General features: G+C 69.8%; 54 protein-coding genes (2 of these 54 running past the window's edge). 27 read left to right on the top strand and 27 right to left on the bottom strand.

What is annotated here, in order from left to right; genetic code table 11:
• On the top strand, nt 1-298 hold the 3' portion of the coding sequence (locus YU1_RS0110755) for an MFS transporter (protein WP_029004067.1). Its footprint begins 878 nt before the window's first position; only the last 298 of its 1,176 coding nucleotides appear in the window; its start codon lies beyond the left edge, outside the window; it ends in the stop codon at nt 296-298.
• 60 nt (nt 299-358) lie between these two features.
• Here the strand turns inward: YU1_RS0110755 and YU1_RS33420 are convergent, their stop codons facing one another.
• The 3 genes from YU1_RS33420 to hrpB all read right to left on the bottom strand — a co-directional run bounded on the left by YU1_RS33420 (nt 359) and on the right by hrpB (nt 4,800).
• Nucleotides 359-523, bottom strand: coding sequence for a hypothetical protein (locus tag YU1_RS33420; RefSeq protein WP_156922049.1), 165 nt, complete (start codon nt 521-523; stop codon nt 359-361).
• A 111-nt stretch (nt 524-634) separates the two neighbouring features.
• Nucleotides 635-2,134, bottom strand: coding sequence for a phosphomannomutase/phosphoglucomutase (locus YU1_RS0110745; RefSeq protein ID WP_029004066.1), 1,500 nt, complete (start codon nt 2,132-2,134; stop codon nt 635-637).
• Between the two features lie 185 nt (nt 2,135-2,319).
• Nucleotides 2,320-4,800, bottom strand: coding sequence for an ATP-dependent helicase HrpB (hrpB, locus tag YU1_RS0110740; RefSeq protein ID WP_035714856.1), 2,481 nt, complete (start codon nt 4,798-4,800; stop codon nt 2,320-2,322).
• Between the two features lie 170 nt (nt 4,801-4,970).
• Here hrpB and YU1_RS0110735 point away from each other — a divergent pair, with 170 nt between their 5' ends.
• The 3 genes from YU1_RS0110735 (at nt 4,971) to YU1_RS0110715 (ending at nt 8,314) form a co-directional block, all read left to right on the top strand.
• Nucleotides 4,971-5,966, top strand: a complete 996-nt coding sequence (locus YU1_RS0110735; RefSeq protein ID WP_035714940.1) for a WD40 repeat domain-containing protein — start codon at nt 4,971-4,973, stop codon at nt 5,964-5,966.
• A 162-nt stretch (nt 5,967-6,128) separates the two neighbouring features.
• On the top strand, nt 6,129-6,875 hold the full coding sequence (locus tag YU1_RS0110730) for an acetoacetate decarboxylase (protein WP_029004063.1): 747 nt from the start codon (nt 6,129-6,131) through the stop codon (nt 6,873-6,875).
• Between the two features lie 284 nt (nt 6,876-7,159).
• Complete coding sequence (locus YU1_RS0110715; protein WP_029004062.1) at nt 7,160-8,314, top strand: DUF3734 domain-containing protein; 1,155 nt, start codon at nt 7,160-7,162, stop codon at nt 8,312-8,314.
• A 39-nt stretch (nt 8,315-8,353) separates the two neighbouring features.
• Here YU1_RS0110715 and YU1_RS0110710 read toward each other — a convergent pair whose 3' ends face one another.
• A complete protein-coding gene (locus YU1_RS0110710) occupies nt 8,354-9,103 on the bottom strand; it encodes a sulfite exporter TauE/SafE family protein (RefSeq protein ID WP_029004061.1) in 750 nt (249 codons plus the stop codon).
• An 82-nt stretch (nt 9,104-9,185) separates the two neighbouring features.
• Between YU1_RS0110710 and YU1_RS0110705 the strand changes: the two genes are divergently transcribed.
• Nucleotides 9,186-10,112 carry a LysR family transcriptional regulator gene (locus tag YU1_RS0110705; protein ID WP_029004060.1) on the top strand — a complete coding sequence of 309 codons (927 nt, stop codon included), beginning with the start codon at nt 9,186-9,188 and terminating at the stop codon, nt 10,110-10,112.
• Between the two features lie 29 nt (nt 10,113-10,141).
• Here YU1_RS0110705 and YU1_RS0110700 read toward each other — a convergent pair whose 3' ends face one another.
• Complete coding sequence (locus YU1_RS0110700; RefSeq protein WP_029004059.1) at nt 10,142-10,798, bottom strand: glutathione S-transferase family protein; 657 nt, start codon at nt 10,796-10,798, stop codon at nt 10,142-10,144.
• A gap of 259 nt (nt 10,799-11,057) precedes the next feature.
• Here YU1_RS0110700 and YU1_RS0110695 point away from each other — a divergent pair, with 259 nt between their 5' ends.
• The 5 genes from YU1_RS0110695 to YU1_RS0110675 all read left to right on the top strand — a co-directional run bounded on the left by YU1_RS0110695 (nt 11,058) and on the right by YU1_RS0110675 (nt 18,034).
• Nucleotides 11,058-12,275 carry a polyhydroxyalkanoate depolymerase gene (locus YU1_RS0110695; RefSeq protein WP_029004058.1) on the top strand — a complete coding sequence of 406 codons (1,218 nt, stop codon included), beginning with the start codon at nt 11,058-11,060 and terminating at the stop codon, nt 12,273-12,275.
• Between the two features lie 222 nt (nt 12,276-12,497).
• The gene (locus YU1_RS0110690) at nt 12,498-13,928 is read left to right on the top strand and encodes a homospermidine synthase (RefSeq protein WP_029004057.1); all 1,431 of its coding nucleotides are present in this window, start codon (nt 12,498-12,500) and stop codon (nt 13,926-13,928) included.
• A 308-nt stretch (nt 13,929-14,236) separates the two neighbouring features.
• Complete coding sequence (locus YU1_RS29000; RefSeq protein WP_029004056.1) at nt 14,237-14,581, top strand: GCG_CRPN prefix-to-repeats domain-containing protein; 345 nt, start codon at nt 14,237-14,239, stop codon at nt 14,579-14,581.
• Between the two features lie 189 nt (nt 14,582-14,770).
• Complete coding sequence (locus YU1_RS0110680) at nt 14,771-15,316, top strand: Spy/CpxP family protein refolding chaperone (RefSeq protein ID WP_051356731.1); 546 nt, start codon at nt 14,771-14,773, stop codon at nt 15,314-15,316.
• Nucleotides 15,317-15,841: 525 nt separating this feature from the next.
• Nucleotides 15,842-18,034, top strand: a complete 2,193-nt coding sequence (locus YU1_RS0110675) for a methyl-accepting chemotaxis protein (protein WP_029004054.1) — start codon at nt 15,842-15,844, stop codon at nt 18,032-18,034.
• Between the two features lie 68 nt (nt 18,035-18,102).
• Here the strand turns inward: YU1_RS0110675 and YU1_RS0110670 are convergent, their stop codons facing one another.
• Nucleotides 18,103-18,816, bottom strand: coding sequence for a VIT1/CCC1 transporter family protein (locus tag YU1_RS0110670; RefSeq protein ID WP_029004053.1), 714 nt, complete (start codon nt 18,814-18,816; stop codon nt 18,103-18,105).
• A gap of 166 nt (nt 18,817-18,982) precedes the next feature.
• Nucleotides 18,983-19,165 (bottom strand): YegP family protein, encoded by a 183-nt coding sequence (locus tag YU1_RS0110665; RefSeq protein WP_029004052.1) that lies wholly within the window; start codon nt 19,163-19,165, stop codon nt 18,983-18,985.
• 280 nt (nt 19,166-19,445) lie between these two features.
• On the opposite strand from YU1_RS0110665, the gene YU1_RS0110660 reads away from it, so the two are divergent.
• Entirely contained in the window at nt 19,446-20,951 is a 1,506-nt protein-coding gene (locus tag YU1_RS0110660; RefSeq protein WP_029004051.1) for a DASS family sodium-coupled anion symporter, read from the top strand.
• A gap of 122 nt (nt 20,952-21,073) precedes the next feature.
• Here the strand turns inward: YU1_RS0110660 and lepA are convergent, their stop codons facing one another.
• The 6 genes from lepA to hemC all read right to left on the bottom strand — a co-directional run bounded on the left by lepA (nt 21,074) and on the right by hemC (nt 28,672).
• The gene (gene lepA / locus YU1_RS0110655; RefSeq protein WP_029004050.1) at nt 21,074-22,879 is read right to left on the bottom strand and encodes a translation elongation factor 4; all 1,806 of its coding nucleotides are present in this window, start codon (nt 22,877-22,879) and stop codon (nt 21,074-21,076) included.
• Nucleotides 22,880-23,104: 225 nt separating this feature from the next.
• Nucleotides 23,105-23,944 (bottom strand): cobalamin-binding protein, encoded by an 840-nt coding sequence (locus YU1_RS28995; protein ID WP_051356730.1) that lies wholly within the window; start codon nt 23,942-23,944, stop codon nt 23,105-23,107.
• A complete protein-coding gene (locus YU1_RS0110645; RefSeq protein ID WP_029004049.1) occupies nt 23,941-25,560 on the bottom strand; it encodes a heme biosynthesis protein HemY in 1,620 nt (539 codons plus the stop codon). Before YU1_RS0110645 ends, YU1_RS28995 begins: the two co-directional genes overlap by 4 nt.
• The gene (locus tag YU1_RS0110640; RefSeq protein WP_029004048.1) at nt 25,557-26,804 is read right to left on the bottom strand and encodes a COG4223 family protein; all 1,248 of its coding nucleotides are present in this window, start codon (nt 26,802-26,804) and stop codon (nt 25,557-25,559) included. The genes YU1_RS0110645 and YU1_RS0110640 overlap by 4 nt, the downstream gene beginning before the upstream one ends.
• 227 nt (nt 26,805-27,031) lie before the next feature.
• Nucleotides 27,032-27,727, bottom strand: coding sequence for a uroporphyrinogen-III synthase (locus YU1_RS0110635; protein ID WP_029004047.1), 696 nt, complete (start codon nt 27,725-27,727; stop codon nt 27,032-27,034).
• Between the two features lie 3 nt (nt 27,728-27,730).
• Nucleotides 27,731-28,672, bottom strand: a complete 942-nt coding sequence (gene hemC / locus YU1_RS0110630; protein ID WP_029004046.1) for a hydroxymethylbilane synthase — start codon at nt 28,670-28,672, stop codon at nt 27,731-27,733.
• Nucleotides 28,673-29,248: 576 nt separating this feature from the next.
• Here hemC and tsaD point away from each other — a divergent pair.
• Both tsaD and YU1_RS0110620 read left to right on the top strand, forming a co-directional pair.
• On the top strand, nt 29,249-30,310 hold the full coding sequence (gene tsaD, locus YU1_RS0110625; protein WP_029004045.1) for a tRNA (adenosine(37)-N6)-threonylcarbamoyltransferase complex transferase subunit TsaD: 1,062 nt from the start codon (nt 29,249-29,251) through the stop codon (nt 30,308-30,310).
• A gap of 21 nt (nt 30,311-30,331) precedes the next feature.
• Nucleotides 30,332-31,318, top strand: a complete 987-nt coding sequence (locus tag YU1_RS0110620) for an NAD(P)H-dependent glycerol-3-phosphate dehydrogenase (protein WP_029004044.1) — start codon at nt 30,332-30,334, stop codon at nt 31,316-31,318.
• Between the two features lie 47 nt (nt 31,319-31,365).
• On the opposite strand, the gene YU1_RS0110615 is transcribed toward YU1_RS0110620, so the two are convergent.
• The gene (locus YU1_RS0110615; protein WP_029004043.1) at nt 31,366-31,665 is read right to left on the bottom strand and encodes an antibiotic biosynthesis monooxygenase family protein; all 300 of its coding nucleotides are present in this window, start codon (nt 31,663-31,665) and stop codon (nt 31,366-31,368) included.
• A 325-nt stretch (nt 31,666-31,990) separates the two neighbouring features.
• Between YU1_RS0110615 and YU1_RS34380 the strand changes: the two genes are divergently transcribed.
• From YU1_RS34380 to YU1_RS0110595, 4 genes are all read left to right on the top strand, one after another.
• A complete protein-coding gene (locus tag YU1_RS34380) occupies nt 31,991-32,695 on the top strand; it encodes a class I SAM-dependent methyltransferase (protein ID WP_035714852.1) in 705 nt (234 codons plus the stop codon).
• A gap of 101 nt (nt 32,696-32,796) precedes the next feature.
• Entirely contained in the window at nt 32,797-33,210 is a 414-nt protein-coding gene (locus tag YU1_RS0110605; protein ID WP_029004041.1) for an EVE domain-containing protein, read from the top strand.
• Nucleotides 33,211-33,272: 62 nt separating this feature from the next.
• Nucleotides 33,273-33,584 (top strand): hypothetical protein, encoded by a 312-nt coding sequence (locus YU1_RS0110600; protein WP_029004040.1) that lies wholly within the window; start codon nt 33,273-33,275, stop codon nt 33,582-33,584.
• A gap of 42 nt (nt 33,585-33,626) precedes the next feature.
• Complete coding sequence (locus YU1_RS0110595) at nt 33,627-33,842, top strand: hypothetical protein (protein ID WP_029004039.1); 216 nt, start codon at nt 33,627-33,629, stop codon at nt 33,840-33,842.
• Nucleotides 33,843-34,039: 197 nt separating this feature from the next.
• Here the strand turns inward: YU1_RS0110595 and YU1_RS0110590 are convergent, their stop codons facing one another.
• Nucleotides 34,040-34,504, bottom strand: coding sequence for an Lrp/AsnC family transcriptional regulator (locus YU1_RS0110590; RefSeq protein WP_029004038.1), 465 nt, complete (start codon nt 34,502-34,504; stop codon nt 34,040-34,042).
• Between the two features lie 162 nt (nt 34,505-34,666).
• Here YU1_RS0110590 and YU1_RS0110585 point away from each other — a divergent pair, with 162 nt between their 5' ends.
• Nucleotides 34,667-35,680, top strand: coding sequence for a 1-aminocyclopropane-1-carboxylate deaminase (locus tag YU1_RS0110585; protein ID WP_029004037.1), 1,014 nt, complete (start codon nt 34,667-34,669; stop codon nt 35,678-35,680).
• Nucleotides 35,681-35,686: 6 nt separating this feature from the next.
• Nucleotides 35,687-35,980: a hypothetical protein gene (locus YU1_RS0110580; protein WP_029004036.1), complete on the top strand. Its 294-nt coding sequence runs from the start codon at nt 35,687-35,689 to the stop codon at nt 35,978-35,980.
• 207 nt (nt 35,981-36,187) lie between these two features.
• Here YU1_RS0110580 and YU1_RS0110575 read toward each other — a convergent pair whose 3' ends face one another.
• Both YU1_RS0110575 and YU1_RS28990 read right to left on the bottom strand, forming a co-directional pair.
• Nucleotides 36,188-36,535, bottom strand: coding sequence for a hypothetical protein (locus YU1_RS0110575; protein ID WP_029004035.1), 348 nt, complete (start codon nt 36,533-36,535; stop codon nt 36,188-36,190).
• Between the two features lie 250 nt (nt 36,536-36,785).
• Nucleotides 36,786-37,415 carry an NADPH-dependent F420 reductase gene (locus YU1_RS28990; RefSeq protein WP_051356729.1) on the bottom strand — a complete coding sequence of 210 codons (630 nt, stop codon included), beginning with the start codon at nt 37,413-37,415 and terminating at the stop codon, nt 36,786-36,788.
• Nucleotides 37,416-37,529: 114 nt separating this feature from the next.
• On the opposite strand from YU1_RS28990, the gene YU1_RS28985 reads away from it, so the two are divergent.
• Nucleotides 37,530-38,459, top strand: coding sequence for a LysR family transcriptional regulator (locus tag YU1_RS28985; RefSeq protein ID WP_051356728.1), 930 nt, complete (start codon nt 37,530-37,532; stop codon nt 38,457-38,459).
• A gap of 66 nt (nt 38,460-38,525) precedes the next feature.
• Here YU1_RS28985 and YU1_RS0110560 read toward each other — a convergent pair whose 3' ends face one another.
• Entirely contained in the window at nt 38,526-39,509 is a 984-nt protein-coding gene (locus YU1_RS0110560; RefSeq protein WP_029004034.1) for an MBL fold metallo-hydrolase, read from the bottom strand.
• A 145-nt stretch (nt 39,510-39,654) separates the two neighbouring features.
• Here YU1_RS0110560 and YU1_RS28980 point away from each other — a divergent pair, with 145 nt between their 5' ends.
• Entirely contained in the window at nt 39,655-40,620 is a 966-nt protein-coding gene (locus tag YU1_RS28980; RefSeq protein WP_084539798.1) for a LysR family transcriptional regulator, read from the top strand.
• Here the strand turns inward: YU1_RS28980 and YU1_RS0110550 are convergent.
• The gene (locus YU1_RS0110550; protein ID WP_029004033.1) at nt 40,580-41,014 is read right to left on the bottom strand and encodes a lipid-binding SYLF domain-containing protein; all 435 of its coding nucleotides are present in this window, start codon (nt 41,012-41,014) and stop codon (nt 40,580-40,582) included. The two genes, YU1_RS28980 and YU1_RS0110550, sit on opposite strands and share 41 nt — an antisense overlap.
• Before the next feature lie 357 nt (nt 41,015-41,371).
• Between YU1_RS0110550 and YU1_RS0110545 the strand changes: the two genes are divergently transcribed.
• Nucleotides 41,372-42,064, top strand: coding sequence for a class I SAM-dependent methyltransferase (locus YU1_RS0110545; protein WP_029004032.1), 693 nt, complete (start codon nt 41,372-41,374; stop codon nt 42,062-42,064).
• A gap of 44 nt (nt 42,065-42,108) precedes the next feature.
• Here YU1_RS0110545 and YU1_RS0110540 read toward each other — a convergent pair whose 3' ends face one another.
• Nucleotides 42,109-42,477: a DUF423 domain-containing protein gene (locus tag YU1_RS0110540; RefSeq protein ID WP_029004031.1), complete on the bottom strand. Its 369-nt coding sequence runs from the start codon at nt 42,475-42,477 to the stop codon at nt 42,109-42,111.
• Nucleotides 42,478-42,757: 280 nt separating this feature from the next.
• On the opposite strand from YU1_RS0110540, the gene acs reads away from it, so the two are divergent.
• From acs to YU1_RS0110525, 3 genes are all read left to right on the top strand, one after another.
• Nucleotides 42,758-44,716, top strand: coding sequence for an acetate--CoA ligase (acs, locus tag YU1_RS0110535; protein WP_029004030.1), 1,959 nt, complete (start codon nt 42,758-42,760; stop codon nt 44,714-44,716).
• Between the two features lie 215 nt (nt 44,717-44,931).
• Nucleotides 44,932-45,969 carry a sulfate ABC transporter substrate-binding protein gene (locus YU1_RS0110530; protein ID WP_425339145.1) on the top strand — a complete coding sequence of 346 codons (1,038 nt, stop codon included), beginning with the start codon at nt 44,932-44,934 and terminating at the stop codon, nt 45,967-45,969.
• Nucleotides 45,970-46,186: 217 nt separating this feature from the next.
• Nucleotides 46,187-46,540: a (2Fe-2S) ferredoxin domain-containing protein gene (locus tag YU1_RS0110525; protein ID WP_029004028.1), complete on the top strand. Its 354-nt coding sequence runs from the start codon at nt 46,187-46,189 to the stop codon at nt 46,538-46,540.
• Between the two features lie 66 nt (nt 46,541-46,606).
• Here the strand turns inward: YU1_RS0110525 and leuB are convergent, their stop codons facing one another.
• From leuB to YU1_RS0110505, 4 genes are all read right to left on the bottom strand, one after another.
• A complete protein-coding gene (gene leuB / locus YU1_RS0110520) occupies nt 46,607-47,719 on the bottom strand; it encodes a 3-isopropylmalate dehydrogenase (protein ID WP_029004027.1) in 1,113 nt (370 codons plus the stop codon).
• Nucleotides 47,720-47,808: 89 nt separating this feature from the next.
• Nucleotides 47,809-48,699, bottom strand: a complete 891-nt coding sequence (gene yddG / locus YU1_RS0110515) for an aromatic amino acid exporter YddG (protein ID WP_051356727.1) — start codon at nt 48,697-48,699, stop codon at nt 47,809-47,811.
• Nucleotides 48,700-48,866: 167 nt separating this feature from the next.
• Nucleotides 48,867-49,589, bottom strand: coding sequence for an acetoacetyl-CoA reductase (gene phbB / locus YU1_RS0110510; protein ID WP_029004025.1), 723 nt, complete (start codon nt 49,587-49,589; stop codon nt 48,867-48,869).
• A 147-nt stretch (nt 49,590-49,736) separates the two neighbouring features.
• On the bottom strand, nt 49,737-50,915 hold the full coding sequence (locus YU1_RS0110505; RefSeq protein WP_029004024.1) for an acetyl-CoA C-acetyltransferase: 1,179 nt from the start codon (nt 50,913-50,915) through the stop codon (nt 49,737-49,739).
• Nucleotides 50,916-51,126: 211 nt separating this feature from the next.
• Here YU1_RS0110505 and phaR point away from each other — a divergent pair, with 211 nt between their 5' ends.
• A complete protein-coding gene (phaR, locus tag YU1_RS0110500) occupies nt 51,127-51,732 on the top strand; it encodes a polyhydroxyalkanoate synthesis repressor PhaR (RefSeq protein WP_029004023.1) in 606 nt (201 codons plus the stop codon).
• 103 nt (nt 51,733-51,835) lie between these two features.
• On the opposite strand, the gene YU1_RS0110495 is transcribed toward phaR, so the two are convergent.
• The 3 genes from YU1_RS0110495 to rpmF all read right to left on the bottom strand — a co-directional run bounded on the left by YU1_RS0110495 (nt 51,836) and on the right by rpmF (nt 54,589).
• The gene (locus YU1_RS0110495; RefSeq protein ID WP_156922048.1) at nt 51,836-53,542 is read right to left on the bottom strand and encodes a GGDEF and EAL domain-containing protein; all 1,707 of its coding nucleotides are present in this window, start codon (nt 53,540-53,542) and stop codon (nt 51,836-51,838) included.
• 156 nt (nt 53,543-53,698) lie between these two features.
• Complete coding sequence (locus YU1_RS0110490; protein ID WP_029004021.1) at nt 53,699-54,103, bottom strand: hypothetical protein; 405 nt, start codon at nt 54,101-54,103, stop codon at nt 53,699-53,701.
• Between the two features lie 300 nt (nt 54,104-54,403).
• A complete protein-coding gene (gene rpmF / locus YU1_RS0110485) occupies nt 54,404-54,589 on the bottom strand; it encodes a 50S ribosomal protein L32 (RefSeq protein WP_029004020.1) in 186 nt (61 codons plus the stop codon).
• 355 nt (nt 54,590-54,944) lie between these two features.
• Between rpmF and YU1_RS0110480 the strand changes: the two genes are divergently transcribed.
• Nucleotides 54,945-54,957, top strand: the beginning of a protein-coding gene (locus YU1_RS0110480; RefSeq protein ID WP_029004019.1) for a peptidylprolyl isomerase. The gene runs 944 nt beyond the window's last position; the window shows 13 of its 957 coding nt (coding positions 1-13); the start codon lies at nt 54,945-54,947; its stop codon lies beyond the right edge, outside the window.

The following is a 54,957-nucleotide window of genomic DNA, read 5'->3' as shown; positions in this document are numbered from 1 at the left end:
GGCCTTCGTCGGCCTGCTGGGCGCGGTCGCCTTCGCCACCGTGGCGCCGTTGCAGATGTGGGTGCTGGAGAAGGCTCAAGGAGCCGGCCAGAGCCTGGCCTCCAGCTTCAACATCGCCGCCTTCAACCTCGGCAACGCCATCGGCGCGTGGCTGGGCGGGGTGGTGATCGACCACGGCCTCGGCCTCGGCGCCATTCCCTGGGTGGCGGCGCTGGTGCCGCTGGCGGCGGTGCCGGTGGTGTGGTGGGCGGGGCGGATCGAAGCCTCCCGCGCGCTGCGCCCGGTGGCGGCGGAATAGACCGCCGAATCCCCGCAGGAAGCCCCGGTCCTGCGCCGGGGCTTTTTCGTATCCGGCGGCTCAGCGGTGGCGGACGAGGCCGAGATCCCAGGTGGGGGCCGGGCGTTCGAAGGGGGCGGGCAGCGCGTTGAAGCTGGAGGCCCAGGCATGCAGCGCGCCGAACAGCGTCAGCGCCACGATCACCGGCAGCAGGCTGGCGATGAGGATCACATACAGGCGCGACATGACACGTCTCCGGACTTGAACAGCAGGCTCCGGAAACGGAACGGCCCGTGCCGATGAGAGCACGGGCCGCACCATAGTGTTGCACCATAAAGGTGCAATGACGATTCGTGGTTAAATCTTCTGGTTGTATTCGCCCACTTCCGGGTGGGTGCGCAGCACGCCGTCGATCTCGGCGAACATGTCGCGCATGCGCTGCTCGGAGACCGGGCTCTCCACCACCACCACCAGCTCGGGCTTGTTGGAGGAGGCGCGCACGAGGCCCCACGAGCCGTCCTCGGTGGTGACGCGCACGCCGTTCACCGTCACGAGGTCGCGGATCGCCTGACCCGTCACCTTGGCGCCGTCCGCCTGCAACTTCTGGTAGTGCTTCACCACCTGCTCGACGATGCCGTACTTGGCCTCGTCGGCGCAGTGCGGCGACATGGTGGGCGAGGACCAGGTCTTGGGCAGCGCGAGGCGCAGCTCGGAGAGCTTCTTGCCGGGATTGCGGTCCAGCATGTCCAGCACGGCGATGGCGGAGACGAGGCCGTCGTCATAGCCCCGGCCGATGGGCGCGTTGAAGAAATAGTGGCCGGACTTCTCGAAGCCGACCAGGGCGCCGGTCTCGTTCACCCGGCGCTTCATGTAGGAATGGCCGGTCTTCCAATAGTCCGCCTTCACGCCGAGCTTGATCAGCTCGGGGTCGGTGGCGAACAGGCCGGTGGACTTCACGTCCACCACGAAGGTGGGGTTGGGGTAGATCTTGGCCAGGTCGCGGGCCAGCATCACGCCCATCTTGTCGGCGAAGATCTCCTCGCCCTCATTGTCCACCACGCCGCAGCGGTCGCCGTCGCCGTCGAAGCCCAGCGCCACGTCGGCACCGCTCTCCAGCACCGCGTCGCGCATGGCATGGAGCATCTCCATGTCTTCCGGGTTCGGATTGTACTTGGGGAAGGAGTGGTCCAGCTCCACGTCCAGCGGCACCACCTCGACGCCCAGCGCCGCCAGGATGTGCGGCGCGAACGCGCCGGCCGTGCCGTTGCCGCAGGCCACCACCGCCTTGATCGGGTGCTTGAGCCGCGGACGGTCGGTGAGGTCCTTGAAATAGGTGGCGGGGAAGTTCTCCACGAAGTGGTAGGCGCCGCCGCCCTTCAGGTCGAACTTGGCGCCGAGCACGATCTCCTTCAGCCGGGTCATCTCGTCCGGGCCGAAGGTCAGCGGGCGGTTGACGCCCATCTTCACGCCGGTCCAGCCGTTGTCGTTGTGCGAGGCGGTGACCATGGCCACCGCCGGCACGTCGAGGGCGAACTGGGCGAAATAGGCCATGGGCGACATGGCGAGGCCGATGTCGTGCACCTTCACGCCGGCGGCCATCAGGCCGGAGACGAGGGCGTATTTGATCGACGAGGAATAGCCGCGGAAGTCATGCCCGGTGACGATCTCGGGCCGGATGCCCATCTCGTGCATCAGCGTGCCGAGCCCCATGCCCAGCGCCTGGATGCCCATGAGGTTGATTTCCTTCTGGAACAACCAGCGGGCGTCATATTCCCGGAACCCGGTGGGCTTCACCATCGGCTCGGATTCATAGGCGTAGGTGTTGGGCGTCAGTGCGGGCTTCGGCGTCGGGAACATGAAGTGCCTCTCTCGGCGCGGAGTGCATTCCGGGCAGTCATGCCCGTAGCACGAAATTGTGACCTGTCTAATCTGAAGCGCGGCTGTACGGCGGATGGCAAGTCGAGCGCCGTCCTGCGCTTCCGCGAGGCGGATCCAAGGGGACAATGCCCGGCCAAGCCCGCGGTTCCCGCAAAGGGACGGATTCAGGTTCCACGCGGCTTTGCGCGGTTGGTGGGTAGGGCGTTGGCGGGGTCTTCCGGCCAGGGGTGCCGGGGGTAGCGGCCGCGCATCTCGGCGCGCACGTCGCGCCACGAGCCGCTCCAGAATTGTGGCAGATCCTTCGTCACCTGGATCGGCCGGTGGGCGGGGGAGAGCAGGGCCAGCGTCAGCGGCACCTTGCCGCCGGCGATGGCCGGATGCCGGGTGAGGCCGAACAGCTCCTGCACCCGCACTGGCAAGAGCGGCCCGCCCTCGGCGGCATAGTCGATCGGCAGGCTGGTGCCGGTGGGCGCCTGGAAATGGCTCGGCGCCTCGGTCTCCAGCCGGTGCAGCAATTCATAGGGCAAAAGCGCGTGCAGCGCGTTGCCGAGATCGCCGGCGGAGACCTGGGCCAGCGTGGTGCGCCCAGTGAGGAAGGGCGCCAGCCAGTCGCGCGCGGTCGCGGCCAGCGCCCCGTCGGACAGGTCCGGCCAGGGCGTGCCTTCCGCCCGGTGGAGGAATTGCACCCGGTCGCGCCACTGGGTGAGGGCGTTGGTCCAGGGCAGCCGCTCCAGGCCGAGGGCGGCGATGCCTTCGGCCAATGCCGCCGCCGTCTCCGGCGTGTCCGGCACCGGGCGGGGGCGGTCGGCGAGGGTCAGCGCGCCGAGGCGGCGGGTTTCCCGCGCCCGCACGGCGGCGGTCGCCGGATCGAACGCCACTTCGAGGCCGGAGGTGATCTCGGCCGCGAACAGGCTCTCGATCTCCTCCGCCGTGAGGGCGGCGGCGAGCTGCACGCGGGCGGCGTCCGCCCGGCCGCTCACCTCGGCCACCGCCAGATAGGGCGCGCGGGCGAGCGATGAGGCCGGGTCCACCACCGCGCCGCGCCCGTTGGCGAGCAGGATGCGGGTGCCGTCGCCGCGCGCCTTGGCCACCCGGTCGGGGAAGGCCAGCGCCAGCAAAGCGGCCGGGGAGGGGGCGGTGCCTGCCGGCTTCGCGTTGCCCGCGCGCGCCAGTTCCGCCCAGCGGCCGGCGAGGCGGCGGGCATCGTCGGCGCGGCGGGAGCGCTCGCGGGAAAAGTCCTCCAGCCGGTGAACGAGGTCCGGGCTGTCGCCGCCGAGGCCGCGCTCGGTGAGCAGAGCGGCGATGTCCGCCGCCAGGGCGCCGGCGCCGAGATCGCTGCCGCGCACCACCATGTGGGCGAGGCGCGGCTGCAAGGGCAGGCGGGCCATGCGGGCGCCGAGCGGCGTCACCGCGCCCCCGGCGTCGATGGCCTCCAGCGCCCGCAGCAGGTTCTTCGCCTCGGTGACGGCGGGCAGGGGTGGGGGATCGAGGAAGGGCAGGGATCGCGGGTCGCGCACTCCGGCGGAGGCGAGGTCCAGCACCAGGCCGGAGAGGTCGGCGGCCAGGATCTCCGGCGTGGCGAAGGCCGGCAGGCTCTGCGTCTCGCCCTCGTTCCACAGCCGGTAGCACACGCCCGGCTCGGTGCGGCCGGCGCGGCCGCGCCTTTGGTCGGCGGCGGCGCGGGAGACGCGCACGGTCTCCAGCCGCGTCAGGCCCACGTCCGGCTCGAAGCGCGGCACGCGGGCAAGGCCGGAATCCACCACCACCCGCACCCCCTCGATGGTCAGCGAGGTCTCGGCGATGGAGGTGGCCAGCACTACCTTGCGCCTGCCCTTGGGTGCCGGGAGGACGGCGCGGTCCTGCTCGGCGGCGTCCAGCGCGCCGAACAGCGGCACGATGTCCACGTCCTTGTCGCGCACGTCCGCCAGCAGGTGGCCCTGGGTGCGGCGGATCTCGGCCGCGCCGGGCAGGAAGGCCAGCACGGAGCCGGGCTCGGCGGCGAGCGCCCGCAGCACCGCGTCGGCCACCTGCCGCTCCAGCGGCGCGCGAGGATCGCGGCCGAGATAGCGCGTCGCCACCGGGAAGGCGCGGCCCTCGCTCTCCACCACCGGCGCGGGGCCGCCGCCGCCGCCCAGCAGCGCGGCGACGCGGGCGCCGTCGAGGGTCGCGGACATGGCGAGGACGCGCAGGTCCTCGCGCAGCCCGGCCTGGGTCTCCAGGGCGAGCGCGAGGCCGAGGTCGGCGTCCAGCGAGCGCTCGTGATATTCGTCGAACAGCACGGCGGCGACACCGGAAAGCTCCGGGTCGTCCAGCACCATGCGGGTGAACACGCCTTCGGTGACGACCTCGATGCGGGTGCGCCGGGAGATTTCCGAGCGCAGCCGCACGCGGTAGCCCACCGTGTCGCCCACGCGCTCGCCCAGCGTCTGCGCCATGCGGTGCGCGGCGGCCCGCGCCGCGAGGCGGCGGGGCTCCAGCACCAATATCTTGCCCCCCTTCACCCACGGCTCGTCCAGCAGCGCGAGCGGCACGCGCGTGGTCTTGCCCGCGCCCGGCGGGGCCACCAGCACGGCGCAGGCGTTGGCGCGCAGCGTCTGCGTCAGCGCGGGCAGGGCATCGTCGATGGGCAGGCGGGTGTCGAACATGGGCTTTCGGATTCGTGAGGCCGCGACCATAGGCCATTGCACGGCCGGGAAATCCAGCCCGCCGCGACATCGACGCCATGATGTGGCGACGGGAGGACAAGCGGCTCGCGGTGGCTTATGAAGGCCCGCCATCCAGCTCGTCCATCGTCCGCCCGGGAGCCGCGCCGCCCATGTCCTCCGCCCCGTCCAGCCTCACCGACAAGGTCCGTACCTTCAGCTTCGACGGCGGCATCGCGGCAGCCTGCTTCCTAAAAAGCACGGCGGTGCTGGTGGGCGACACCGGCGCGGCGATGATGGTCAACGGGGCGGAAACCAAGGCCGTGGCCCTGCACGGCGGCGCCGCCCTCGACGTGCGCGGCGACGGCAAGCGCCTGGTCTCCGGCGGCGACGACGGCCGGGTGGTGGAACTGACCGCCAATGGCGAGGTGCAGGTGCTGGCGGAGCACAAGGGCCGCTGGATCGACCGCGTGGCGCTGGGCCCGGACGGCGCGGTGGCCTATTCGGCCGGCAAGACCGCCCATTTCCGCCCGGTGAAGGGCGAGGCGCGCAGCCTGGAGGTGGCCTCCACCGTGGGCGGCCTCGCCTTCGCGCCCAAGGGCACGCGCATCGCCGTGGCCCATTATGGCGGCGTCACCTTCTGGTTTCCCAATGCCCTGGACGCCAAGCCCGACATGTTCGGCTGGAAGGGCTCGCACCTCGGCGTGGCGATCAGCCCCGACGGGCGCTTCCTGGTGACCACCATGCAGGAGGCGGCGCTGCATGGCTGGCGCATCTCCGACGGCGGCCACATGCGCATGACCGGCTATCCGGCGCGGGTGAAGTCGTTCGCCTTCACCGCCGACGGCAAGTGGCTCGCCACGTCCGGCTCCTCGGAGGTGATCCTGTGGCCGTTCGCCTCCAAGGAAGGCCCCATGGGCAAGCAGCCCTCCATGGTGGCGCCGTCCTCCACCGCCCGCGTCTCGGTGGTGGCCTGCCACCCCAAGGACCCGGTGCTGGCGGTGGGCTATGACGACGGCATGGTGCTGATGGCGCGCATTCCCGATGGCGCGGAGATCCTGCTGCGGGCGCCGGACGGCGCGGCGGTGACGGCGGCGGGCTGGCGGGCGGACGGCGGGGCGGTGACTTTCGGCACGGCGAGCGGCAGCGCCGGGGTGCTGGAGTTCTGAGCCGCCGCCGGCGGCCGGCGCGGGCTTGATCGGGATTGCTGAGGCGAGGCTTGCGTTTGCGCCATAATGGGCGCGTCGCGGCCCTGTCACCGGGCCGCGTTATCCGGTAACCTCCCCGGCGTTTCGCAGATGCGAGACGCCCCGTCCGGTCGGAGCCGCCTCATGAAGATCGAAGACGTCCGTCGTACCGCCTACTCCATGCCGCTGACCAATCCGGCCTACCCGCCGGGGCCCTACCGCTTCTTCGACCGCGAATTCATGATCATCACCTACCGCACCGACATCGAGGCGCTGCGCCGGGTGGTGCCCGAGCCGCTCGAAGTCTACGAGCCGCTGGTGAAGTATGAATTCATCCGCATGCCCGATTCCACCGGCTTCGGCGACTATACCGAGACCGGACAGGTCATCCCGGTGAAGTACAACGGGGTGGAGGGCGGCTACGTCCATTCCATGTACCTGGACGACGAGGCGCCCATCGCCGGCGGCCGCGAGATCTGGGGCTTCCCGAAGAAATACGCCAACCCGAAGATGGCGGTGGAGGCCGACGTCCTCACCGGGCGCCTGCATTATGGCAAGTCGCTCTGCGTGGATGCCACCATGGGCTACAAGCACAAGGCCGCCGACAAGGCCGCCGTGCTCGCCGCGCTGAAGACGCCGAGCTTCCTCATCAAGATCATCCCGCACGTGGATGCCACCCCGCGCATCTGCGAGCTGGTCCGCTACTACCTGGAGGACATCGACCTCAAGGAATGCTGGACCGGCCCGGCGGCGCTCGGCCTCTATCCGCACGCCATCGCCGATGTGGCCAAGCTGCCGGTGCTGGAGGTGGTCTCGGCCCTGCACCTGCGCGCCGACCTGACGCTGGGCATGGGCGAAGTGGTGTTCGACTATCTCGCCGAGCCCAAGTGATCGTTCCGGTGCCTTCCTAGTGGTTCGGCCGCGACAGATGGAACCCATCTGTCGCAAGCAGGCCGAACCACAACTCTTTGATCTGGTGGATCAACTTTTCGAAACGGATGGGTACCATCCGTTTCGGTTGATCCACGAGGGCCGGGCGGCCCGTTCTCCGGCGCGTTGCACGCGGCCGGGGACCGGGCCATGCTCGTGCGAGGCAGCATCGCGCGGCCCGCCGGGCCGCGCGACCATGACGCCGGCCGCCACGGCGAAGCCCGGCAGGCGAAGCAGACGGGGGAATGATGAGCAGCTTGCTGAGCGAAGTGCCCGCCGACATCAAGGATGTCGCCTCCGAATATGACCGGGTCGCCCTGGTGTTCCAGGGCGGCGGCGCGCTGGGCGCCTATCAGGCCGGCGTCTACGAGGCGCTGGCGCAGGCCAATGTGGAGCCGAACTGGGTGTCCGGCGTGTCCATCGGCGCCATCAACTCGGCCATCGTGGCGGGCAACACGCCGGAGAACCGCATCCCCCGGCTGCGGGAATTCTGGGAGACGGTGTCCGGCCGCCGCATCTGGGCGGTGCCGCCGGAGGGCGACGCGTTCCGCGCCCTGCGCAACCAGATGAGCGCCTTCGTCACCATGCAGATGGGCCAGCCCGGCTTCTTCAAGCCGCGCGTCCCCAATCCCTGGCTGCTGCCCACCGGCCACACCAACGCCACCAGCCTCTATGACACCGCGCCGTTGCGCGAGACCCTGCTGAAGCTGGTGGACTTCGACATCATCAACAGCGGCAACACGCGGTTCTCGGTGGGCGCCACCAACGTGCGCACCGGCAACTTCGTCTATTTCGACAACACCACCCACCGCATCGGCCCCGAGCACGTGATGGCTTCGGGCGCGCTGCCGCCGGCCTTCCCGGCGGTGCGCATCGACGGCGAATATTACTGGGATGGCGGCGTCGTCTCCAACACGCCGCTGCAATGGCTGCTGGACCAGCCGGACCACCCCTCCGCTTTGGTGTTCCAGGTGGACCTGTTCTCGGCGCGCGGCGAGATGCCCCGCGACATGTTCGGGGTGATCGAGCGGCAGAAGGACATCGGCTATTCCAGCCGCACGCGCTACACCACCGACCTGTTCCGCCGGGTGCAATTGCTGCGCACCATGCATGCCGAGGCGGTGCTGCGCATTCCCGAGCAGCTGCGCACGCCGGAGGATCTGCAGACGCTGGAGGACTACGAGAAGTCCGGTCCGGTGAACATCTGCCACCTGATCTATCAGGAGAAGACCTACGAACGGGACTTCAAGGACTATGAATTCTCGCACGGCTCCATGCGCGACCACTGGCAGACGGGCATCGAGGACACGCTGAAGACGCTGCGCCACCGCGACTGGCTGAAGAAGCCGGACAAATGCGACGGCATTGTCATCCACGACGTCCATCGCCTGGCGGAGTGAGCGGCAGGGGGGCCGTCCGCCGGCCTCCAAGCCATCCCGTCACAGCGGCAGGGCGCGGACCAGCGTGTTCGCGCCCAGTAGGGCGAGGCCGGCGAAGAAGCAGTTGCGGAACGCCTGCTGCGAGATCGCCAGCCGCACCCGCCGGCCGATCTCCATGCCGGCGAAGGCCGGCACCAGGGCGGCCAGCGTGACCAGCAGGGCATGCCAGGACGTCAGCGGCGCGTCCCGGGTGGACAGCGCGGCGATGAGGCCGAACGAGCCCATGGAGAAGGACAGGCCCATGGCCTGCACCAGATCCTCGCGCTCCAGCCCGAGCGATTGCAGGTAGGGCGCGGCGGGCATCACGGTCACGCCCGTGGTGCCGGTCAGCAGGCCGGACGCCAGCCCCATGAGCGGCGACAGCCAGGGTTCCCGCGCCGCCGGCGTGTGGAAGCCGAACCGGCCGAGGCCGAGCAGGCCGTAGGCGAACAGCGTGCCACCGAGCACCGCCGGCGCCAGGTGGGAGCCGAGCCCGCCGAGCCAGGCCCCGCCCGCCAGCGTGCCGGCGAAGGTGGCGAGCCCCATGGGCCAGAAGCGGCGCAGCACCGGCCAGACCCGCGGCCCGGTGGAGAATTGCACGATATTGGTGAGCAGGGTGGGCGCGATCAGGATGGCGGCGGCCTCCGCCGGCGGCATCAGCAGGCTGAGCAGGCCCATGCCGAGGGTGGGCAGGCCCATGGCGGTGACGCCCTTGACCAGCCCGGCGAGCATGAGGATCAGGGCGACGAAGGTGAGCGTGAGTGCGGTCATGCCCGCAAGCTGGCCTACGGCGGACCTTGCAGCAATGTGGATTATCCGGCTTCATCCTTCGGATTAGCCGAAGGATGAAGCCGTGCGGTTCGATCTGGTCGACCTCAAGCTGTTTCTCGCCATATTGGAGACCGGCAGCATCACCGCCGGGGCGGCGCGGGTCCATCTGGCGCTGCCCTCCGCCAGCGGGCGGGTGCGCGGCATGGAGGCGCTGGCCGGCGCGCCGCTGCTGGTGCGCAGCCGCGCCGGGGCGGCGGCGACACCGGCGGGCGAGGCGCTCGCCCACCATGCCCGGATCATCCTCCAGCAGTCCGAGCGCATGCGCGGCGAGCTGTCCCGCTACGGCCGGGGGCTGAAGGGGCATGTGCGATTGTGGAGCAACACCGCCGCCTTCTCCGTGGGCCTGTCCGGCGACCTCGCCCGTTTCCTCGCCCGCCATCCCGACGTGGACGTGGATCTGCAGGAGCGGCCGAGCCGCGAGATCGCGCCCGCTTTGCGCGCGGGCCTCATCCACATCGGCCTGCTGTCGGACGTGGGCGACACCTCCGGCCTCGAAACCCGGACCTATGGCGAGGACGTGCTGATGGCGGTGCTGCCGAAGGGGCACCGGCTGGCGGGCGAAGCGGGGGCGGGGTTCGCGGATATCGCCGGGCTGCCCTTCGTCGGGCTGACGCCCGGCAACGCCATCCACCAGCTCATCGAGACCCATGCCGCGGCGCTCGGCCTGCAGCTGAAATACCGGGTGCGGGTCAACCGCATCGAGGCGGTGGGCGAGATGGTGCAGGCGGGCGTCGGCGTCTCCGTGCTGCCGACGGCCGATGCGCTGCGGGTGGCCGGGCGCACGCAGGTGGAAGTGTTCGCCTTGCCGGAGGCATGGGCGCGCCGCCGGCTGGTGGTCGCCGTGCGCGACCGCGAGGCGCTGCCGGAATTCGCGCGGCAGGCGCTCGGCGCATTGGGCGCGGAGGGCGCCGGCCCGCCCCCTTCGGACCGGCTCGCGGCGAAGGGGTGAACGCGTCCCGGCGCGCGCCGGGCGGGCCTTCAGAACTCGGCGTCGAGCTCTTCCAGTTCCTCGGGCTCGGCGCGGGCGCCGGAGATCCACTCCTGCATGGGGCCGTAGGCCATCATGCGCTCGCGATAGGCGTTGCAGGCGGCGTCCAGCTTCACGTCATAGGTGGTGAAGCGCGAGCAGACCGGGGCGTACATCAGGTCCGCCAGGGTGGGCGCGGCGCCCATCAGATAGGGGCCGCCATGGGCGGCGAAGCAGCCGCGCCAGATGGCGACGATGCGCTCGATGTCCGCCTGCGCGCCGGCCCACACCTTGAAGGCGGGATAGTGCGCCTTGATGTTCATGGGCAGCGCCGAGCGCATGTTGGCGAAGCCCGAATGCATCTCGCCGGAGACGGAGAGGCAGTGGGCGCGCGCCGCGCGGTCGGCGGGCAGCAGGCCGGCCGCCGGGAACACCTCGTTGAGATAGGAGGCGATGGCCAGCGTGTCCCACACGGTCACGCCCTCATGCACCAGGCGGGGCACCAGGAAGGACGGCGACAGCAGCAGCAGTTCGGCCCGCGCGCCGGGATCGTCCACCGGCACCCGCTCTTCCTCGAAATCCAGTCCGGCCAATTTGCAGATCAGCCAGCCGCGCAGCGACCAGGAGGAGTAATTCTTGCTCGAAATGGTCAGCGTGGCCTTCGACATAAGCGCGTTCCCGATGGCTGGCGCCGGCAGACTAACGAAGCGTGTTGCATTGCACCACAGGCCTCGCCAAAATCCCGCTTAAGAGGTACAACCTAACGCGGCTGAGGAACAAGGTCTAAAACCGGCCTGAGCCAATATGTTACGGCCTGCCGCGCCGGGGTGCGGGAAAGGCCGTGCGGGGCGGACGGAGGCAAGGTCGCATGAAGGCGTACTGGTCCTGCGGCGAATTCGCCCGCATGATGCCCGGGCGAAAGGCGTAATAATGTACCTTGCCTATCAGGCCCAGGCCGATCTCATGGAGCCGCTGAAACTCGGTGCCCACATGGCGCGGCGTTTCCTCAGCAGCCCGTTCGCCGCCCCGTTCCAGAATGCCGCGACGCGGCATCTGGCGGCCGCCTACGAGATGGTGGAGCGCGTGGGCCTCAGCCACGGGCGACCGGCGTTCGGCCTCACCAGCACGCAGGTGGGCAATCGCGAGGTGCCGGTGGTGGAGGAGGCGGCCTACAAGCTGCCGTTCGGCACCCTGCTGCACTTCAAGAAGGACGTGGAGGTGCCGCAGCCGCGGGTGCTGGTGGTGGCGCCGCTCTCCGGCCATTTCGCCACCCTGCTCATCGGCACGGTGCGCACGCTGCTGCCGGACCACGACGTCTTCATCACCGACTGGCACAATGCCCGCGACGTGAGCCTGGAGCACGGCGCGTTCGATTTCGACGGCTATGTGGAGCACATCGTCAAGTTCCTGGAATTCATGGGGCCGGGCGGGCATCTGGTGGCGGTGTGCCAGCCCTGCGTGCAGGCGCTGGTGGCCGCGGCGGTGATGGCGCAGGAGGGCAATCCGGCCTATCCGCGCAGCATGACGCTGATGGCCGGGCCGATCGACTGCCGGGTCAATCCCACCAAGGTCAACGACCTCGCCACCTCCAAGCCGATCTCCTGGTTCGAGAAGAACCTCATCTCCACCGTGCCCATGGGGTTCGAGGGCTCGGGGCGGCGGGTCTATCCCGGCTTCATCCAGCTCTCCGCCTTCGTCAGCATGAATCTCGGGCGCCACATGAAGGCGCACTTCGAGCTTTACGACAGCCTGGTGGCCGGCGACGAGGAGAAGGCGCACACCACCAAGGTGTTCTATGACGAATATTTCGCCGTGCTCGACCTGGCGGCGGAATTCTACCTGGAGACCGTGCAGTACGTGTTCCAGGAATATCGCCTGCCCAAGGGCGAACTGACCTACAAGGGCAACCCGATCGACTTCAAGGCGATCCGCCGCACCTCGCTGCTCACCGTGGAGGGCGAGCGCGACGACATCTGCTCGCTCGGCCAGACGGTGGCGGCGCACGACATCTGCACCGGCCTGAAGCCGCACCGCAAGCGCCACCACATGCAGGCGGGCGTCGGCCATTACGGCGTGTTCAGCGGCCGCAAATGGGCGGGCCAGGTCTATCCCATCGTGCGCAACCACATCCTCGCCAGCGACTGAGCGGCTTTTCAGAAGCGCGTTCGCAGGCGCGTCCGGCGCCCTCTCCCGCTGGCCGGGGAGGGCTCCGTTGGCGTGCCGTCATCATACCGTCTTCTCGCCCTGGGAAAGGGAGCGGCATGGCTTGGCTGCGTCAATCGGCGGTTGACGCACGGGCCGAGCCTTGATTGATGGACGCGCGTCGGCACATCCGCCGACTGTCCACTCCTCGGAGGAGCTCCCGGAATGAGCGCTTGGCCGGTTCACGCCACCATTGATGGTCCCATCGTCATGATCGGCTTCGGCTCGATCGGGCGCGGTACCCTGCCGCTGATCGAGCGCCATTTCTCGTTCGATCTCGACCGCATGGTGGTGATCGATCCGGTGGCCGACGACCGCAAGCTGCTCGATGCCCGCGGCATCCGCTTCGTCCAGAGCGAGGTCACGGCCGAGAACTACCGCGAATTGCTCACCCCGCTGCTCACCAATGGCGGCGGCCGCGGCTTCTGCGTCAACCTCTCGGTGGACGTGTCCTCGGTGGCGGTGATGGAACTGTGCCGGGAGATCGGCGCGCTCTATGTGGACACCGTGGTGGAGCCCTGGAAGGGCTTCTATTTCGATCCCTCCATGGGCCCCGAGGCGCGCACCAATTATGCGCTGCGCGAGAGCCTGCTGGCGGCCCGCCGCCGCAATCCCGGCGGCCCCACCGCCGTCTCCACCTGCGGCGCCAACCCCGGCATGGTGTCGTGGTTCGTGAAGCAGGCGCTGCTCAACATCGCCGCCGATACCGGCCTCGACCGGCCCGAGCCGACCAGCCGCGCGGAATGGGCGCAGTTCGCCCGCGCCCTGGGCGTCAAGGGCATCCACATCGCCGAGCGCGACACCCAGCGCGCCCGCAACCCCAAGCCGCGCGACGTGTTCGTCAACACCTGGTCGGTGGAAGGCTTCGTCTCGGAAGGCCTCCAGCCCGCCGAGCTGGGCTGGGGCACCCATGAGAAAGAACTGCCGCCGGACGGGCGCACCCACGCGGCCGGCTGCGGCGCGGCGATCTATCTGATGCGGCCGGGCGCCGATACCCGCGTGCGCTCCTGGACGCCGACGCCGGGGCCGCAGTTCGGCTTCCTCGTCACCCATAACGAGGCGATCTCCATCGCCGACTACCTGACGGTGCGCGACGGCGACACCGTGCTCTACCGCCCCACCTGCCACTATGCCTACCACCCGGCGGACGATGCGGTGCTGTCGCTGCACGAGATGTTCGGCTCCGGTGGCAAGATGCAGAGCGACTGGACGATCCTGGACGAGCACGAGATCGTCGACGGCATCGACGAACTGGGCGTGCTGGTCTACGGCCACGCCAAGAACGCCTATTGGTACGGCTCGCAGCTGTCCATCGAGGAGGCGCGCCAGCTCGCGCCCTATCAGAACGCCACCGGCCTCCAGGTGTCCTCCGCCGTGCTCGCGGGCATGGTGTGGGCGCTGGAGAATCCCGAAGCCGGCATCGTCGAGGCGGACGAGCTGGACTTCCGCCGCTGCCTTGAGGTGCAGACGCCCTATCTCGGGCCGGTGATCGGCACCTATACCGACTGGACCCCGCTGACCAGCCGCGTGCCCTTCTTCCCCGAGGAGGTGGATGCGGAAGATCCCTGGCAGTTCAAGAACGTCATCGTGCGCTGATCCCCGGATCATTTCCCGCCATTACCGCCGCGCCGGCACCCGCCAGGCGCGGCGGTTTCGTTTCTGGGCATCATCTCCCGCATGCGGGAGGCGAGGCATAGGTTCCGCATGAGTTCAGGGCCGGCCGGCGGTAATTTCTTGGATGCGTTCCAGAATAGATGGATGCGTTTCAAATAATACATTGTATCCGTGTCGATATTAATTCTCGTCCATATTCCCGGCTCTCCGTTGACCCTGCACGGGGCGGGCGTATCTTCCCCGTCCATACGCGGTGTCCGCCGCGTTTGTGCAAAGGCGAGTTTTTCGTCATGAAGAAGATTATCCTGGCTTCTGTTGCCGCTGTTACGCTGGCGGCCTCCGCCGCGTCTCCGGCCTTTTCTTTCCCGTTGCAGTCCGGCACCGGCCTCACCGCGCCGGTGATCCCGGTGGCCGAGGGCTGCGGCTGGGGCCGCTGGCGCGGCCCGTGGGGCGGCTGCCGCGACACGCCCTATTACGGGCCGTTGCCCGGCGGCGGCTATCGGCCCGCGCCCGGCGTGGTGGTGGTGCCCGGCCCGGTGGGCAATGGCTGCCCTCCCGGCTATTGGCACGGCCCCTGGGGCCATTGCCGCGACACGCCCTACCACGGCCGGCTGCCGGGCGGCGGCTGGCAGTGACCTGACGGGCCGGGGGTGAGGCGGGGTTCCGCCGCCCCTCCGGCCGAGGATGCCTTCCCGTTATGCCTTCCCGCCGCGCCGTCCCGTGCCCTCGCACGCGATCGCCGCGCGCCGCCCCGGCCGCGCCGCCCCCTGGCGCGCGGCCAGCCCTCCAGCGAGGGCCAGCCCTCTCGAACAAGGACACCCATCATGACACGCAGTGTTTCGCGCCTTCTCGCCGCCACCGTGCTCGGCACGACGCTGATGGCGGGTGCCGGCGCCATGGCGCAGACCGCCGCTCCGGCTCCGGCTCCCGCTGCCGCCCCGGCGCCCGCCGCGCCGGCCCAGGGCACTCCCACCTCCGGCCTCTATTCCGAGGCGGATGCGCGGGCCGTGCTCAACGCCCGCCTCGCCGCCCTGAAGGCGGTGATCGAGCTGACCCCCGAGCAGGAAAAGCTCTGGCCGGCGCTCGAAACCGCGATCCGCGACATCAACAAGAATGCCGTCGCCCGCCGCAAGCAGCTGGAGACGGCGGCCGCGCCCACGAGCTTCCTCGACGTGCTCGACCAGATCGCCGTCGCCGAGGAGACCCGCGGCAAGGAGCTGAAGCGCTTCGTGGATGCGGCGCGCCCGTTCGTGGCCTCGCTCACCGAGGCGCAGAAGCGGCGCGTGCCCGCCTTCCTCGGCCTCAACGACGGCGAGGGGCAGCACCAGCCGGCCGGCACGCTCTGGCTGTTCGAGGAAGAAGCCGGCTGAGGCCGCTCCCGGCCTGACCTGAGCTGCGGACGGCCCCCGCGGGGGCATGTCCGCGGCCCCGCCCCGGCGTCGTCCGGGCCCGCCACCTTCCCTCGCCGGGAGGTGGCTTTTTCATGCCCAGGGCCTGTCCCGCGCCGCGTCCCGGGCGCGCCGTCACCGGGCCGCCGGGCGCAAGAGCGCAAGGGGCGAAGAGGCGAAGAGGCGAAGGGCGAGGCGCGATGCCGCGGCCCGGCTGCCGGCACGGCGACCCCTTCGCGGCCGGCCCGCCCGTCCGAATCATCCTGCTGTTTTGGATGCATTCCGGCCGCCGCCGGTGGTATTTGCGCGCTCAGGTTGAGGCTTGGCGCCGCCTCCGGCGGTGGAGCGATACGCCGGGGTGCGGCCGGAAAACCGCACCATCGCATCATCCGTTCGTCGAAGATCGTTCGGGAGACGGATAATAATACCGTAAATCTAGTCAGCGTCGCGCAAGCCATGTCGCATAACGCTGTACCAAAGGTTGTAGACGGTATAAAGGTAGCGGTCGTGAATATTCACTCCATCAAGATCAGGATCATCGCCCTTTCGGCCCTCTGCGTGGTTGCCGTCGCCGGCGCCCTGCTCGGCTATGGGGTCTATGCGTCGTCCCAGACCTCGCGCTTCGTGACCGAGAGCGTCAGCGATCTGCTCGACAAGACCAGCCAGGATTCGCTCCAGCGCCTCGCCTCGGTGCAGGCCGCGGTGGTGCGCACCGAGATCGACTCGGCCTTCGACGCCGCCCGCACCATGGCCTCGGGCCTGGAGATCATCGCCGGGCACGACGGCGCCGGCACCCCGCTCGACGGCCGCCGCGCCCAGCTCAATGCCTTCCTGCTCAACGTGCTGAAGGACAATCCGCGCTTCAACGGCACCTACAGCGCCTGGATGCCCGATGCGCTCGACGGCTCCGACATGCTGTACAACGGCCGCAAGGAGATGGGCTCGGACGCCACCGGCCGCGCGCTGCCCTACTGGACCCGCGACGCCGCCGGCAAGATCGCGCTCCAGCCCCTGGTGGAATATGACAGCCGCGAACTGCACGCCAACGGCGTGATGAAGGGCGGCTGGTTCATCGGCCCGCAGACCAACGGCAAGGAGAGCATCCTCGCCCCGCTCGCTTATATCGTGCAGGGCAAGTCGGTGTTCCTCGCCACCATGTCGGTTCCGATCAAGGTGGACGGCAAGTTCGCCGGCGTCGCCGGCGCGGACTTCGACCTGTCCTTCGTCCAGAGCCTGGCCGAGAAGGTGGATGCCTCCATCTACAAGGGCCAGGGCACGGTCACCATCGTCACCAACACCGGCCTCGTGGTCGCCTCCAGCGCCGATCCCAAGGCCATCGGCGGCCCGTTCAAGGCGGTCGAGCCGCAGGCCGAGGACGACATGGCCATCCTGCGCAACGGCGAGGCCACGGTGAAAGTGGACACGGCGAAGGACACGCTGAAGGTGTTCGCCCCCGTGCCGCTCGGCCGCACCGGCGCCGCCTGGTCGGTCATCATCACCGTGCCGCGCGCTCTGGTGATGGCGGATGCCAACGCGCTCGGCGAGGCGCTCGCCGCCCGCGGCCGCACCGATACCTTCTGGCAGATGGTGGCGGCGGTCGGCGTCACGGTGCTGGCCCTGGTGGCCATGGCGCTGGTGGCCAACGGCATCTCCAGCCCCATCACCCGCCTCACCGCCGCCCTGCGCCGCCTCGCCCAGGGCGAGCAGGTGGCCGAGATCGCCGGCGCCAACCGCAAGGACGAGATCGGCGACATCTCCCGCGCCGTGGACCAGATCCGCATCGGCGTCGAGCAGGAGGCCCGCCGCAAGGCCGAGGAGGCGGAGGCCGACCGCCTGCGCCACGAGGCCGAGCGCCGCGCCACCATGATGAACCTCGCCGACGGCTTCGAGCGGGCCATGGGCCAGGTGGTGGAAGGGGTGGGCGTCGCCTCCGACCAGCTCCAGGGCGCGGCCGGCACCATGTCCCACGCCACCCGCAAGGTGGCGGACGAGAGCCACACCGCCGCCAACGCCTCGGAGGAAGCCTCCTCCAACGTGCAGACGGTGGCCTCGGCGGCGGAGGAACTGGCCTCCTCCATCACCGAGATCAAACGTCAGGTGGATGAATCCGCCCGCATCGCCGCCGCCGCCGCCATGGATGCCGGCACCACCGCCTCCCAGGTGCAGGAACTGTCCAGCGCCGCCGAGCGCATCGGCAAGGTGGTGGACCTGATCCGCAACATCGCCGGCCAGACCAACCTTCTGGCGCTGAACGCCACCATCGAGGCCGCCCGCGCCGGCGACGCCGGCAAGGGCTTCGCGGTGGTCGCCTCGGAAGTGAAGGAACTGGCCGACCAGACCTCGCGGGCCACCTCCGAGATCGCCACCCAGATCGAGGAGATCCAGGGTTCGACCCGCGCCTCCTCGCAGGCCATCGTCTCCATCACCGACGTGATCGAGCAGATCAACCGCATCGCCGCCTCCATCGCCAGCGCGGTGGACCAGCAGGGCGTGGCCACCCGCGAGATCGCCCACAACGTGGCGCGGGCCTCCCAGGGCACGCAGCAGGTGTCGGTCAATATCGACGGCATCAACGGCGCCGCGGCGGATTCCACCGCCGCCGCCCATCAGGTGCAGGACGCGGCGGCCTCCCTCGCCACCCAGTCGCAGACCCTGCGCAAGGTGATGGCGGAGTTCCTCGGCACCGTCCGCGCCGCCTGACCGCGCCGTTCATCCGGCTTTCGCGGGGCGCCTTCGGGCGCCCCGTCGCGTTTGCGCCGCAGGGCCGCTCAGACCGCGACGCCGAACAGGGCGCCGATGCCGGCGGTGGCCGCCATGGCCAGCGCTCCCCACACGGTGACGCGCAAGGTGGCCTTCAGCACCGGCGCGCCGCCGGCCTTGGCCGCCACCACGCCGAGCGCGGCCAGGAACACCAGCGAGCCGCCGGAGACCAGCCCCACCCGCAGCGTGGCGGGGGCGAGCATGGCCAGGATGAGCGGCAGGACGGCGCCGATGGTGAAGCAGGCCGCCGAGGCGATCGCCGCCTGGATCGGCCGGGCGGTGGTCAGCTCGGAAATGCCGAGCTCGTCGCGGGCATGGGCCACCAGCGCGTCCTTGCGCATCAACTGCTCCGCCACCTGGCGGGCCAGCGCCGGCTCGACGCCGCGCTCCTCGTAGATGCTGGCCAGCTCCCCGGTCTCGCCCTGGAAATCGGCGGCCAGCTCGCGCCGCTCGCGGGCCAGCTCCGCATGCTCGGTGTCGGACTGCGAGGACACCGAGACATATTCGCCCGCCGCCATGGACATGGCGCCCGCCACCATGCCGGCGAGGCCGGCGAGCAGGATCTCGTTGCGCCCCGCCGAGGCGGCGGCGACGCCGACGATCAGGCTGGCGGTGGAGACGATGCCGTCATTGGCGCCGAGCACGGCGGCGCGCAGCCAGCCGATGCGCGAGACGAGATGGGTTTCGGCATGCTGGGCGCGTAGGAGGAAGCCGTGGGACATGGCGAACTCACGGGCGGGAGCGGTCCGGAGCGCCGGCCGCCGCCCCCGGCCGTTCGCGCAGCAATGCTACGCCCGGCGCCGTCCGGCACCAAGCGTTCCAGAGGTAGCATCGCCGGGTGACACGCCTGCGAAGCCGTGCCGTGCCAGGCGTGCCTAGCGTGGCGGCTCAGCCGGCGGACTGGTCGTCCACCTTGGCCTCGGGCACGTTCTTCTTGATGGATTCGATGGCCGCGAGCGCGGACGCCTTCGCCTTGTAGCCCTCGGAGGCGAACAGCGTCTCGCCGTTGGACGCCTTGAAGCGGAACCGGAACTCGCCGGCTTTGTCCTTGTAGATCTCGAACTTGGCCATGGACGCCTCCTTCGTGCCCCGGCCTGCGCCGGGTGCGAGAAGCCTGCCTCAAGCGGGGCCGGATGGCAAAGCCGGTCGCGCTCCGCCGTCGGCGGGGCCGCAGGCGGGGGCGCCGGGCCGGCGCCGCGCGCCGCATGTCACGATCGGGCGCCGAAATGGATCATCCCGGCCGGGGAAATTGATCCAGGTCCTGGCCCCCGGCCCCCGGAAGATGCGAAGGTTACGCCCTGTGCCGGTGCGTGCGCCGACGTGTCGTGTTCTGTATGCCAGGGTAGCCGTGATGATGAGACGCCTTAGAGGAATGCTGGATTATTTTCGCCAAGTCGTCCCATTCCAGATCAAGCCCGCGATCATCACGACGGTTGTGCTCGTCGTGCTCCTGCTGCTTCCGGTTCCCGCCGGCCTGACGCCCAAGTCCTGGGCGCTGGTGGCCATCTTCCTCACCACCATCGTCGCCATCATCCTCAAGGTCATGCCCATCGGCGTCATGGCCATGATGGCGATGACCATCGTCGCCTTGTCGCAGGTCACCGCGACCTCCTCCAAGGCGGCCATGGCCGATGCCCTGGCCAGCCTGTCCAACCCGCTGATCTGGCTGATCGTGGTGGCGATCCTGATCTCGCGCGGCCTGAAGAAGACCGGGCTCGGCAACCGCATCGGCCTGATCTTCATCTCGCTGCTGGGCCGCAACACCATCGGCATCGGCTACGGGCTCGCGGTCTGCGAGCTGGTGCTGGCGCCGTTCACGCCGAGCAACACGGCCCGCGGCGGCGGCATCGTCCATCCCATCATGAAGTCGATCGCCAGCGCCTTCGCCTCCGAGCCCGCCAAGGGCACCGAGAAGAAGATGGGCACCTACCTGGCGCTGGTGAACATGCATGCCAACCCGATCACGTCCGGCATGTTCATCACCGCCACCGCGCCCAATCCGCTGGTGGTGGACTATGTGGCGCGGGCCACCAACCAGACCTTCCACCTCACCTGGACCAACTGGGCGCTGTACATGCTGCTGCCCGGCCTCGCCTGCCTGCTGCTGATGCCGCTGGCCATCGCCATCCTCTCGCCGCCGCAGGTGACGTCCACGCCCGGCGCGGTCGATTACGCGCGCGCCGAGCTCAAGCGCATGGGCCCCCTCGCCGGCGGCGAGAAGGTGATGATCGGCACCTTCGCTTTGCTGCTCATCCTCTGGGCCAACGTGCCGGCGATGATCTTCGGGCGCGCCTTCGAGCTCGACCCGACCGCGGTCGCCTTCCTCGGCCTGTTCATCCTCATCATCACCGGCACCATCAACTGGGACGACGTGCTGTCGGAAAAGAGCGCCTGGGACACGCTGATCTGGTTCGGCGCCCTGGTGATGATGGCGGAGCAGCTGAACAAGACCGGCGTCATCGCCTGGTTCTCCAACCTCCTGAAGACCGGCATCCTGGCCTCGGGCATGGGGTGGGAGCCGGCGGCGGCGCTGCTGGTGCTGTGCTTCGTCTTCTCGCACTATTTCTTCGCCAGCACGACGGCCCATATCAGCGCCATGATGCTGGCCTTCCTCACCGTGGGCCTGCAACTGGTGCCGCCGGACTATCACGTGCCCTTCCTGCTGATGATGACGGCGGGCTCCAGCATCATGATGACCCTGACCCACTACGCCACCGGCACCTCGCCGATCATCTTCGGCAGCGGCTACGTCACGCTCAGCGAATGGTGGCGCGTCGGCTTCGTGATGTGCGTCGGCGAGCTGCTGGTCTATGCGGTGCTGGGCAATCTGTGGTGGAAGGTGCTGGGCCTGTGGTGAGCGGGGCGCAGCCCGCCGCGCCTCTCCACGCCGCCTGAACATGCGAACGGCCCGGACGAGACCGGGCCGTTTGGCATTCGGGGGCGGCGGCGGTGCCCGCGCCGGAGCGGCAGGCGCGGACCTCAGTCGTCCATCTTCAGCGCGGCGATGAAGGCTTCCTGCGGGATCTCCACCTTGCCGAACTGGCGCATCTTCTTCTTGCCTTCCTTCTGCTTGTCCAGAAGCTTGCGCTTGCGCGAGACGTCGCCGCCGTAGCACTTCGCCGTCACGTCCTTGCGCAGGGCCTTGATGGTCTCGCGCGCGATCACCTTGGCGCCCAGCGCCGCCTGGATCGGGATGTTGAACAGATGCTGCGGGATCAGCTCCTTCAGCTTCTCGCACATGGCCCGGCCGCGATGCTCGGCGCGGGTGCGGTGCACCAGCATCGAGAGCGCGTCCACCGGCTCGCCATTCACCAGGATCGACATCTTCACCAGGTCGCCCTCGCGATAGTCGGTGATGTTGTAGTCGAACGAGGCGTAGCCCTTGGAGATGGACTTCAGCCGGTCGTAGAAATCGAACACCACCTCGTTCAGCGGCAGGTCATAGGTGACCATGGCGCGCGCGCCCACATAGGTCAGCTCGATCTGGTTGCCGCGACGGTCCTGGCAGAGCTTCAGCACCGAGCCGAGATAATCGTCCGGCGTCATGATGGTGGCGCGGATCCACGGCTCGCGGATCTCCTTGATCTTCACCACGTCCGGCATGTCGGCCGGATTGTGCATGTCGATGGTCGAGCCGTCGATCATCTCCATCTGGTAGATGACCGAGGGGGCGGTGGCGATCAGGTCGAGATTGAACTCGCGCTCCAGCCGCTCCTGGATGATCTCCAGGTGCAGCAACCCTAAGAACCCGCAGCGGAAGCCGAAGCCGAGCGCCGCCGAGGTCTCCATCTCGAACGAGAAGCTGGCGTCGTTGAGGCGCAGCTTGCCCATGGCGGCGCGCAGGTCCTCGAAATCGGCCGCATCGACCGGGAACAGGCCGCAGAACACCACCGGCTGGGCCGGCTTGAAGCCCGGCAGGGCCTCGGCGGTGGGCTTCTTCTCCTCGGTGATGGTGTCGCCGACGCGGGTGTCCGCCACTTCCTTGATGGAGCCGGTGAGGAAGCCGATCTCGCCGGGGCCGAGATGGTCCATCACCACCAGCTTGGGCGTGAACACGCCGACGCGGTCCACGTCATAGACGGCGCCCGAGCCCATCATCTTGATGCGCATGTTCTTCTTCAGCACGCCGTCGATGATGCGCACCAGCACCACCACGCCGAGATAGGTGTCGTACCAAGAGTCCACCAGCAGCGCCTTCAGCGGCGCGTCGCGGTCGCCCATGGGGGCGGGCAGGCGGGTGACGATGGCCTCCAGTACCTGGTCGATGTTCAGCCCGGTCTTGGCCGAGATGCCGATGGCGTTGGAGGCGTCGAGGCCGATCACGTCCTCGATCTGCGCCTTCACCTTCTCCGGCTCGGCGGCGGGCAGGTCGATCTTGTTGAGGACCGGGACGATGTCGTGATTGTTGTCGATGGCCTGGTAGACATTGGCCAGGGTCTGCGCCTCGACCCCCTGGGAGGCGTCCACCACCAGCAGCGAGCCTTCCACGGCGGCCAGCGAGCGGCTCACCTCATAGGCGAAGTCCACGTGGCCGGGGGTGTCGATGAGGTTGAGCGTATAGGTCTCGCCGTCCAGCGCCTTGTAGGAGAGGCGCACGGTCTGGGCCTTGATGGTGATGCCGCGCTCGCGCTCGATGTCCATGTTGTCGAGCACCTGCTCGGACATTTCCCGTTCGCTCAGGCCGCCGGTGAGCTGGATCAGCCGGTCGGCGAGCGTGGACTTGCCATGGTCGATATGGGCGACGATGGAGAAATTGCGGATGTTCTTCTGAGCGGTCGCGGTCATGGCTGGCGCCATAGCACCCGGTTCGTGGCGCCACAAGGCTGGAGCACGTCCCGGCGGCGCCGCCGGGCGGGATGCGCGGCCGCGCCCGGCGCCGGGCGCGGGGGGCCTTGTCCTAGAGCACGTTCCGCTCAAATGGCATCGCCATTCGAGCGGTAAAACGTTCTCTATCAAAGTGTTAGAGGGCGATTCCCCGATCAGATTGGCTCATTCTGATCGGATCGCGCTCTAGCTGGCGGCGGCCTCGGCGTGGCTGCGGGCCTCGGCCCAGCCGTGGATCAGCCGTTCCAGGGCGTCGAGCCCGTCGGTCAGGGCGGCGGGGCCGGGCTGGAGGATCAGCGGCGAGCGCACCTCGGTGAGCGCCCCCGTCCGGACGGCGGGAAGGGCGGAGAAGCCCGGGCGGGCGGCGAAGGCGGCGGGGTTGAAGCGCTTGCCGCACCAGGAGCCGATCACCAGGTCGGGGGCCGCCGCGATCACCTCCTCGGGGGTGACGGTGCGGTCGGTGGCGGTGCTGCCCAGCGCCTTGTGCGCGAACACGTCCTCGCCACCGGCCAGGGTGACCAGTTCCGACACCCAGCCGATGCCGCAGATCATCGGCGCGTCCCATTCCTCGAAATAGACCCGCGGCCGGTGCGGCAGGCGACGGGCGCGTTCCCCGGTGGTGATCAGGCGCCCGGCCAGCACCTCGGCCAGGTCGTTGCCCTTCTCCGGCACGCCCACCAAAGCGGCGACGGTGCGGATCATGGTGAGGATGCCGGCGATGTCGCGCTGGTTGAAGGCATGCACGGCGCAGCCGGCGCGCATCAGGTCGGCGACGATGCCGGCCTGGAGGTCGGAGAAGGCGAGCACCAAATCCGGCTTCAGCGACAGGATCTTCGGCAGGTCGGCGGTGGTGAAGCCGGAGACGCGCGGCTTCTCCAGCCGCACCCGCGCCGGGCGCACCGCATAGCCGGAGACGCCGACGATCAGGTCCTCCTGGCCCAGCAGATAAAGCGTCTCCACGGTTTCTTCGGTGAGGCAGACGATACGGCGCGGCGGGAAGCCGACGCGCGGAGCCGGGGAGGTCATAGTCCGAACAATCGTTTTCGGGACGGGGCGGCGTCCGCGGGTTCCGCTTCGACATCCGGACCCGGGTCATCCGGGAGAGGTGGCAAGGCGATGACAGGATCGGCCTTCATGGTGACATCCGTTGCTTGTGCGACGGTTGCGTGACCATCGGCCGGGGCGGCGGCTTCCGCCGCCGCGCGGGCGGCGAGCGCCTCCGCATGCGCCGCCGCGTCCACGGCGGCGAGGCGCTCCAGCTCGGCGGCGCGGGCGATCTCGCGGCGCGCCTCCTCCTTCTCGCGGATGGCGGCGATGGCGGTGCGCACGCGCTCGGCCTCGTGCTCCAGCACCGGGGTGGCGGAGACGCCGGGCGGCACCGCCCAGGTGAAGGCGTCGAGCTTGCCGGTGACCGGGGACACCGGGCCCCAGTCGTCATAGACCCGGCCGTCGGCGATCCAGGCCGGATCGCGCGGGGCGCGCAGCGCCCGGGCGGCCCATTCGCGGGCCTTGCCCACGTCCTCGTGCTCGGCGGCCTCCAGCTCGGCCATCAGCAGGCAGATGCGCTGGGTCGGCTCGGCGGACACCCGCTGGAGCAAGGCGCGGGCCTCGGCGAACTCGTGCGCGTCGATGGTGGCGTGAGCGAGCGCGATGAGGCTCTCCGGATGGTCCGGCGCGCGGGCGGCCAGCGCGCGGATGCGCTTCAGCCGGTCGAGCGCGGCGTCGCCCGGCCGCAGATGGGCGCAGACCTCCGCCAGTTCCGGGTGCGGGGTGGCGGCATAGGCGGTCTCGACGATCTTGGTGGCCTTGCGCAGGTCGCCATTGAGGCCGAGCAGGCGCCCGGCCACGGCGGCGGCCGGCACCAGGGTGGGGGCGAGGCGCACCGCCTCCACCGCCCGCTCACGGGCCACCGGCGGGTCCGACGCCTCCAGCGCCAGGGCTTCGGCGGCCAGCAGCACGGCGCGGCGGCGGCGGTATTGCAGCTTGTCGATGCCGCGATGGGCCATCTGCTTTTCAAGCACCGCGCGGGCGCCGGCATAGTCGCCCTCGGCGCAGCGCGCCTCGATCACCGCGTCCGCCGCCCAGGTGAGGGCGGGGGCCTGCCCGGCGGCTTCCTCGGCCAGCACGCGCGAGGCGGCGATGTCGCCGGAGCGGCGCGCCTCGATGTGCAGGCCGCGCAGGCCGATGAGCCGGGTGTCCGGCACGTCCAGCATGGCGCGGAAGGTGCGCAGGGCATCGTCCTGGTCGCCCGCGAACTGGGCCGCCTGGGCGGCGAGCAGCCGGGTCAGCGGCTCGTGCGGCAGGTGGCGCTGGGCGTCGGCGCGGGCGCGGCGGGCGGCGTCCACGTCGCCGGCGCCGATGGCGATGAGGCCGCGCGACACCGCGGCCCAGCCCTTCTCGCGCTTGCGGCGGCGGGAGAAGGCGGCGATCAGGCTTGGGGCGCGCACCAGCAGGGAGAGCAGGTGCCAGACCACCAGCAGCGCGACGCTGAAGGCGGCGAGCGCCGCGAGCGCCACGGGCACCGTGGTCTCGATGCGCCAGCCTTGCCAGGCGATGACCATCTCGCCCGGCCGGTCGGCCAGCCAGGAGGCGCCGAAGGCGATGAGGGCGAGGACGACGATGAGGAGGACGAGGCGGATCACGGCACCTTCCCGGAAATGGCGGCGAGCGCCTGCTGGAACAGCGTGGCGGCGGCGTTGGCCGCGTCGCGGCGGCCTTCGATCTCGGCGACGAGCGGCTGGAGCTTCTCGCGCGCGCCGGGCGGCAGTGTGGCCAGGGCGGCGAGCGCGGCGTCCATGTCGCCCGCCCGCACCGCCGCCACCGCCTTCTGCAGGGCGGCCGCGGCATCGGGACTGGCGGCGGCGCCGGTCCCGCCGGGCGGGGTGACGCGCACGAGGTTCTCGGCGCTGGACATCAGCCGGTTCACGAGGCCGTCCGCGCGCGGCGCGCCGGGCTCGGCGGAAAGCGCGGCGGCGCCGTCTTCCGCCAGCCGGGCGGCGAGCTTGGCGGGCGGGGCGTAGCCGGAATTGGCCGCCGCCACGAACGGGTCGAAGCTGCCGGCGCTGGGGCCGAGGATGGCGCGCGCCGCGTCCAGCTCCATGGCGAACGGCCGGCCGGACAGCACGGCGTCGCGCAGGACGGCGAGCACCGCCACCGCCGCCGCCGCGCGGTCGAGGGCGAGCGCGGAGGCGCTGAGCTCTTCGATGCGCTTCTGCGTCTCGTCCACCTTGCGGCCGACGTCGCCGGCCTGGGCCTTGACGCTGTCCACGCCGGCCTGGAGCTGGCTGCGCAAGGCGGCGATGTCCGCATTGGCCTTGGCAAGGCCGTCGCGGGTCTGGGCGAGGCCGTCGCGGACCTGGGCAACGCTGTCGCGGACTTGGGCGAGGCCGCCGGTGATCGGCTGGAGATCCGGCGCCGCCTGCTGGCGCAGCATGGCTTCCAGCTTGTCGAAGCGCTGGGCGTCCACCGCGCGGTCGCGGGAGATGTCGGCGGCGAGCGCGGCCACCTGCCCGGCGGCGCTGCTCTGCCCCGGCGGCGGGACATATTGGGTGAAGGTCCAGGCGGCGGCGACGGCGACCAGGCCGCCCGCCACCGCGCCGGCGATCAGCGGCACGAAGGGGGAGGGCCGCTGCGCCAGCACCAGGGGCTCGGCCACGTCGGGCGCCTCATAGGCGTCGGGCTCCACCACCGTGTCGGCGCGCGCGGCCGCGGCGGCGTCGGGCAGGGCGGCGTCCGCCGGCGCCGTGTCCACGGGGGGCGTCTCCGTGGGGGCCGTGTCCACGGGGGCAGGGGCCTCGCCGTCCGCGGCCGGCGGCGCGGTATCCGGCGCGGGCTGCCCGCCGCGCGCCGCGCGGATCGTGTCGGAGGTGGGATCGTCGCTCGCCATGGGCCTCCTCGCCAACATCCTGTCGCGGCATGCGCCGCCTCGGGCCCATGCCTGCGTTATGATTCGGGCGGCCGTTGGATGGGCCTCGCCGCCCCTCCGGCCGTGACTGTCGGACCGTAACGGTTCCGGATTAGCGCAGCGCCCGCCCCTCCGGCAACCGGCGCAGGGGCGGGACCGGGCGGGGGGACGCGGGCGGTGTCCCTCCGGATCGATCCGGCTCTCCAGCCTTACAGCAAAGTCATGAGCGCGTCCTCATCGGGCGCGGGCGCGACCTCCGCTCGGGCGCCGAACGCGACGAGCGGCGCCGCCACCGCCTGCGACAGGCAGAAGTGCCGGAGGGCACGGAAGGGTCCGCTCACATCTGCGGCAGCAACGCCGTGCAGCAGCGCGTCCACCGTGCGCGGCGAATAATGCAGCGCCCCGTCCAGCGCGCCGTCGCGCAGGGCGGCGACGGTGGCGGGGGCGAGGCCCTCCGCCGGCAGGCTGCGGTAGAGCACGGCGAGCACCACGCCGATGCCGTGCGGGCGGAGCGCGCCGGAAAGGTCGCCCGCCCGCTCGGCGCCGGCGGCGTGCAGCACCCGGCTGCCGGCCGGCAGGGCGGCCAGCGCCGCGCCGAGGGCGGACACCTCGCCCGCGCAGTCGGTGACGGGCGCGAAGCCCGCCTCCCGCGCGGCGGCGGCGGTGCGGCTGCCCACGGCGAAGGCCGGAACCCCGGCCAGCCCGGCGCGCGCCGGGTGGCGGGCCAGCGCCCGCACGCCGTTGACGCTGGTGAAGGCGAGCGCGTCGAACGGCCCCTCGGGCAGCGCCGCGCCGGTATCGGCGATGCGCAGCATCGCGTCCTGGAGCACCTGGTGGCCGAGCGCGGCGAGGCGCCGGGCGGTCTGCCCGCCGCCCGGTTCCGGCCGCGTCACCAGCAGGCGCATGGCTCAGAGCCCGAGGGCGCGGGCGGGCGCGGTGGTGCGCAGGCGCGCGCCGGCCTCGGCGCCGAGCCGGGCGGCCTCGGCGAGGGGGGCGCGCTCGTCGATCTCGGCCGCGTCGGTGCCGTCGGGGGAGAGGATCAGGCCGCGCAGATGCACCTGATCGCCTTCCACGGTGGCGAGGCCGGCGATGGGGGTGCGGCAGGAGCCGTCCAGCGCGCCGAGGAAGGCGCGCTCGGCGGCGAGCGCGATGCCGGTGTCGCGGCAGGCGATGGCGGCGATGGCCGCCGTGGTGACGTCGTCCCCGAGGCGGCTCTCGATGGCCACCGCCCCCTGGCCGACGGCGGGCAGGAAATGGGTGGTGTCGAGAATGCTGCTGGCCTCGTGGGCGAGGCCGAGGCGCGTGAGGCCGGCGAGCGCCAGCAGCGTGCCGTCGAACGTGCCGCCTTGCACCTTGGCGAGGCGGGTGTGGACATTGCCGCGCAGCAGCGACACGTCGAGGTCCGGCCGCAGCCGGCGCAGCTGGGCCTCGCGGCGCAGCGAGGCGGTGCCGATGCGCGCGCCGGCGGGCAGGTCCTCCAGGCGCGTGCCCGCGCGCAGGATCAGCGCGTCGCGCACGTCGGCGCGGGGCAGGAAGCCGGAGAGATAGAGCCCGTCCGGCAATTGGGTGGCCATGTCCTTGGCCGAATGCACCGCGAGGTCGATGCGCTTGTCGAGCAGCGCCTCCTCGATCTCCTTGGTGAACAGCCCCTTGCCGCCGGCCTCCGACAGGGCGCGGTCCTGGATGGTGTCGCCCGAGGTGCGGATCACCTCGATGGTGATGCTGTCCACCGGCCGGCGGTGGGCCGCCGCCAAGGCGTCGCGCACGGCATGGGCCTGCCACAAGGCGAGCGGGCTGCCCCGCGTGCCGATGGCGAGGCGGGGCATGGAGGCGGTGGTCGTATCGGGCATCAGGGCTGCGGCATCGCGTCTTGTGTGAGGGGCGCGTACAATGATAGCCGGAATCGCAACAAGATAGAGCGGCGTTCGGGCGCATCCCCGGTTGCCCGCAAGTGATGCGTGCCCATTTTGGTGGCGCGGCGCAAGGCGGGCGCGGTGTCTGTGGGCTTGATGGCTGTGTGTGCCAGCGAGGCTGCGCTCCGGCAGGCGCTCCGGCGGAGCAGGCGTCACCCCCCTCCCCAGCCCTCCCCCGCAAGGGGGGAGGGGGCGCGTCGCGTCTGGGGGAGAGGGCGCGCGGGGGACGGCGTGTGGTGCGCTGTGCGCTGTGCGCTGTGCGCTGCGTGTGACGCGCGGTGCGTGGCGTGCGGGGTGTGTTGTGAGCGACCTCTCCGCGTAAGAGCGGGGAACCCTCCCCCCTGCGGGGGAGGGCAGGGAGGGGGGTGAAGCGGCCGGGGCCAAGCGTCCGGCCGGCAAGGCTCCCCGCATACGACCGGCCGCCGGGAGCCCCGGAGGCCGGGGAATAGGACAGCACCGGACCTCGCGATGCGTCGGCATCGGCGGGCTCCGGCATGAAGGAGGCACAGGCCGGTGGCGGATCTTCTGGTGCTCGGGATCGAGACCACGTGCGACGAGACCGCAGCGGCGGTGGTGGCGCGCTCCCCCTCCGGGGCGGGCGACATCCGCTCCAACGTCATCCGCTCGCAGATCGAGGCGCATTCGCCCTATGGCGGCGTGGTGCCGGAGATCGCCGCCCGCGCCCATGTGGAGGTGCTAGACCATGTCATCGCCCAGGCGATGGAGGAAGCCGGCGTCGGCTTCAACGATCTGGCCGCCATCGCCGCCGCCGCCGGCCCCGGCCTCATCGGCGGGGTGATCGTCGGCCTGACCACGGCCAAGGCGCTGGCGCTGGCCGCCCGCCGCCCGCTGGTGGCGGTCAACCATCTGGAGGCCCACGCCCTCACCGCCCGGCTGACCGACGGGGTGGCCTTCCCCTATCTGCTGCTGCTGGTGTCGGGCGGGCATACCCAATTGCTGGCGGTGGAGGATGTCGGACGCTACCGCCGCCTCGGCACCACCCTGGACGACGCCATTGGCGAAGCCTTCGACAAGGTGGCGAAGATGCTGAGCCTGCCCTATCCCGGCGGCCCCGAGGTGGAGAAGCAGGCGGCGGCGGGCGATCCGCAGCGCTTCGCCTTTCCCCGGCCGCTGCTCGGGCGGCGCGAGCCGGACTTCTCCCTCTCCGGCCTGAAGACCGCCGTGCGGCTGGAGGCGGACCGCCTCGCGCCTTTGTCCGACCAGGACGTGGCGGACCTGTGCGCCGGCTTCCAGGCGGCGATGGTGGATGTGGTGGCCGACCGGGTGCGGGCGGGCGCGCGGGTGTTCCGCGAGCGGCTCGGCTCCGGCCCGACCGCCTTGGTGGTGGCCGGCGGCGTCGCCGCCAACGGCGCCATCCGCGACACGCTGCACAAATTGGCGGCTGATCTCGGCACCCGGCTGGCGGTGCCGCCGCCGGTCCTGTGCACCGACAATGGCGCGATGATCGCCTGGGCAGGCGCCGAGCGCCTTGCCCGCGGCCTCACCGACCCCCTGAGCCTGAGCCCCCGCGCCCGCTGGCCGCTGGACCCGGCGCCCGCCACCGCGCGGGCGTGAGCGCCGTATGAGCGTTTCCGCATGACTACTTTCGAACATATCGGCGTCGTCGGCGCCGGGGCGTGGGGCACGGCGCTGGCCAATGCCGCCGCCCGCGCCGGGCGCACCGTCACACTATGGGCGCGCGATCCCGTCCAGGTGGCCGAGATGGCGGAAACGCGCGCCAACCCGCGCGGCCTGCCGGGGGTGGCGCTGGAGGAACGCGTGCGCCCCACCGCCGACCTGGCCGCGGCCGCCGCGGCGGATGCGGTGCTGCTGGTGGTGCCGGCGCAGGTGTGCCGCGCCGTGGCGGGGGATCTCGCCCCCCGGCTGGCGCCGGGCACGCCGCTGGTGTCCTGCGCCAAGGGCATCGAGCGCGGCACCGCCGCCTTCATGAGCGACATCATCGCCGCCGCCGCGCCCACGGCGCTGCCCATGGTGCTCTCCGGCCCGAGCTTTGCCCATGACGTGGCGCGCGGCCTGCCCACCGCCGTGACGCTGGCGGGCGCGGACGCCGGGATGGCGCAGGATCTGGCGGCGGCGCTGGGCTCGTCCTCGTTCCGGCTCTATCACTCCACCGACGTGCGCGGGGTGGAGATCGGCGGCGCGGCCAAGAACGTGCTGGCCATCGCCGCCGGCATCGTCGCCGGCCGCCGGCTCGGGGCGAGCGCGGGCGCGGCACTGACCGCGCGGGGCTTCGCCGAGCTGCTGCGCTTCGGCCGGGCGTTCGGCGCGCGGAGCGATACGCTCACCGGCCTGTCCGGGCTGGGCGACCTGATCCTGACGGCGGGCGGGCCGCAGTCGCGCAACTTCGCCTTCGGCCTCGCCCTGGGCGAGACGGGAACGGTGCCGCAGAGTGGCAAGCTGGCGGAAGGCGCCTTCACCGCCAGCGCGCTGGTGGCGATGGCGGCGGGCCAGGGCGTGGAGATGCCGATCTGCGCGGCGGTGGACGCGGTGCTCGCCAGCCGGCTCTCGGTGGAAGGCGCCATCGAGGCGCTGATGGCCCGGCCGCAGCGGGCCGAGGCGTAGGCGGGGCCGCGCGCAACGCGAACCCCGCCGTTCCAGAGAAGCGGGCCTCAGAAGCCGACGAACGTGGTCTCCAGGTGCTGCACCTGGGGCGGGACGGCGAAGAACGGGCCGACCAGACGGCGCCATTCCTGGAAGTCCTCGGAGCCGCGGAAATCCACCGTGTGGTTCTCCAGTGTCGCCCACTTCACGCTGAGGTGGTATTCGGTCGGCGTCTCCACCGAGCGGCGGATCTCCATGCCGGTGCAGCCCTTGGCGCGCTGGAACAGCGCGATGGCCTGGCGCGCGGCCGCTTCGAACTCGGCTTCCTGGCCGGGCTTCACGGAGATCACGGCGAGTTCATAAACCATTTTAGCCTCGGAAGTCGGTGACGGTGCGGGCATTTATCTGGGAGATTGGCGGGCTCTAGACGGACTCGGCGGCGCGGCGCTGAATTCTGCTGAACAAGACTTCATCTGCCTGCCGCGAATACGCTATATCTGCACGATCCCCGCAGAATCGGTGGCGACGCTGGAGCGCGATCCGATCGGATTGAACCGATCTGATCGGTGAATCGCCCTCTAACGTGGTGATAGAGAACGCGTTATCCGATCAACTGCAAGCTGATCGGCGCGTGCTCTAGCATGCGGCCCGCGGCGCGGTCCAGGCGGGCGGCGGCATGGAGGAGAGTTGAACGTGCGACCGGCGACGAGGTGCTCCATCTGCGGCGGGACGACGTTCCGGCGGCGCGAGGTCCTGTGGCAGCGCCTCATCGACGAATGGCAGATCTCCCCGGCCGAGGTGGACTATATCGACCGCCAGCAGGGCGAGAGGTGCGGCGATTGCCGCGCCAATCTGCGCTCCGTCGCGCTGGCCTCCGCGCTGCTCTCGGTGTTCCGCAGCGAGGATACCCTGTCCGCCTTCGTGGATTCGCCCGCGGCGGCCGGCTTCAAGGTGCTGGAAGTGAACACGGCGGGGAACCTGCACGCCACGCTGGAGCGGATGCCGGGGCATGTGTTCGGCGCCTATCCCGAGATGGACATGCACGCGCTGCCGTTCGCGGACGGCAGCTTCGACGTGGTGGTGCATTCCGACACGCTGGAGCATGTGGCCGACCCGATCCACGCCTTGGCCGAATGCCGGCGGGTGCTGCGGCCCGGCGGCGCCCTGTGCTTCACCGCCCCCGTCATCATCGGCCGCATGAGCCGCAGCCGCGAAGGGCTGGCGCCGAGCTACCACGGCAATGCCGAGGAGAAGCGCGGCGACTGGGTGGTGCGGACCGAGTTCGGCGCCGACCTGTGGGCCTTCGTGATGGAGGCCGGTTTCGAGCGGATCCAATTGTTCAGCGTCGGCTATCCGGCCGGCCTTGCCTGGGCGGCCTATCGCGAGGGCGTCTCTTAAGGGCCTCTGTCGGGGCATCCCCCTGGGGTCTCTTGCCAGCACCGGGCGGCACTGGGTAAAGCCGGAGGGCCGCCGCACCCGTTCGTTCGAGGAGATCCCGCATGGCCCACTGGCTCTACAAGTCCGAGCCGTTCAAATGGTCCTGGGACCAGCAGGTGAAGGCCGGCGCCAAGGGCACCCACTGGGACGGGGTGCGCAATCATCTCGCCAAGCAGCAACTCCAGGCCATGAAGCTGGGCGACACCGGCTTCTTCTACCATTCCAACGAAGGCAAGGAGATCGTCGGCATCGTCGAGGTGATCCGCGAATTCTATCCCGACCCCTCGGACGCCACGGGCAAGTTCGGCATGGTGGACATCAAGGCGGTGAAGCCGCTGAAGAGCCCGGTGACGCTGGCCACCATCAAGGCCGAGCCGCGCCTGGAGAACATGGCGCTGATCAAGTTCTCGCGCCTCTCCGTGCAGCCGGTGCGCGAGGAGGAATGGGACATCATCCTGGCGCTGGCGCAGGGGTGAATGGCCGTTTGATCTCGGGCTTGGCTGTGGTGGAGTAGGGCCGGAAACCCGGTAGGGCTTGCATGCCTCCTCCCTTCTTTCAGCCGCCCTGGCCGCCGTTCACCGCCGGCGACAGGACCTACACGTTCAGCCATCTCGACGAATTCTGCTTCGAGATGGAGGATTCGGCAGGGCGGCGGCGGTGTCTGCTGGTGTCCTTCAGCGATCATGTCTTTACCCGGGATGACGTGCCGCCGTCGGCCAGGCCCATTCCATTTCCCGGCTGTAGCCGCAGCCCGGGCTATATCTGTGACGCGCGCTATGGCTTTTCGCTCGGCTTGCGGCCCCGGATCGAGGGGCTGCCGGCCGCACAGGTCTGGCTGCTGAGTGGATAGGACAGGTTCGCCCTCATTCCCCAGCTCGATCGCGACGGCCTCGTGACGCTGTTCGCGGTGGTGTTCACGCTGGACAAGGTGAGCGGCCTGCCGGTGGATCTGCATCTGCGCGTGCGCTCAGCCTACCCATGTGACCGCAAGGTGCCCGACACCTTCGGGCAGGTGCGCTTTCGGCATCTGGTGACGCTGCGGTGCGAAGGGCGGCATCCGCCGAAGCGTCACGACCGAAACCGCCGGCGGCCGAAGGTCCTGCCCTGAAACGGAAATGGCCCCTTTCGGGGCCATCCGGCATAAGCCTCGGAGCGAAGCGCTTCGCCCGCAAGGGCTATCCTTCCCATCCGGGAAAGACCCGCTGGCGTGGGTGGCGTTGGCTGTCTCACGCTCAAGACCAACGATCTGGTCCCAAAATACACCCCGTCCGGCCCGCCGGTCAACGCACGGCGTGACCGGCCCGCTCAGAACTCCAGCGGGGCGTTGTCGACCACCTCCTTCATGACGAAGAAGGTGCGGGTCTGGCGCACGCCGGGCAAAGCGATGAGCTGCTGGCCGTGGATGCGGTTGAAATCGGCCATGTCGCCGACCCGGATCTTCAGGAAATAGTCGAAGTCGCCGGCCACCAGATGGCAGTCGAGCACGAACTTCAGCTTCGCCGCCGCCGCCTCGAAGGCGCCGAAGCTCTCCGGCGTCGAGCGGTCCAGCACCACCCCCACCATCACCAGCGTGCCGCGATCCACCTTGTGCGGGGCGACCAGCGCCCGCACGCCGGTGAGATAGCCCTCCTCGAACAGGCGCTGGGTGCGGCGGTGGCAGGTGGCCGGGCTCACCGCCGCCGCCGCCGCCAGGTCCGCATTGCTGAGCCGCCCGTTCGCCTGGAGCAGGCGCAGGATCTTGAGGTCGGTCCGGTCCAGTTCATCGGCCATGGAAGATTCTTCCGTTAATAGCTTTATAAACGGAAGAAGCTGGTTGGCTTGTCAAGCCTGGATGCGTCATTCGCCATAGGAAACGCAAACTTCGGAAGCACCTTCCATCCGGCCTTTGCTAGAGTCCGGCCGGTCAAAAACCACCTTCCGGACGGCCCGCAGATGTTGGAAAAATTCGAGCGCTATCCGCTCACCTTCGGCCCCACCCATATCGAGAAGCTCTCGCGCCTGACCGAGCATCTCGGCGGCAAGGTGGAGCTGTACGCCAAGCGCGAGGACTGCAATTCCGGCCTCGCCTACGGCGGCAACAAGCTGCGCAAGCTCGAATACATCATCCCCGACGCCATCGCCTCGAATGCCGACACGCTGGTGTCCATCGGCGGCGTGCAGTCCAACCACACCCGCATGATCGCGGCGGTGGCGGCCAAGATCGGCTTCAAGTGCCGCCTGGTGCAGGAAGCCTGGGTGCCGCACGAGGACGCCGTCTATGACCGCGTCGGCAACATCATGCTCTCGCGCATCATGGGCGCGGACGTTCAGATGTGCGACGAGGGCTTCGACATCGGCATCCGCAAGAGTTGGGAAGACGCCATCGCCGACGTGAAGGCCAAGGGCGGCAAGCCCTATGCCATCCCGGCCGGCGCCTCGGTGCACAAGTATGGCGGCCTCGGCTACGTGGGCTTCGCCGAGGAAGTGCGCGCCCAGGAGGCCGAGCTCGGCTTCAAGTTCGACTATATCGTGGTCTGCACCGTCACCGGCTCCACCCATGCCGGCATGCTGGTGGGCTTCGCGGCAGACGGCCGTGCCCGCAAGGTGATCGGCATCGATGCCTCCTTCACCCCGGCGCAGACCAAGGCGCAGGTGCTGGAGATCGCCCGCCGCACCGCCGACCTGGTGGAACTCGGCCAGGACCTGGTCGAGGACGACGTGGTGCTGGTGGAAGACTATGCCTATCCGGCCTATGGCGTCCCCTCCGAGGAGACCAAGGACGCGATCCGCCTCTCCGCCCAGCTGGAAGGCATGATCACCGACCCGGTCTATGAGGGCAAATCCATGCAGGGCATGGTGGACCTGGTGAAGAAGGGCTATTTCCCGGAAGGCTCGAAGGTGCTCTACGCCCATCTCGGCGGCGCCCCGGCCCTGAACGGCTACGCCTACGCCTTCCGCAACGGCTGACGCATCATGGCCGTCGTTCTCCTGTGCGAATTCCCCGCCGACCGGCAGGATGTGCGCGCCTGGGTCCTCGCCCGGGCGATCCTGCTGCGCGCGCGCGGTGAGGCGGTGTTCGAGACCGGCGGCGCGGACGCCGCGCCCGAGCCCCATGGCCGCGAGGTCATGGCGCTGGAGGTGGCGAGCGTTGTGAACGGATGGTGCATCCTGTCCGAATGGCGGCGCGACCCGCTGTTTCCCGCGGCCCTGGAGGCCCGGGTGCTGGAGACCGACGCCATGGAGGCGGCCCTGGCGCGCCTGCCCTGAGGCCGGCGCCCAGAACGACATTTTCCCCCAGACGCAACGGGGCGGGCGGATGTCTCCGCCCGCCCCGTTTCGCGTTCTGCGCGATGCAGCGAGAGCATTTCAATGTTTCATGGAAACACTGAAATGCTCCAAATCATTGATAGAGAGTGTCGTTCTGCTTGGATTAGGAAGCGCTCAAAGCCGGGCATGCCCTGGAGGCCGGCGCGGTCACCGCATGGGCAGGGAGCCGTCCGGCGCCGGGCCCCAATGGGGGTTCTCGGCCGCGAAGGGGCTGACGGTGGGGCCGGCGTTCTGCACCGGGATCACGGTGGCGCGGGCGGTGGCGCGGGCGGTGGTGCCGGCCATGGGCCGGGCGGCGGCGGGCAGCAGGGTCTCGTTCGCCCGCTGGGCCGGGGCCTTCGCCTGCGCCTGGGCCTTCACCTGGGGCAGGAAGCCCTGGGCGCTCACCGCATACTGGGCGCGGTTGGCGGCGGAGATGTATTCGTCCGCCTGGGCGGCGCCCGACAAGGCGAGGCCGGCGGCAAGGGCCAAGGCGGCATAAGAGATCGTACGCATGGGAGTATTCCTTTTCTCGGCCGGGACGTTCAGGAGCGCCCCGTTGTCGAGAGTTGAAATAGCCCTTGCTGCGTCCGGGATAATCTGGCCTTGGCGGCAGAGATTATCCCGGTTCGAGCATTAATGCGGTGGGAACCCTAGAGCGCGATCCGATCAGATTGCATCAATCTGATTGGGGAATCGCTCTCTAACACTTTGATAGAGAACGTTTTACCGTTCAAATGGCGATGCCATTTGAACGGTACGTGCTCTAAGCGGGCGCCGTCGTGCGGCCCCGGAAGGGGCAGTCCGCCTCCTCCGGGTCCCGGCCGGAAAAGGCGAGGCGGATCCACACCATGGCCTGCGGCTCCAGCAGGCGGGCCATGGCCAGTTCGCCGCCGTGGCGGGCATCGAAGCCGAGGTCGGCGATGAGGCCGAGCACGCGGGCCAACGCCGGGGTTTCCGGCCCGGCCACGGTGGTGACCGGCCGCCGGCCGCCGGCGGTGGCCCTGGCCATGAAGGCCGCGCCCATGTGGTTCAGCGCCTTGAACACCTGCGCGCCGGGCACCAGGGCCTGCACCTGCTCGCCGCCGGAGGTGTCCGGCCCCACCGCCAACTCCAGGCCGTTCGGCCCCATGACCAGCGGATTGGTGGCGTCGATCAGCACCCGGCCGGCGAGGTCGCCGCAGGCGGCCAGCGCGGCCGGAACGCCGGCCCAGGGCAAGGCGAGAACGATGATATCGGCGCCGGCCGCCGCCACGGCGAGGGGCAGGGTGTCGGCTTCGGCGGGCGCGGGCCGGGCGGGGGTTGCCGCGCCGTGGCGCACCTCATGGCCCACGTCGCGCCAGTGGGCGCCGAGCGCGCGGGCCAGCCGGCCGGTCCCGAGAATGGCGATCCGCATGGCACATCCCTCCATGGCAGGCCCGTCCTGCCGCCGCCCCCCGCCTGCGGGGGACGTCCAGGCGGCGGACTATCGCCGCGTCGCGATATGTCTGCTAATGAATTCGCTCTCTAGATGGATATCGATATCAACCATATCCGCCGGGTCGACGGCGCCCTGCTGCTGGTGTTCCGGGAGCTGATGGCCACCGGCCAGACCACGGCGGCGGCGCGCCGGCTGGGCCTCACCCAGTCCACCGTGAGCCATGCCCTGCGCCGGCTGCGCGACCTGATGGGCGATCCCTTGTTCCAGCGCCGGCCGGACGGGCTGACGCCGACGCCGCGCGCCCGCGAGCTGCTGCCCATCGTGGTGGAGATGCTGCGCCTGTCGGAGGCGCTGAAGGGCGCGCCCGGCGATTTCGACCCCGCCGCCTCCACCCGGCATTTCCGCCTCGCCGGGCCGGACCTGGTGTCCACCGTGCTGGCCGGGCCGTTCTCCCAGCGGCTGCGGCAGGAGGCGCCGAACGCCCGCCTGTCGTTCCGCTTCCTGGCCGGGCAGGAAGCGCTCGACGCCCTGACGCGGGGCGAGGTGGACATGGCCATCGGCGACTTTCCCGCCGTGCCGCACGGCTTCGCGGCGGCCGAGCTGTGGGCCGAGCGCTATGTGGCGGTGGCCCGGCAGGGCCATCCACGCTTTCCCCCGCTGGATCTCGCCGGCTATCTGGCCGCCGACCATCTGGTGGTGTCCTTCACCGGGCGCTTCACCGGGGCGGTGGACGCGGTGCTCCAGGCGCGCGGCCTCTCCCGCCGGGTGGTGGCGGCGCTGCCCCTGGGGCTGGCGGTGTTCGACGCCGTGGCCTGGGGCGATGCTGTCGCCACCGTCTCCGGCAGCCTCGCCGTGCGCCACGCCGCCGCCTTCGGCCTGGAGGTCCTGCCCCTGCCGGTGGACGTGCCGGGCTATCCCATGGTGAGCGTGCGCCGCGCCGGCAGCCCGGACGCCGGCTACGAATGGCTGGAAGGCCTGATCCGCCGCATGGTGGCGGAATACGCGCCGGAGCGGGGGTAGGCACGCCGCCGGGCGGACGACGAGGGGGCTTGAGAGGCGCGTGGGAAGCGTCGCCGCCGGGGCGCCTCAGGTCTGCAAGGCCCAGTCCGCGCCCTGCCAGCGCAGCTGACCGCGATCCGAGACGATGCGGCCGAGCCCGGGGAAGGGCATGTGCGTCGCCGCCACCAGCGCGCCTTCGGAGGCGGCGAGCGGGAAGAAGCGCTGGCGCATCGCCTGCGCCGCCGCGCGGTCCTGCTCGAACACGAAGCCCACGTCCGTGGCGGCCGGATGCACCACCGGGAACAGCATGTCCGACACCATGATCAGGCTGCGCCCGCCGTCCTCGATGCGCACGCCGATATGGCCGGGCGTGTGGCCGGTCAGGTCGACGATGGTGATGCCGGGCGCGATCTGGCGCGCGCCGTCGATCGCCTGGAGCCGGGGATAGAGCCGCACCACCTCCGCCGACATGCGGAAGCTATTCGCCAGATAATCCGGCGCGCCGTTGCGCTTGGCCGGGTCGGTCCAGTGGATGACGTCGCGCCGGTCGATATAGAGTTCGGCATTGGGATAATTGTTCTGCCCGCCGGCGACCAGGCCGCCCATGTGGTCCTCGTGCATGTGGGTCACGATCACCGCGTCGATCTGGCTGCGTTGCAGGCCGAGCGCTCCCAGCGCCTGCGGCAGCGCGCCGGTCTGGCCGATCGAGCCGGCCGGTCCGGTGTCGAGCAGGATCTTCCGGTCGCCGTCCTCGATCAGATACTGGTTGAAGACGAAGCGGACGCCGCTCGGCCGGGCGACGAACTGCGCCGTCGCCGCCTGTTCGACCTCGGCCGCCGAGCGACCCGGAAAATAGGTGTAGGGCATGTCCGCATAGCCGTCGGTGAGCGCGGTCACGGTGAAGCGGCCGACGCGGATCTGCGCCAGCGGCGTGACGCCGGCCGCCTTGGGCGCCGCCGCGAGGCTCGCGGCCGGGGCGACGAGCGCGGAGAGGCCGCCCCCGAGGAGACCGCCCCCGAGGAGGCCGAGGGGAAGACCGCCCGCAAAGGCACGGCGGGAGAGCTGAGGCATGGTGTGCTCCGTGTGGCCATTGGCGCGAGCGGAACCTCCGTCCTCCGGACCGGCCCCGCCCGCCTGGAGATCACGCTAGGACATCCATATCGGACGCAGTATCGTGGGATTGTGGGACTTCACCTCTCAAATTCCGGAAGGCGCGATGGATCGGTTCGAGGCCATGTCGGTGCTGCTGGCGGTGGTGGAGGCGGGCAGCCTGTCGGCGGGGGCGCGGCACCTGCGCACGCCGCTCGCCACCGTCAGCCGCAAGGTGTCCGAGCTGGAGCAGCACCTGGGCGCCCGTCTGGTGGTGCGCACCAGCCGCGGGCTCATCCTTACCGATGCGGGGCGCGCCTTCGTCGCCGCCTCCCGGCGGATCCTGGACGATCTGGACGGGGCCGAGCGCGCCGCCGCCGGCGAAACCAGCGCGCCGCGCGGCGGGCTGCATGTCACCGCGCCGATCGCCTTCGGCGAGCGCCATCTGCTGCCTGTCGCGCTGGGCTTCCTGAAGGCGCAGCCCGAGATCAGCCTGCGGCTGACGCTGACCGACCGGCAGGTCAGCCTGGCGGACGAGCATGTGGATGTCGCCCTGCGCATCGGGCATCTGGCGGACAGCACGCTGATCGCCGCGCGCGTGGGCGCGGTGCGCCGGGTCATCTGCGCCAGCCCCGCCTATCTCGCCCGGCACGGCGTTCCGCGCCGGCCGGAGGACCTCGCCACGCATGACGGCATCAGCTTCCAGGGCTTCGCCGTCGCCCCGGAATGGCGCTATCGCCGCGACAGCGCGGCCTTCGCGGTCGAGCCGCGGGCGAAGCTTTCGGTAAACACGACGGAGGCGGCCATCCAGGCGGCGCTGGCCGATCTCGGCCTGGTCCGCGTGCTGTCCTACCAGGTGGCCGACGAACTGCGGACCGGGCGGTTGCAGGAACTGCTGGCCGACTTCGCGCCGGAGCCGCTGCCGGTCACCCTCATCTACGCACCGGCCGAGCCGCTGGCGCTGAAGGTCCGCTGCTTTCTGGACTGGACCGTCCCCCGCCTGCGCGCCGCGATGGCCGGGCTGGCGGGGGGGAGGGGTGAGGAGGGAACCCTTACTTCAGCGACAACGCCAGCCCGCTCAGATCAAGGCTGACGATGACGCCCGTTTGCTCGCCGGTCAGCTCCAGAACGGCGCCGTTCTGGTTGGTGAGAACGACAACTTGCGCGCCCTTTACCAGGGCGGCGCCGGCACCGCCCTGGGCATAGACGCCGGAAACGTCAGACGCGCGGCGGATATTCCTGACCTTTCCATGAAAGCGCGTCTCGGACGCGCCGAAGGTGAAGCCATAACTCAGCCCCCCGACGGAGAGCGGATATTTGCGGCCCTGAAAGGTCAGCACGCCGTCACCGGCTGAGCCGCCGACAACGAACCCGGCCTTCACAATGCGGATGCTGATCGAGCCGTCAGCGGCGCTCGCCATCGAGCCGGCGCCGATGAGCGCGGCCAATGCGAGGAGGCCGACTTTGAGTACCGACAAGATTTTCATCGACGATACCTTCCAAGCTAGAGCGATGCGCCGTGTTGCCCATCGTCAGACAACGCTCAATCTGGCGTTTCGTTGCCCGGCAATCAAGCGCGGGACTGAACGCTTCCTCGTTGCGCCCTTTTTGTCGCGCCAAGGCTGATGCGGCGTGTGCGCTTCCCACGTGGGGCGCGCGTCGGGGCATCGGCAAGCCGGCGGGCCACGCCAACGATAAGGGAGCGGACCTAGCCGGCGCTTGCGATGAGCCGGGAGCGGCCGCGGCATGGCTGCGCTCGCGATCAGCTCTCATGGACCGCTCCTGGCGCAAACCCGTGGCTCCACCCCTTCCCTCCGCCCCCGCCCTGGGCCACTGTCCGGCCCATGACCGTGCCCCCCTCCGCCGCCGCCCTCGATCCCCTCGCCTTCGTCCGCGCCGAGACGCGGCTGCGCCCGGTGCCGCTGGTGCCGGAGATCAGCCTGCATGTGGCCGACGAGGCGGTGCCGATCTGGTATCGCACCGAGGAGGAGCTGGGCGCGCTCGGCCTGCCGCCGCCGTTCTGGGCCTTCGCCTGGGCCGGGGGGCAGGCGCTCGCCCGCTATGTGCTCGATCACCCCGAGACGGTGGACGGGCGCCGGGTGCTCGATTTCGCCTCCGGCTCCGGGCTGGTCGGGCTCGCCGCCGCCCGCGCCGGGGCGGCGGAGGTGACCTGCGCCGACATCGACGTGTTCGCCCACGCGGCCATCGTGGTGAACTGTGTGTCGAACGGCGTAAAAACCGCGTCGAACGGTGGGAAATTGTGTGTCGAAACGCGTAATCTCATCGGCACCGACGCGGGCTGGGAGACCGTGCTCGCCGGCGACATCTGCTATGAGCGCGACCTCGCCGCCGCCGTGTTCGGCTGGCTGAAGGGGCTGGCGGCGCGCGGCGCTTTGGTGCTGATCGGCGATCCCGGCCGCAGCTACCTGCCCCGCCAGGAGCTTGAAAAGCTTGCGGAATATGAGGTTCCGGTGACGCGCGAGCTGGAGGACCTGGAGATCAAGCGCACCGGCGTCTGGCGCCCCCGCGCCGCCTGAGCGGGCGCGATGATCCGACGTAAGTTATTGAATTTAAATTCAAATCACGATTTCGCCCGCAGTCCGGCGAAGGCCGTCATCAGCCAGCCGGCGATCATCACCGTGCCGCCGAACGGCGCCGAGCCGCCCAGAAGCTTGATGTCCATCAAGGCCCGCGCCGCCAGATCGCCGGAAAATAGCAGCGTTCCGAGGCAGATGGCCGAGGCGCCCACCAGCAGCGGCACCCGTCCGCGCGTCAGGCCGGCGGCCAGCGTGCCGAGCCCGACCAGGGCCGCGGCATGGAACAGCAGGAAATTCGCCCCGGTGGCCAGCGATGCGCCGCCGGTCAGATGGGCCGACACCGCCGCCAGGGCGACCCCGGCGGCGCCGAATAGGCCGGCGCACAGGATGAGCAGGCGAGGCCACAGGGTCATGGGTGCAACTCCTTGCGCGACGGGCCTTTTCTATAGCGGCATCGGACGCGCGAGCCAGCCGGCCGGGGTGCGTCAAAGCCGCCGGGCGACGCGCGAGGCGTTGGTGCGCAACGGATGTTGTGCCGGCCATATCCGCCCAAAGTCTCAGGGCGCCTTGGCTTGTGGTGGCCCGAGGCGCTCACCATAATCCTGCCAAAAGACAGGCGGTGGATCGCGGCTGATCGCGGCCGCCGAACGCTAAGCAAGCGGGTCCAGCCCGCGAACGGGGAGGCGAGGGACAATGTCCGAGAGCGATTATTTCCACGTGCCGGCCGAATGGGCGTCCCGCGCCTTCGTGGATCAGGCCCGCTACGAGGCCATGTACAAGGCATCCGTCGAGAATCCCGACGCTTTCTGGGGCGAGCACGGCAAGCGGATCGACTGGTTCCACCCCTATACCAAGGTGAAGAACACCTCGTTCGAGCCCGGCTCGGTCTCGATCAAATGGTTCGAGGACGGCATCACCAACGTCGCCTACAATTGCGTCGACCGGCACCTGGACACGCGCGGCGACCAGGTGGCGATCATCTGGGAAGGCGACAATCCGGCCGAGAGCCGCAAGATCACCTATCGCGAGCTGGCCTCCGAGGTGAACAAGTTCGCCAACGTCCTGAGAAACCGGGATGTTCAGAAGGGCGACCGGGTCACCATCTACCTGCCGATGATCCCCGAGGCGGCGTTCGCCATGCTGGCCTGCGCGCGGCTCGGCGCGGTGCATTCCATCGTGTTCGCCGGCTTCTCGCCGGACAGCCTGGCGGGGCGCATCTCCGACTGCGACTCGAAGATCGTCATCACCGCTGACGAGGGCCTGCGCGGCGGCCGCAAGGTGCCGCTGAAGGCCAATGTGGACGCGGCCATCGCCCGCCTCGACGCGCCGCTGGACCATGTGGTGGTGGTGCGCCGCACCGGCGCTCCGGTGGACATGCAGCCGGGCCGCGACGTCTGGTATCACGAGGCGGCCGAAATGGTCACCGACGAGTGCCCGGCCGAGCACATGCACGCGGAAGACCCGCTGTTCGTGCTCTATACGTCCGGCTCCACCGGCAAACCGAAGGGCGTGCTGCACACCACCGGCGGCTATCTGGTCTATGCCGCCATGACGCACCATTACGTCTTCGACTATCACGAGGGCGACATCTACTGGTGCACGGCGGACGTGGGCTGGGTGACCGGCCATTCCTATATCGTCTACGGCCCGCTCGCGAATGGGGCCACCACGCTGATGTTCGAGGGCGTCCCGAACTATCCCAGCGTCTCCCGCTTCTGGGATGTGATCGACAAGCACAAGGTCAACATCTTCTACACCGCCCCCACCGCCATCCGCGCGCTGATGCAGGCCGGCGAGGAGCCGGTGAAGACCACCAGCCGCGCCTCCCTGCGGCTGCTGGGCTCGGTGGGCGAGCCGATCAATCCGGAGGCCTGGCACTGGTATCACCGGGTGGTGGGCGAGGGGCGCTGCCCCATCGTCGACACTTGGTGGCAGACCGAGACCGGCGGCATCCTCATCACCCCGCTGCCCGGCGCCACGGCGCTGAAGCCGGGCTCGGCCACCAAGCCGTTCTTCGGCATCGTGCCGGAGCTGGTGGATGCGGAAGGCCGGGTGCTGGAAGGCGCGGCCGAGGGCAACCTGGTGATCGCCGAGAGCTGGCCGGGCCAGATGCGCACGGTCTATGGCGACCATGAGCGCTTCGAGCAGACCTATTTCTCCGCCTATCCGGGCAAGTATTTCACCGGCGACGGCTGCCGCCGCGATGCGGACGGCTATTACTGGATCACCGGCCGCGTGGACGACGTGATCAACGTCTCCGGCCACCGCATGGGCACGGCGGAAGTGGAAAGCGCGCTGGTGGCCCATCCCAAGGTGTCGGAGGCGGCGGTGGTGGGCTTCCCGCACGACATCAAGGGCCAGGGCATCTATGCCTATGTGACGCTCATGGACGGGGTGGCCCCGACCGAGGAACTGCGCAAGGAATTGGTGAACTGGGTGCGCAAGGAGATCGGCCCGATCGCCTCGCCGGACCTGGTGCAGTTCGCCCCCGGCTTGCCGAAGACGCGCTCGGGCAAGATCATGCGCCGCATCCTGCGCAAGATCGCCGAGGACCAGTTCGAGAACCTGGGCGACACCTCGACGCTCGCCGATCCCGGCGTGGTGGAGGATCTGGTGAGCAACCGCCAGAACAAGCGCGACGCCGCCGCCTGACCGGCTCCGAACCCGTTCCGTGAAACGCCCCGCCTCCGTGCGGGGCGTTTTGCGTTTGGGCGGCTTGTGCGCCTCGAAGGGATCACGCGTGCGGGAGGCGAGGGGGCGGGGCGATCATCCATATTCCCAATGGGAAATGGGTGTGCTACGCATTTTACAAGCGTGAATTAAAATTCCACGCAGATAAACTGATAAACGCCCGGAGCCTCCTGATGCTGACCCGCCGTTCCCTGTTCCCCGTCGCGCTCGGCGCCCTCGCCGCCGGCGTCAGCGCCGGCAGCATCTCCGCCGCCCTCGCCCAGGAGCTGGCCTATAGCGGGCCGAACACGCTGCTCAACGTCTCCTACGACATCTCCCGCGAGCTGTTCACGGCGGAGAATGCGGAGTTCGTGCCGCTGTGGAAGCAGAAGACCGGCAAGGACATCACCGTGAACCAGAGCCACGCCGGCTCCTCGCGCCAGGCGCGGGCCATCATTGAGGGGCTGGAGGCGGACATCGTCACCTTCAACCAGGTGCTGGACGTGCAGGCGCTGGTGAAGGCGGGCTTCGTCGCCAAGGACTGGCAGGCGAAGTTCCCCAACAACGCCTCGCCTTATTACTCCTTCCCCGCCTTCCTGGTGCGCGACGGCAACCCCAAGGGCATCAAGGACTGGAACGATCTCGTCCGCGACGACGTGAAGGTCATCTTCCCCAACCCGAAGACCTCGGGCAACGCCCGCTACACCTATCTGGCCGCCTATGCCTATGCGCTGGAGCAGAACAAGGGCGACACCACCAAGGCCGACGCCTTCGTGAAGAAGCTACTCGCCAACGTACCGGTGTTCGACACCGGCGGACGGGGCGCAACCACCACCTTCGTCGAGCGCGAGACCGGCGACGTGCTGGTGTCGTTCGAGGCCGAGACCCGCGCCATCGCCGACGTCTACAAGGACAAGAAGCTCGCCACCGTGGTGCCTTCGGTCAGCGTGCTGGCGGAATTCCCCGTGGCGGTGGTGGACAAGGTGGTGGACAAGCGCGGCTCGCGCGCGGCGGCCACCGCCTATCTCGAATTCCTCTATTCCCCCGCCGGCCAGACGGTGGCCGCCAAGGCCTATCACCGCGTGGTGGACAAAGAGGTGGAGGCCAAATTCAAGGAGCAGTTTCCTCCGGTGCGCCTCGTGAAGGTGGAAGACGTGTTCGGCGGCTGGGACAAGGCCAATGCTGACCACTTCCTCTCCGGCGCCAAGCTCGACCAGGTGTTCGGCGCCCGTTGAGCGGGTGCGATCGCCGCATCGAAAGGGCGCCTTCGGGCGCCCTTTTCTTTGCGCCGGATGCGACAGGCCATGTGTCGGCTTTCGTCCGGCGCGGCGGACAGCAGGTGTGGAGCGCGTGAAAATGGCTGGTGAGACAGTGGGATAGCTTCTGCGGCGGACGGCGGCACAATCCTTGAATCGTTCCAGCTTCCCTGTCTGCGCAGAACCAGGACCCTCCATGACCGAGACGGCCACCCTTGAGCTCACCGACGTCCCGCAGGTCTACAAGCGGCACGTGTTCGCCTGTTTCCAGCAGCGCCCGCCGACCCATCCGCGCGGCAGCTGTGGCGCCGCCGGCGCCCAGCCCCTGTGGGAGCGGCTCGGCAAACAGATCGAGGCCGCCGGCCAGCGAGACATCGTGATGACTGCCGCCGGCTGCATGAGCTTCTGCCAGGCCGGGCCGATCATGGTGGTCTATCCCGAAGGCGTCTGGTACCAGCCGCGCACGCCCGAGGACATCGACGAGATCGTCTCGACCCATCTGGTCGGCGGGGCGCTGGTGGAGCGGCTGGTCATCGTGCCGCGGATCTGAGGCCACCAGGCAAAGAAAAAGCCGGGCCTCGCGGCCCGGCTCGTTTTCTCACGCCTTGAACGCCGTTCAGGCGGAGAGCTTGTCCAGCTCGGCGACGATGGCCGCGCCCATGTCCTGCGTGCCGACGATTGGGCCGCCGGGGGCGCGGATGTCCGCCGTGCGGTGGCCGGCGGCGAGCACGCCGGCGATGGCGGCGTCGATCTTGTCCGCCACCTCGCCGAGGCCGAAGGAATAGCGCAGCGCCATCCCGAGCGAGCCGATCATGGCGATGGGATTGGCGATGCCGCGCCCGGCGATGTCCGGGGCCGAGCCGTGCACTGGCTCATACATGGCGGCGCGCTTGCCGGTGGCCGGGTCCACCGCGCCCAGCGAGGCGGAGGGCAGCATGCCGAGCGAGCCGGTGAGCATGGAGGCGATGTCGGAGAGGATGTCGCCGAACAGGTTGTCGGTGACGATCACGTCGAACTGCTTGGGCCAGCGCACCAGCTGCATGGCGAGCGAATCGGCGAGCTGGTGCTCCAGCTCCACGTCCGCATAGTCCTTGGCGTGCAGGGCGGTGATGACTTCCTTCCACAGCACGCCCGAGCGCATCACATTGTGCTTCTCCGACGAGGTCACCTTGTTGCGGCGGGTGCGGGCCAGCTCGAACGCGACGCGGCCGATGCGGTCGATCTCGTAGGTGTCGTACACCTGGGTGTCGATGGCGCGCTTCTGGCCGTTGCCCAGGTCCAGGATGGTCTTGGGCTCGCCGAAATAGACGCCGCCGGTCAGCTCGCGCACGATCAGGATGTCGAGGCCTTCCACCACTTCGCGCTTCAGCGAGGAGGCGTCGGCCAGCGCCGGATAGCACAGGGCCGGGCGCAGGTTGGCGAACAAGGCGAGTTCCTTGCGCAGGCGCAGCAGGCCGGCTTCCGGGCGCGCCTCATAGGGCACGTTCGCCCACTTCGGGCCGCCCACGGCGCCGAGCAGGATGGCGTCCGCCGCCTTGGCGCGCTCCATGGCGGCATCCGAGATGGCGGCACCGTGCGCGTCATAGGCGCAGCCGCCCACCAGATCCTCTTCCACCGCGAAGGCGGCGATGCCCCGCGCCTCCAGCCAGCCGATGACGCGCTTCACCTCGGCCATCACTTCGGGGCCGATGCCGTCGCCGGCGAGGAGCAGGAGCTTGTGGGTTGCCATGGGGAAGGATCCTTGGGTTGTTCAGTCTTATTTGGCGCGGAGTGCTAAAGGCTCGGGCCAGGAATGACAAGCTCCGCCGCGTTGCGGTCTCACGTCCCGCCGCGTCCGGCGCGCGCCGCCAGCGCTGCGCCGCCGACGATGAGCGCGCAGGCGAGCGCCAGCGACCAGGTGGCGGATGCAAAGCCGGTAAGCACCAGCAGCAGCGTGGACAGCACCGGCGCGGCATAGGAGGCGACCCCGAGCAGGCGCACGTCGCCGCGCTTCATGCCGATGTCCCAGGCGTAGAAGGCGATGCCCACCGGGCCGATGCCCAGCGCCACCACGGCGGCCCATTGCCCGGCGCCCTGCGGCCAGATCGCGGGTTCCGCCACCAGGTGGCAGAGGCCCGCCAGGACCGCGGTGACGAGGCAGAAGCCGCCCACCGCTTCCGTCGGCACGTCGCTGAAATGGCGCGAGGTGACCGAATAGACCGACCAGATGACCGCGCAGGCGAGCGCGGCCACATAGCCCGGCAGGAAGCGCATCTCGAAGCCGGAGAAGCCGCCCTTGCCGAGCAGCAGCACCACCGTGCCGGCCAGCCCCATCAGCGCGCCGACCACGTGCGCGGCCCGGAGCCGGGCGCCGGGCAGGCGGGCGGACATCAGCACGATGAGCAGCGGCCAGAGATAGGCGATGAGGCCGGCGTCCGCCGGCGGCGCCAGCTTCAGGGCGGTGAAATAGACGAAATGGTAGCCGAACAGCCCGCCCACGCCGTGCACCCAGGCCATGGGCCGCTGGCGGAAGACGCCGAGCCCTGGTCCGCGCAGGGCGGCGACAAGGCCCACCAGCCCGCCGACAAAAAAGGTCAGCGCGGTGAGCAGGAAGGGCGGCACCGCGCCGGTGGCGGCGGTGGAGAGCGCCAGGGTCGCCCAGAGCAGGATGGCGATGAGGCCGATGCGGGTCGATGCCGACTGTATGCCGGGGCGGGAGACATCTGCCATGGAAGAGGGGCGCCGTCGCTCAGGGAGAGGGCGCAGGAATGGCGCCGCTTGGTCCGCCGGTCAACCCGCGGCGCCAAAAACGGGACCGCCCGGCGGACGGGCCAGCCGGGCGGTCAGATGCTGATCGGCGGCGGTCGGTCGATGCCGGCCCGCTCGGCGAATCGGGCTCAGGTGATGTACTGGGCGCCGTTGGCGGTGAGCGTCGAGCCGGTGATGAAGCCGGCGTCGTCTGCCGCCAGGAAGGCGACGCAGCGGGCGATGTCCTCCGGCTCGCCGAGGCGGCCGACGGGGATGGTGGAGATGATCTTCTTCAGCACGTCCTCCGGCACCGCGCGCACCATCTCGGTGGCGATGTAGCCGGGGGCGATGGCGTTCACCGTGATGCCCAGCGCCGCGCTCTCCTGCGCCAGCGCCTTGACGAAGCCGATCTCGCCGGCCTTGGCGGCGGAATAGTTGGTCTGGCCGAACTGGCCCTTCTGGCCGTTGATGGAGGAGATGCAGACGATGCGGCCGAACTTGCGGGCGCGCATCCCCTCGATCACCTGCCGGCACATGTTGAAGGCCGAGTTCAGGTTGGTGTTGATGACCGCGTTCCACTGCTCCAGGCTCATGCGGTGCAGGGTGGCGTCGCGAGTGATGCCCGCGTTGTTGACGAGGATTTCCACCGGGCCGAGCTCGGCTTCCACCTTGGCGACGCCGGCCTTGCAGGCCTCGAAATCGGAAACGTCCCACTTGAAGGCGGGAATGCCGGTCTTCTCGGTGAAGGCCTGCGCCGCGGCATCGTTGCCGGCGTAATTGGCCGCGACCGTGTAGCCCTTGTCCTTCAGCGCGATCGAGATGGCTTCCCCGATCCCGCGCGTACCCCCCGTGACCAAAGCAACGCGTGCCATTCCTGCCTCCCTCTCCCCGTATGAGCCCCTGCGACGGTCAACGAGCCGCCTTGGCGCGCGGATGATCCGAGCGCTTTTCGGGCTTCTAGCAAAGCAACGGTGTCATCTGGGAAAACGCGGCCGCGGGTGCGGCCGCGTCGCGCCCTGTCAGTCGCGCTCGACGCACATGGCGATGCCCATGCCGCCGCCGATGCACAGCGTGGCCAGGCCCTTCTTGGCGTCGCGCTTCTGCATCTCGTGCAGCAGCGTCACCAGGATGCGGGTGCCGGAGGCGCCGATCGGGTGGCCGATGGCGATGGCGCCGCCGTTCACGTTCACCTTGGCGGTGTCCCAGCCGAGTTCCTTGTTCACCGCCAGGGCCTGGGCGGCGAAGGCCTCGTTGGCCTCGATGAGATCGAGGTCGTCCACGCTCCAGCCGGCCTTTTCCAGCGCCGCCTTGGAGGCGGGGATCGGGCCGGTGCCCATGACCGCAGGATCGACGCCCGCCTGTGCCCAGGAGACGATGCGGGCGAGCGGAGTCTTGCCTTCCTTCTTGGCGCGCTCGGCGCTCATCAGCACCACGGCGGCGGCGCCGTCATTGATGCCGGAGGCGTTGGCGGCGGTCACCGTGCCGTCCTTCTCGAACGCCGGCTTCAGCTTCGTCATGGCGTCCATGGTGGCGCCGTGGCGGGGATATTCGTCGGTGTCCACCACCACGTCGCCCTTGCGCGAGGAGATGGTGACGGGGACGATCTCGTCCTTGAAGCGCCCGGCCTTCTGGGCGGCTTCCGCCTTGTTCTGCGAGGCCACCGCGAAGGCGTCCTGGTCGGCGCGGGTGATCTGGTACTGGCGGGCGACGTTCTCCGCCGTATTGCCCATGTGGTAGCCGTTGAAGGCGTCCCACAGGCCGTCCTTGATCATGGTGTCAACGAGGTCGAGCGAGCCCATGCGGGTGCCGTTGCGCAGGTGCGCCGCGTGGGTGGACTGGCTCATGGATTCCTGGCCGCCGGCCACCACCAGCGAGCTGTCGCCGGTCTTGATGGCCTGGAAGCCGAGCGCCACCGAGCGCAGGCCGGAGCCGCACACCTGGTTGACCTCCCAGGCCGGGCTGCCGATCGGCACGCCGGCGGCGATGGAGGCCTGCCGCGCGGGGTTCTGTCCCTGGGCGGCGGTGAGCACCTGGCCGAGAATCACCTCGCTGACCTCATCCGCCGGGACGCCGGCCCGCTCCAGCGCGGCCTTGATGGCGATGGCGCCCAGCTGGTGCGCCGGGAGGGAGGACAGCGCGCCGTTGAAGGACCCCACCGGGGTCCGGGCGGCGCTGACGATGACAACGTCGTCGGTCATGGGCTTCTCTCCTGGGGCGGCCTTAGTGCGCCGCACTCGAATGCGGCGCATGGTGGTTGCCGGGCTTGCCGCCTGTCAATGATCCAGATCAGCGGTTTTGTGGGCGGCCGCGCCGCATCATCGGCCGCCCGCGCCGCACACAAAGTGGTAGCCGCGCTGCCGGAAAGGTTCTAACGTGACAGCGCCCAAGGGAAAAACGGATGACCGGACAATGGCTAAGACGCAAGAGCCAGTCACCATCAAGAAATACGCAAATCGCCGCCTCTATAACACCGGCACGAGCACCTATGTGACGCTCGAAGACCTCGCCAATATGGTGAAAGAGGGCGAAGATTTCGTTGTTTATGATGCGAAGAATGGCGACGACATTACGCATTCCGTGCTGACGCAGATCATTTTTGAACAGGAAAACAAAGGCCAGAATCTTCTTCCCATCGCCTTCCTGCGGCAGATCATCCGTTTTTACGGCGACAGCATGCAGATGATGGTTCCGCGCTATCTCGAGATGTCCATCGAGAGCTTCACCAAGGAGCAGGGCCGGATGCGCGACCACGTGGCCAAGACCATCACGGGCACGCCCTTCGGTGGCTTCGAGGACCAGGTGCGGCGGAACATGGAAGTGTTCGAGCAGGCCTTCAACATGTTCCTGCCGTTCAAGGGCGACACGCCCGCCACGGAGGTCACGGCCACCCCGCCCGCGACGCCCGCGCCGGCGGCCAGCACCACCGATGAGCTGGACGTGCTCAAGCGGCAGATGGCCGACATGCAGCAGAAGCTGGAGAAGCTGGTGTCGAAGCCGGAAGGCAGCGGCCAGTAGGCACGGCGCGGGGGTGGCGGGGTGCCCGCTGCTCCCGCCTGCCCGTCCGCTGTTGCGATGTCGGCCGCGCGGGAGCCCGGCCATGCGCGCCGGCCAGCCCGGTTCAGGGGCCGGGCGCGGGATTGGGCGGAGCGAACGGCCGCGCGAGGCCGCTGAGCTCGCCCTGGAAATAATCGCAGCCCCAGGCCAGCAGCGGCGCCGCGACCTCTTCGCTCTGCACCCATTCCGCCACCGTCTGGATGCCCAGTTGCCGGGCCAGGGTCAGCAGCGCCCGGACGAACGCTTGGTCGTCCGGCGAATGCGTCATGTTGCGCACGAAGCTGCCGTCGATCTTCACCAGGTCCACGTCGAGCTTGCGCAGGTTGCGGAACGAGGTGGCCCCGGCGCCGAAGTCGTCGATGGCGATGCGGGCGCCGGACTTGCGCACATTGGCGATGAACTGCCGCGCCGCCGGCAGATGGTCCACGGCCACCGTCTCGGTGAGCTCCAGGATGAGTCGCGGCCCCACGCTGGCGTCCACATTGCGCTGGAACAGGCGCATCCACTGCTCGTCGGAGATGGATGCGGCGGAGACGTTCACCGACAGGCGCAGCTCCGGGTCCTGCCTCATCGCCGCGACGGCCTTTTCAAGCACACGCCGGTCGAGCCCGCCCATCAGCCCCAGCGCCTCGGCGGCCGCCACCAGGCGATGGCCGGAATAGCGGTGCCCGCCGCGCTCGGGCGCGATGCGGGCTAGGGCCTCGCTGAAGGCGAGCGTGCGGTCGCCGGCGCGGACCACCGGCTGGAAGGCCAGGGTGATCTGGTCCTGCTCCATCGCCTGGACAATCTCGTCGGCCATCCGAAGATTGACGAGCCGGCGGGTATCCTCGCGGTTGGAGCGGGTCTCCAGGAAGAAGCGCCCCCGGCCCCGCCGCTTGGCGTATTCGTGGGCCTGCTGCAGGCGGGCGATGATCTCGTCCGGGCCGATGGCGTCCTGCGGCGCGGTGATGGCGCCGATGGTGGCGCTGACGGGAATCTGGCCGTCCCCGATGGGCAGCAGCGTCTTGCGGATGTCCTCGATCATCGCTTCGCCGAAGGCGAGAAGGCCGGCGGGATCCATGTCGTCCAGCACGACGGCGAACTTGTTGCCGGAGAAGCGGATCAGCAGGTTCTCCGGCTTGATGCAGCGGCGCAGGTGGTCGGCCAGCGCCACGAGCACGCGGTCGGCGGCGTCGAAGCCGAAGCGGTCGTTGATGCGGCCGAGATCGTCGAGACCGACGAGCATCAGCGCCCAGCGCGCCGCCGGGCCGCGAGGCAGGATGGCCAGCGCCTCCCCCAGGTGCCGGCGGGTGGGAGCGCCGGTGAGCGGGTCGAGCGCGCCGCCCGACAGGCGCCCGCTGCCGTACGGCAGCAGATGGACGGTGCCCACGGCAACGGCCGGGCCACCGTCGGGCGCAGCGAACCACCGCCCCTGGTCGAGCGCCCACGCCGGCGGGTCGCCGGGGGACAGCTGCAGCCGGAGGGTGGATTCGTAGGGCGTGCCCTCGGGCGGTGCCGCGGCAGGTGCGCGGGAGGCTCCCGCGGGAGCGAGGCCCCCGGCCTTGCGGAAGGCGGCGCCGGTGGAGAGGTGGTGCAGGGCGTCGGCGCCGAAGATTTCGGCGGCGTTCGGGCTCCAGTCGATCTGGTCCGACCGCAGGTCCCAGCGATACACGGCGCACTTCGTCGCGCTGAGGGCCGCAAGGGTCCCGTCCAGCGTGTCGAGGCGGGCGGGCGGCCGGCCCCCGATCATGCCGGACGCGGTCGCCAGAGGCTTGGTCCTGCGTCCGCTCACCGCGTCACCCCTGCATCCTTCAAGAGGGTACCCCAAAGAGATACCATTCTACCCCGGTTGCAGGGCGTGCAAAGGCCACCCGGAACACATCCTGCCGGTGAGCGGGCGAGGGCGCCGGCGGAAGCCGCGCCGGCAGGCGTGGGGAGCCGCTTGGCGTCAGGCATCGGGCGGAGTGAGCGCGACATCGCGCTGGGCGACGCGGATGGAGACGGAAAAGCCGGTGAGCACGTCCAGCAGCATCACGCAGATCAGCAGCGAGAACACGCTGGTGCCGGCCTGCGGGACCATCAGGAATTCCACGATGGCGGCGATCAGCAACAGCAGCGAGAGCATGTGGTCGATGATCGACCGGGACGAGATCCGGGTCGCCTTGATCAGCTCGAAGAACAGGATCAGCAGGCTGAGGGCGACGAAGATCTCGCCGAGATTGATCTGCCACGCGGCACCTGAGGGCAGGGCGAAGGTGGCGATGGTGCTACGCCAATCGAGTCCCGGAGTGATGAACGCAAGGATATTGTAGATCGCAAGCGGAATGATCAGCAGCGGGATGGGCGTCAGCATCATGGGCTCCTTGGGCGGATACCGCGCAAGGCCGGCACCGAAGCGCCCAGCCGTGCAAAGGTCGGCGCAATGGGTCACATATGCCGGTTAAAAAGTCATGGCGCGTCCGAATGCGCGCACGCGCGCCAGTTTTCGGACTTCGGCCGTAAGCGGCACGCGCCGCGCGCAGGCCAAAGGCGCCTGCGCGTTCAATTCCACGGCACGCGCCGTGGCGGCGCGTCGCACGGGCCTGCGGGCGGCAAAGCGCCCGGCAGGATCAAGCTGCAAGATCGGTCGGGCCTGGAGAATCAGGCCCGCAGATCACGCTTCGGTCTTCGCCTTCAGGATCTGGCGACCGCGATACATGCCGGTCTTCAGGTCCAGATGATGCGGGCGGCGCAGCTCGCCCGAGTCCTTGTCTTCCACATAGGTGGGCTGCTTCAGCGCGTCGGCCGAGCGGCGCATGCCGCGGCGGGACGGCGAGGTTTTTCTCTTCGGGACAGCCATCGTCCAAACTCCAGGAAACGTCCAAGTGCCAATGCCTGCCGCGGCGGTTCGCGCAGGCATGCGAAACCATCATCTCGATTGAGAGGCGCGCCTTATACAGCGTTGCGGCGGGAAGCGGAAGGCCCCCGGCGCGGGAAATGGCGGGATGCGTGCCCGAAAGCCGGGGCCAAGCTGTCCAACATTTAATAAGAGACGCGGTCCGCCTTGATTCACAAGAAGAAACGCGCGCGCTCACGCATGTCCATGGCTTGCGAATGGTTGCGCCGCCTCAAGAAAGCCCCCTTGCCAGAGGAATCAAGCTGCGCAAGGGTGCCGCCCGCTACGGCGAACCGTAATGCGAAGGACACTGGATCCCATGATGCGTACCG

This window comes from Azorhizobium doebereinerae UFLA1-100 (assembly GCF_000473085.1).
GTDB lineage: Bacteria > Pseudomonadota > Alphaproteobacteria > Rhizobiales > Xanthobacteraceae > Azorhizobium > Azorhizobium doebereinerae.
This window is presented reverse-complemented; position numbering and strand designations above follow the sequence as displayed.

What these genes read in the sequence shown, in the direction of transcription:
- YU1_RS33420 (WP_156922049.1), bottom strand. Translation starts at nt 523, where the DNA reads ATGTCGCGCCTGTATGTGATCCTCATCGCCAGCCTGCTGCCGGTGATC.
- YU1_RS0110745 (WP_029004066.1), bottom strand. Translation starts at nt 2,134, where the DNA reads ATGTTCCCGACGCCGAAGCCCGCACTGACGCCCAACACCTACGCCTAT.
- hrpB (WP_035714856.1), bottom strand. Translation starts at nt 4,800, where the DNA reads ATGTTCGACACCCGCCTGCCCATCGACGATGCCCTGCCCGCGCTGACG.
- YU1_RS0110735 (WP_035714940.1), top strand. Translation starts at nt 4,971, where the DNA reads ATGTCCTCCGCCCCGTCCAGCCTCACCGACAAGGTCCGTACCTTCAGC.
- YU1_RS0110730 (WP_029004063.1), top strand. Translation starts at nt 6,129, where the DNA reads ATGAAGATCGAAGACGTCCGTCGTACCGCCTACTCCATGCCGCTGACC.
- YU1_RS0110715 (WP_029004062.1), top strand. Translation starts at nt 7,160, where the DNA reads ATGATGAGCAGCTTGCTGAGCGAAGTGCCCGCCGACATCAAGGATGTC.
- YU1_RS0110710 (WP_029004061.1), bottom strand. Translation starts at nt 9,103, where the DNA reads ATGACCGCACTCACGCTCACCTTCGTCGCCCTGATCCTCATGCTCGCC.
- YU1_RS0110700 (WP_029004059.1), bottom strand. Translation starts at nt 10,798, where the DNA reads ATGTCGAAGGCCACGCTGACCATTTCGAGCAAGAATTACTCCTCCTGG.
- YU1_RS0110690 (WP_029004057.1), top strand. Translation starts at nt 12,498, where the DNA reads ATGAGCGCTTGGCCGGTTCACGCCACCATTGATGGTCCCATCGTCATG.
- YU1_RS29000 (WP_029004056.1), top strand. Translation starts at nt 14,237, where the DNA reads ATGAAGAAGATTATCCTGGCTTCTGTTGCCGCTGTTACGCTGGCGGCC.
- YU1_RS0110680 (WP_051356731.1), top strand. Translation starts at nt 14,771, where the DNA reads ATGACACGCAGTGTTTCGCGCCTTCTCGCCGCCACCGTGCTCGGCACG.
- YU1_RS0110670 (WP_029004053.1), bottom strand. Translation starts at nt 18,816, where the DNA reads ATGTCCCACGGCTTCCTCCTACGCGCCCAGCATGCCGAAACCCATCTC.
- YU1_RS0110665 (WP_029004052.1), bottom strand. Translation starts at nt 19,165, where the DNA reads ATGGCCAAGTTCGAGATCTACAAGGACAAAGCCGGCGAGTTCCGGTTC.
- YU1_RS0110660 (WP_029004051.1), top strand. Translation starts at nt 19,446, where the DNA reads ATGATGAGACGCCTTAGAGGAATGCTGGATTATTTTCGCCAAGTCGTC.
- lepA (WP_029004050.1), bottom strand. Translation starts at nt 22,879, where the DNA reads ATGACCGCGACCGCTCAGAAGAACATCCGCAATTTCTCCATCGTCGCC.
- YU1_RS28995 (WP_051356730.1), bottom strand. Translation starts at nt 23,944, where the DNA reads ATGACCTCCCCGGCTCCGCGCGTCGGCTTCCCGCCGCGCCGTATCGTC.
- YU1_RS0110640 (WP_029004048.1), bottom strand. Translation starts at nt 26,804, where the DNA reads ATGGCGAGCGACGATCCCACCTCCGACACGATCCGCGCGGCGCGCGGC.
- YU1_RS0110635 (WP_029004047.1), bottom strand. Translation starts at nt 27,727, where the DNA reads ATGCGCCTGCTGGTGACGCGGCCGGAACCGGGCGGCGGGCAGACCGCC.
- hemC (WP_029004046.1), bottom strand. Translation starts at nt 28,672, where the DNA reads ATGCCCGATACGACCACCGCCTCCATGCCCCGCCTCGCCATCGGCACG.
- YU1_RS0110620 (WP_029004044.1), top strand. Translation starts at nt 30,332, where the DNA reads ATGACTACTTTCGAACATATCGGCGTCGTCGGCGCCGGGGCGTGGGGC.
- YU1_RS0110615 (WP_029004043.1), bottom strand. Translation starts at nt 31,665, where the DNA reads ATGGTTTATGAACTCGCCGTGATCTCCGTGAAGCCCGGCCAGGAAGCC.
- YU1_RS0110605 (WP_029004041.1), top strand. Translation starts at nt 32,797, where the DNA reads ATGGCCCACTGGCTCTACAAGTCCGAGCCGTTCAAATGGTCCTGGGAC.
- YU1_RS0110600 (WP_029004040.1), top strand. Translation starts at nt 33,273, where the DNA reads ATGCCTCCTCCCTTCTTTCAGCCGCCCTGGCCGCCGTTCACCGCCGGC.
- YU1_RS0110590 (WP_029004038.1), bottom strand. Translation starts at nt 34,504, where the DNA reads ATGGCCGATGAACTGGACCGGACCGACCTCAAGATCCTGCGCCTGCTC.
- YU1_RS0110585 (WP_029004037.1), top strand. Translation starts at nt 34,667, where the DNA reads ATGTTGGAAAAATTCGAGCGCTATCCGCTCACCTTCGGCCCCACCCAT.
- YU1_RS0110580 (WP_029004036.1), top strand. Translation starts at nt 35,687, where the DNA reads ATGGCCGTCGTTCTCCTGTGCGAATTCCCCGCCGACCGGCAGGATGTG.
- YU1_RS0110575 (WP_029004035.1), bottom strand. Translation starts at nt 36,535, where the DNA reads ATGCGTACGATCTCTTATGCCGCCTTGGCCCTTGCCGCCGGCCTCGCC.
- YU1_RS28990 (WP_051356729.1), bottom strand. Translation starts at nt 37,415, where the DNA reads ATGCGGATCGCCATTCTCGGGACCGGCCGGCTGGCCCGCGCGCTCGGC.
- YU1_RS28985 (WP_051356728.1), top strand. Translation starts at nt 37,530, where the DNA reads ATGGATATCGATATCAACCATATCCGCCGGGTCGACGGCGCCCTGCTG.
- YU1_RS0110560 (WP_029004034.1), bottom strand. Translation starts at nt 39,509, where the DNA reads ATGCCTCAGCTCTCCCGCCGTGCCTTTGCGGGCGGTCTTCCCCTCGGC.
- YU1_RS28980 (WP_084539798.1), top strand. Translation starts at nt 39,655, where the DNA reads ATGGATCGGTTCGAGGCCATGTCGGTGCTGCTGGCGGTGGTGGAGGCG.
- YU1_RS0110550 (WP_029004033.1), bottom strand. Translation starts at nt 41,014, where the DNA reads ATGAAAATCTTGTCGGTACTCAAAGTCGGCCTCCTCGCATTGGCCGCG.
- YU1_RS0110545 (WP_029004032.1), top strand. Translation starts at nt 41,372, where the DNA reads ATGACCGTGCCCCCCTCCGCCGCCGCCCTCGATCCCCTCGCCTTCGTC.
- YU1_RS0110540 (WP_029004031.1), bottom strand. Translation starts at nt 42,477, where the DNA reads ATGACCCTGTGGCCTCGCCTGCTCATCCTGTGCGCCGGCCTATTCGGC.
- acs (WP_029004030.1), top strand. Translation starts at nt 42,758, where the DNA reads ATGTCCGAGAGCGATTATTTCCACGTGCCGGCCGAATGGGCGTCCCGC.
- YU1_RS0110525 (WP_029004028.1), top strand. Translation starts at nt 46,187, where the DNA reads ATGACCGAGACGGCCACCCTTGAGCTCACCGACGTCCCGCAGGTCTAC.
- leuB (WP_029004027.1), bottom strand. Translation starts at nt 47,719, where the DNA reads ATGGCAACCCACAAGCTCCTGCTCCTCGCCGGCGACGGCATCGGCCCC.
- yddG (WP_051356727.1), bottom strand. Translation starts at nt 48,699, where the DNA reads ATGGCAGATGTCTCCCGCCCCGGCATACAGTCGGCATCGACCCGCATC.
- phbB (WP_029004025.1), bottom strand. Translation starts at nt 49,589, where the DNA reads ATGGCACGCGTTGCTTTGGTCACGGGGGGTACGCGCGGGATCGGGGAA.
- YU1_RS0110505 (WP_029004024.1), bottom strand. Translation starts at nt 50,915, where the DNA reads ATGACCGACGACGTTGTCATCGTCAGCGCCGCCCGGACCCCGGTGGGG.
- phaR (WP_029004023.1), top strand. Translation starts at nt 51,127, where the DNA reads ATGGCTAAGACGCAAGAGCCAGTCACCATCAAGAAATACGCAAATCGC.
- YU1_RS0110490 (WP_029004021.1), bottom strand. Translation starts at nt 54,103, where the DNA reads ATGCTGACGCCCATCCCGCTGCTGATCATTCCGCTTGCGATCTACAAT.
- rpmF (WP_029004020.1), bottom strand. Translation starts at nt 54,589, where the DNA reads ATGGCTGTCCCGAAGAGAAAAACCTCGCCGTCCCGCCGCGGCATGCGC.